Origin of the sequence: Roseibium aggregatum IAM 12614 (assembly GCF_000168975.1) — a bacterium.
GTDB lineage: Bacteria > Pseudomonadota > Alphaproteobacteria > Rhizobiales > Stappiaceae > Roseibium > Roseibium aggregatum.
Genome location: NZ_AAUW01000011.1, coordinates 168,791 through 225,668, shown reverse-complemented (window position 1 = coordinate 225,668; position 56,878 = coordinate 168,791). Strand labels below are relative to the sequence as shown.

At 60.1% G+C, this 56,878-nt stretch carries 50 protein-coding genes and 3 tRNA genes (1 of these 53 only partly in view); 27 read left to right on the top strand and 26 right to left on the bottom strand.

The window, feature by feature from the left end; all coding sequences use genetic code 11:
- The first annotated feature begins 816 nt into the window (after nt 1-816).
- Nucleotides 817-1,254 (top strand): MerR family transcriptional regulator, encoded by a 438-nt coding sequence (locus SIAM614_RS16535; protein ID WP_006936195.1) that lies wholly within the window; start codon nt 817-819, stop codon nt 1,252-1,254.
- A gap of 161 nt (nt 1,255-1,415) precedes the next feature.
- On the opposite strand, the gene carA is transcribed toward SIAM614_RS16535, so the two are convergent.
- Nucleotides 1,416-2,600: a glutamine-hydrolyzing carbamoyl-phosphate synthase small subunit gene (carA, locus tag SIAM614_RS16530; protein ID WP_040440477.1), complete on the bottom strand. Its 1,185-nt coding sequence runs from the start codon at nt 2,598-2,600 to the stop codon at nt 1,416-1,418.
- Between the two features lie 245 nt (nt 2,601-2,845).
- On the opposite strand from carA, the gene SIAM614_RS16525 reads away from it, so the two are divergent.
- The 4 genes from SIAM614_RS16525 (at nt 2,846) to SIAM614_RS16510 (ending at nt 9,389) form a co-directional block, all read left to right on the top strand.
- Entirely contained in the window at nt 2,846-3,340 is a 495-nt protein-coding gene (locus SIAM614_RS16525) for a GatB/YqeY domain-containing protein (protein WP_050789415.1), read from the top strand.
- Between the two features lie 174 nt (nt 3,341-3,514).
- Nucleotides 3,515-5,461: a DNA primase gene (gene dnaG / locus SIAM614_RS16520; RefSeq protein ID WP_006936192.1), complete on the top strand. Its 1,947-nt coding sequence runs from the start codon at nt 3,515-3,517 to the stop codon at nt 5,459-5,461.
- Between the two features lie 534 nt (nt 5,462-5,995).
- Nucleotides 5,996-7,984, top strand: coding sequence for an RNA polymerase sigma factor RpoD (rpoD, locus tag SIAM614_RS16515; RefSeq protein WP_006936191.1), 1,989 nt, complete (start codon nt 5,996-5,998; stop codon nt 7,982-7,984).
- Nucleotides 7,985-8,090: 106 nt separating this feature from the next.
- Complete coding sequence (locus SIAM614_RS16510; RefSeq protein ID WP_006936190.1) at nt 8,091-9,389, top strand: DUF930 domain-containing protein; 1,299 nt, start codon at nt 8,091-8,093, stop codon at nt 9,387-9,389.
- Nucleotides 9,390-9,409: 20 nt separating this feature from the next.
- Here SIAM614_RS16510 and SIAM614_RS16505 read toward each other — a convergent pair whose 3' ends face one another.
- On the bottom strand, nt 9,410-10,393 hold the full coding sequence (locus SIAM614_RS16505) for a hypothetical protein (RefSeq protein ID WP_157139909.1): 984 nt from the start codon (nt 10,391-10,393) through the stop codon (nt 9,410-9,412).
- Between the two features lie 56 nt (nt 10,394-10,449).
- On the bottom strand, nt 10,450-11,562 hold the full coding sequence (locus tag SIAM614_RS31230; RefSeq protein WP_407636309.1) for a PAAR domain-containing protein: 1,113 nt from the start codon (nt 11,560-11,562) through the stop codon (nt 10,450-10,452).
- A gap of 231 nt (nt 11,563-11,793) precedes the next feature.
- On the opposite strand from SIAM614_RS31230, the gene SIAM614_RS16495 reads away from it, so the two are divergent.
- A complete protein-coding gene (locus SIAM614_RS16495) occupies nt 11,794-13,269 on the top strand; it encodes an MFS transporter (RefSeq protein ID WP_006936187.1) in 1,476 nt (491 codons plus the stop codon).
- Between the two features lie 14 nt (nt 13,270-13,283).
- Here the strand turns inward: SIAM614_RS16495 and SIAM614_RS16490 are convergent, their stop codons facing one another.
- The 5 genes from SIAM614_RS16490 to SIAM614_RS16470 all read right to left on the bottom strand — a co-directional run bounded on the left by SIAM614_RS16490 (nt 13,284) and on the right by SIAM614_RS16470 (nt 17,403).
- Nucleotides 13,284-14,753 carry an MFS transporter gene (locus SIAM614_RS16490; protein ID WP_006936186.1) on the bottom strand — a complete coding sequence of 490 codons (1,470 nt, stop codon included), beginning with the start codon at nt 14,751-14,753 and terminating at the stop codon, nt 13,284-13,286.
- Nucleotides 14,754-14,925: 172 nt separating this feature from the next.
- Nucleotides 14,926-15,477, bottom strand: a complete 552-nt coding sequence (locus tag SIAM614_RS16485) for an RNA 2'-phosphotransferase (protein WP_006936185.1) — start codon at nt 15,475-15,477, stop codon at nt 14,926-14,928.
- A gap of 236 nt (nt 15,478-15,713) precedes the next feature.
- Nucleotides 15,714-16,868 (bottom strand): slipin family protein, encoded by a 1,155-nt coding sequence (locus SIAM614_RS16480; RefSeq protein ID WP_006936184.1) that lies wholly within the window; start codon nt 16,866-16,868, stop codon nt 15,714-15,716.
- Between the two features lie 390 nt (nt 16,869-17,258).
- Nucleotides 17,259-17,330, bottom strand: a tRNA-Leu gene (locus SIAM614_RS16475).
- Nucleotides 17,331-17,403, bottom strand: a tRNA-Thr gene (locus SIAM614_RS16470).
- 368 nt (nt 17,404-17,771) lie between these two features.
- Between SIAM614_RS16470 and SIAM614_RS16465 the strand changes: the two genes are divergently transcribed.
- The 4 genes from SIAM614_RS16465 (at nt 17,772) to SIAM614_RS16450 (ending at nt 20,649) form a co-directional block, all read left to right on the top strand.
- Nucleotides 17,772-18,212 (top strand): ketosteroid isomerase-related protein, encoded by a 441-nt coding sequence (locus tag SIAM614_RS16465; protein WP_006936180.1) that lies wholly within the window; start codon nt 17,772-17,774, stop codon nt 18,210-18,212.
- A 264-nt stretch (nt 18,213-18,476) separates the two neighbouring features.
- Nucleotides 18,477-19,079 carry a TetR/AcrR family transcriptional regulator gene (locus tag SIAM614_RS16460; protein ID WP_006936179.1) on the top strand — a complete coding sequence of 201 codons (603 nt, stop codon included), beginning with the start codon at nt 18,477-18,479 and terminating at the stop codon, nt 19,077-19,079.
- A gap of 2 nt (nt 19,080-19,081) precedes the next feature.
- Entirely contained in the window at nt 19,082-19,963 is an 882-nt protein-coding gene (locus SIAM614_RS16455; protein WP_050789414.1) for an SDR family oxidoreductase, read from the top strand.
- Entirely contained in the window at nt 19,960-20,649 is a 690-nt protein-coding gene (locus SIAM614_RS16450) for an SDR family NAD(P)-dependent oxidoreductase (protein ID WP_006936175.1), read from the top strand. Before SIAM614_RS16455 ends, SIAM614_RS16450 begins: the two co-directional genes overlap by 4 nt.
- A gap of 70 nt (nt 20,650-20,719) precedes the next feature.
- Here SIAM614_RS16450 and metK read toward each other — a convergent pair whose 3' ends face one another.
- The 3 genes from metK to SIAM614_RS16435 form a co-directional block, all read right to left on the bottom strand.
- On the bottom strand, nt 20,720-21,907 hold the full coding sequence (gene metK, locus SIAM614_RS16445; protein WP_006936173.1) for a methionine adenosyltransferase: 1,188 nt from the start codon (nt 21,905-21,907) through the stop codon (nt 20,720-20,722).
- Nucleotides 21,908-21,993: 86 nt separating this feature from the next.
- On the bottom strand, nt 21,994-23,685 hold the full coding sequence (locus SIAM614_RS16440; RefSeq protein ID WP_006936170.1) for a glycine/sarcosine N-methyltransferase: 1,692 nt from the start codon (nt 23,683-23,685) through the stop codon (nt 21,994-21,996).
- Nucleotides 23,686-24,162: 477 nt separating this feature from the next.
- Entirely contained in the window at nt 24,163-24,954 is a 792-nt protein-coding gene (locus tag SIAM614_RS16435; RefSeq protein ID WP_006936168.1) for a crotonase/enoyl-CoA hydratase family protein, read from the bottom strand.
- Nucleotides 24,955-25,040: 86 nt separating this feature from the next.
- On the opposite strand from SIAM614_RS16435, the gene SIAM614_RS16430 reads away from it, so the two are divergent.
- A complete protein-coding gene (locus SIAM614_RS16430; protein WP_006936167.1) occupies nt 25,041-25,628 on the top strand; it encodes a TetR/AcrR family transcriptional regulator in 588 nt (195 codons plus the stop codon).
- Between the two features lie 61 nt (nt 25,629-25,689).
- On the opposite strand, the gene SIAM614_RS16425 is transcribed toward SIAM614_RS16430, so the two are convergent.
- On the bottom strand, nt 25,690-26,415 hold the full coding sequence (locus tag SIAM614_RS16425; protein WP_006936166.1) for a GntR family transcriptional regulator: 726 nt from the start codon (nt 26,413-26,415) through the stop codon (nt 25,690-25,692).
- A gap of 132 nt (nt 26,416-26,547) precedes the next feature.
- On the opposite strand from SIAM614_RS16425, the gene dctP (SIAM614_RS16420) reads away from it, so the two are divergent.
- The 6 genes from dctP (SIAM614_RS16420) (at nt 26,548) to SIAM614_RS16400 (ending at nt 32,199) form a co-directional block, all read left to right on the top strand.
- Nucleotides 26,548-27,570 carry a TRAP transporter substrate-binding protein DctP gene (gene dctP, locus SIAM614_RS16420; RefSeq protein ID WP_040440436.1) on the top strand — a complete coding sequence of 341 codons (1,023 nt, stop codon included), beginning with the start codon at nt 26,548-26,550 and terminating at the stop codon, nt 27,568-27,570.
- Between the two features lie 155 nt (nt 27,571-27,725).
- Nucleotides 27,726-28,247 carry a TRAP transporter small permease subunit gene (locus SIAM614_RS16415; RefSeq protein WP_040440435.1) on the top strand — a complete coding sequence of 174 codons (522 nt, stop codon included), beginning with the start codon at nt 27,726-27,728 and terminating at the stop codon, nt 28,245-28,247.
- Entirely contained in the window at nt 28,237-29,553 is a 1,317-nt protein-coding gene (locus tag SIAM614_RS16410; RefSeq protein WP_006936159.1) for a TRAP transporter large permease, read from the top strand. Before SIAM614_RS16415 ends, SIAM614_RS16410 begins: the two co-directional genes overlap by 11 nt.
- Before the next feature lie 10 nt (nt 29,554-29,563).
- On the top strand, nt 29,564-29,728 hold the full coding sequence (locus tag SIAM614_RS32040) for a hypothetical protein (protein WP_006936157.1): 165 nt from the start codon (nt 29,564-29,566) through the stop codon (nt 29,726-29,728).
- Between the two features lie 4 nt (nt 29,729-29,732).
- On the top strand, nt 29,733-31,466 hold the full coding sequence (gene araD, locus SIAM614_RS16405) for an L-arabinonate dehydratase (protein ID WP_006936155.1): 1,734 nt from the start codon (nt 29,733-29,735) through the stop codon (nt 31,464-31,466).
- A 7-nt stretch (nt 31,467-31,473) separates the two neighbouring features.
- Nucleotides 31,474-32,199: a ribonuclease activity regulator RraA gene (locus SIAM614_RS16400; RefSeq protein WP_006936153.1), complete on the top strand. Its 726-nt coding sequence runs from the start codon at nt 31,474-31,476 to the stop codon at nt 32,197-32,199.
- 208 nt (nt 32,200-32,407) lie between these two features.
- On the opposite strand, the gene SIAM614_RS16395 is transcribed toward SIAM614_RS16400, so the two are convergent.
- The 5 genes from SIAM614_RS16395 to SIAM614_RS16375 all read right to left on the bottom strand — a co-directional run bounded on the left by SIAM614_RS16395 (nt 32,408) and on the right by SIAM614_RS16375 (nt 38,209).
- A complete protein-coding gene (locus SIAM614_RS16395; RefSeq protein ID WP_006936151.1) occupies nt 32,408-34,300 on the bottom strand; it encodes a bifunctional sugar phosphate isomerase/epimerase/4-hydroxyphenylpyruvate dioxygenase family protein in 1,893 nt (630 codons plus the stop codon).
- A 17-nt stretch (nt 34,301-34,317) separates the two neighbouring features.
- The gene (locus SIAM614_RS16390) at nt 34,318-35,592 is read right to left on the bottom strand and encodes a TRAP transporter large permease (protein WP_006936150.1); all 1,275 of its coding nucleotides are present in this window, start codon (nt 35,590-35,592) and stop codon (nt 34,318-34,320) included.
- Nucleotides 35,589-36,122, bottom strand: a complete 534-nt coding sequence (locus SIAM614_RS16385; protein WP_006936148.1) for a TRAP transporter small permease — start codon at nt 36,120-36,122, stop codon at nt 35,589-35,591. Before SIAM614_RS16385 ends, SIAM614_RS16390 begins: the two co-directional genes overlap by 4 nt.
- Nucleotides 36,123-36,243: 121 nt before the next feature.
- On the bottom strand, nt 36,244-37,251 hold the full coding sequence (gene dctP / locus SIAM614_RS16380; RefSeq protein WP_040440434.1) for a TRAP transporter substrate-binding protein DctP: 1,008 nt from the start codon (nt 37,249-37,251) through the stop codon (nt 36,244-36,246).
- A gap of 73 nt (nt 37,252-37,324) precedes the next feature.
- Entirely contained in the window at nt 37,325-38,209 is an 885-nt protein-coding gene (locus SIAM614_RS16375) for a shikimate dehydrogenase (protein ID WP_006936146.1), read from the bottom strand.
- Between the two features lie 170 nt (nt 38,210-38,379).
- Between SIAM614_RS16375 and SIAM614_RS16370 the strand changes: the two genes are divergently transcribed.
- The 4 genes from SIAM614_RS16370 to SIAM614_RS16355 all read left to right on the top strand — a co-directional run bounded on the left by SIAM614_RS16370 (nt 38,380) and on the right by SIAM614_RS16355 (nt 41,454).
- Complete coding sequence (locus tag SIAM614_RS16370) at nt 38,380-39,045, top strand: TetR/AcrR family transcriptional regulator (RefSeq protein WP_006936144.1); 666 nt, start codon at nt 38,380-38,382, stop codon at nt 39,043-39,045.
- A gap of 139 nt (nt 39,046-39,184) precedes the next feature.
- A complete protein-coding gene (locus tag SIAM614_RS16365; RefSeq protein WP_006936142.1) occupies nt 39,185-39,517 on the top strand; it encodes an ArsR/SmtB family transcription factor in 333 nt (110 codons plus the stop codon).
- The gene (locus tag SIAM614_RS16360; protein WP_006936140.1) at nt 39,510-40,619 is read left to right on the top strand and encodes a permease; all 1,110 of its coding nucleotides are present in this window, start codon (nt 39,510-39,512) and stop codon (nt 40,617-40,619) included. Before SIAM614_RS16365 ends, SIAM614_RS16360 begins: the two co-directional genes overlap by 8 nt.
- Nucleotides 40,620-40,629: 10 nt before the next feature.
- Nucleotides 40,630-41,454, top strand: a complete 825-nt coding sequence (locus SIAM614_RS16355) for a transglutaminase-like domain-containing protein (protein ID WP_006936139.1) — start codon at nt 40,630-40,632, stop codon at nt 41,452-41,454.
- Between the two features lie 28 nt (nt 41,455-41,482).
- Here the strand turns inward: SIAM614_RS16355 and SIAM614_RS16350 are convergent, their stop codons facing one another.
- Nucleotides 41,483-42,181 carry a dimethylsulfonioproprionate lyase family protein gene (locus SIAM614_RS16350; protein WP_229597979.1) on the bottom strand — a complete coding sequence of 233 codons (699 nt, stop codon included), beginning with the start codon at nt 42,179-42,181 and terminating at the stop codon, nt 41,483-41,485.
- Nucleotides 42,182-42,351: 170 nt separating this feature from the next.
- On the opposite strand from SIAM614_RS16350, the gene SIAM614_RS16345 reads away from it, so the two are divergent.
- Nucleotides 42,352-43,449, top strand: a complete 1,098-nt coding sequence (locus SIAM614_RS16345) for an NAD(P)/FAD-dependent oxidoreductase (protein WP_040440469.1) — start codon at nt 42,352-42,354, stop codon at nt 43,447-43,449.
- A 63-nt stretch (nt 43,450-43,512) separates the two neighbouring features.
- Here the strand turns inward: SIAM614_RS16345 and SIAM614_RS16340 are convergent, their stop codons facing one another.
- Nucleotides 43,513-44,013, bottom strand: coding sequence for a cytochrome b (locus SIAM614_RS16340; protein WP_006936136.1), 501 nt, complete (start codon nt 44,011-44,013; stop codon nt 43,513-43,515).
- Nucleotides 44,014-44,192: 179 nt separating this feature from the next.
- Between SIAM614_RS16340 and SIAM614_RS16335 the strand changes: the two genes are divergently transcribed.
- Entirely contained in the window at nt 44,193-44,780 is a 588-nt protein-coding gene (locus SIAM614_RS16335) for a GNAT family N-acetyltransferase (protein ID WP_040440433.1), read from the top strand.
- Between the two features lie 102 nt (nt 44,781-44,882).
- Here SIAM614_RS16335 and SIAM614_RS16330 read toward each other — a convergent pair whose 3' ends face one another.
- Nucleotides 44,883-45,629, bottom strand: coding sequence for an SIMPL domain-containing protein (locus SIAM614_RS16330; protein ID WP_006936133.1), 747 nt, complete (start codon nt 45,627-45,629; stop codon nt 44,883-44,885).
- A 160-nt stretch (nt 45,630-45,789) separates the two neighbouring features.
- Nucleotides 45,790-46,857, bottom strand: coding sequence for an AI-2E family transporter (locus SIAM614_RS16325; protein ID WP_040440431.1), 1,068 nt, complete (start codon nt 46,855-46,857; stop codon nt 45,790-45,792).
- A gap of 257 nt (nt 46,858-47,114) precedes the next feature.
- Here SIAM614_RS16325 and SIAM614_RS16320 point away from each other — a divergent pair.
- From SIAM614_RS16320 to SIAM614_RS16305, 4 genes are all read left to right on the top strand, one after another.
- A tRNA-Ile gene (locus tag SIAM614_RS16320) sits at nt 47,115-47,191 on the top strand.
- Nucleotides 47,192-47,519: 328 nt separating this feature from the next.
- A complete protein-coding gene (locus tag SIAM614_RS16315; protein WP_157139907.1) occupies nt 47,520-48,389 on the top strand; it encodes a glycosyltransferase family 2 protein in 870 nt (289 codons plus the stop codon).
- A 62-nt stretch (nt 48,390-48,451) separates the two neighbouring features.
- Entirely contained in the window at nt 48,452-49,573 is a 1,122-nt protein-coding gene (locus SIAM614_RS16310; protein WP_006936125.1) for a hypothetical protein, read from the top strand.
- A 5-nt stretch (nt 49,574-49,578) separates the two neighbouring features.
- Nucleotides 49,579-50,400: a hypothetical protein gene (locus SIAM614_RS16305; protein WP_040440429.1), complete on the top strand. Its 822-nt coding sequence runs from the start codon at nt 49,579-49,581 to the stop codon at nt 50,398-50,400.
- Nucleotides 50,401-50,402: 2 nt separating this feature from the next.
- Here SIAM614_RS16305 and SIAM614_RS16300 read toward each other — a convergent pair whose 3' ends face one another.
- The 5 genes from SIAM614_RS16300 to SIAM614_RS16280 all read right to left on the bottom strand — a co-directional run.
- Entirely contained in the window at nt 50,403-50,840 is a 438-nt protein-coding gene (locus SIAM614_RS16300; RefSeq protein ID WP_006936123.1) for a hypothetical protein, read from the bottom strand.
- 3 nt (nt 50,841-50,843) lie between these two features.
- Nucleotides 50,844-53,027, bottom strand: coding sequence for a glycosyltransferase family protein (locus SIAM614_RS16295; RefSeq protein WP_006936120.1), 2,184 nt, complete (start codon nt 53,025-53,027; stop codon nt 50,844-50,846).
- 46 nt (nt 53,028-53,073) lie between these two features.
- Complete coding sequence (locus tag SIAM614_RS16290; protein ID WP_198137335.1) at nt 53,074-55,008, bottom strand: caspase family protein; 1,935 nt, start codon at nt 55,006-55,008, stop codon at nt 53,074-53,076.
- Nucleotides 55,009-55,070: 62 nt separating this feature from the next.
- The gene (locus tag SIAM614_RS16285) at nt 55,071-55,661 is read right to left on the bottom strand and encodes a hypothetical protein (protein ID WP_157139905.1); all 591 of its coding nucleotides are present in this window, start codon (nt 55,659-55,661) and stop codon (nt 55,071-55,073) included.
- Nucleotides 55,662-56,248: 587 nt separating this feature from the next.
- Nucleotides 56,249-56,878, bottom strand: partial view of a M20 aminoacylase family protein gene (locus SIAM614_RS16280; RefSeq protein WP_006936114.1) — the 3' portion only. The gene runs 543 nt beyond the window's last position; only the last 630 of its 1,173 coding nucleotides appear in the window; its start codon lies off the right edge, out of view; its stop codon occupies nt 56,249-56,251.

Sequence of the window (56,878 nt, the reverse complement as noted above, 5' to 3'; positions counted from 1 at the left end):
GTCCGGTAGTTCTGACAGAAATAACCTTGCTCATCGCTTGTCAATCAGGAAGTGCACAATGTGCTCTTTTGCATCGCTCTGAACGGTTGAATGTTCTCGCATAATTGACCGTGTGGACAAAAAATTGATACACTTATCTACTGGTGCAATGGCCAGCTTTTTTATCGTAAACTCAATGAAAACTCTTGTTTTTCTGCCGGGCGTGATCATGAATTGATATTCGCGCATTGCGGGTATTGTTCTGCAAACCCTGCCGATTTTCGTCTGGAAAAGGACGATTCCAGAACTTTTTTGTCTACATAGTATCTAGGTTATTTTCACCAATCGTAATAAACAGCAGGGTTAAGATTAAGGTAGGTAAGTATTTTTTCCTTGGTCGCTGCCGTCAGGTAAAGAAAATTTATAGTGGATTCCTATATTCAAGAAAAGCTGTGTTGTTATAGTCAGATTATCGATAATTAATATTTGTACGTGTTTTGACTAATTCTCCATGAATAAACATTCATAGATGTGTGTCCTTCCTGGTTATTTTTTAGTTTTGGTTTTCGCACAACTGAAACTTTCATAAAAACAGGTCAATATTCCTAATTTTGGCGTAGATTTTAACTGTCGATCCGGTGTATTAAACTATTGCTTAGTCTCCTATGAGTTTGGCGTTGGGAGCCTCTGAAGCGGCGAGCATCGCGCTCAAGGCTGAAGGGGCTGTAATTGCGGTGCTAGTGGGACCTGATGAGTTGGTGGTGGGACCAGCGAGTCGGGAGTGCGGCAAGACCCGGCCAGACTTGGAACAAGAAAGACAAGATCGGGCTTAAAAGAATGAACAATGTAGCTACCAAAATGGTCGTGGTGCCGGATATCGCCGGGCCTGGAGAAGAAGTGATGCTGGACGATCGCAATCTTGCGATCTCGGAAATGTCCGAACGGTTCGACGTCACTCTCCGCACTCTTCGTTTTTACGAAGAAAAGGGCCTCCTGAATCCGGTTCGCAAGGGTGCGCGCCGTTTCTACGGTCCGCGTGATGTGTCGCGGATGCGGGTAATCCTTCAGGCCAAGAAGATCGGCCTGACGCTTGCTGAGATCCGCCGCGTGATCAAGCTGGTGGAAGGCAACGACAAACGCGAAGACCAGTTCAAGGAACTTCAGGAAATCTGCCTGGCGCAGCAAGACATTCTTGCCGAACAGAAGCAGATGCTCGACGAGCAGATTGCGGAAGTCGGCGAGATCCTTTCGGCGTTTGACGAATTGGTCAAATAAAGACCACCGGCATTGAGCCATCAAAAAACCCCGGCGCGCTCTGCACGCCGGGGTTTTTGTTTGAGAGAGCCATCGTTTGCGGAGCACATTGACCGCCGGCGGGTTCAGCCTGAGGGACGGGAAGCGGGGCCGTGGCCGCCGGTTCCCGGAACCAGCTAAACTCAGGCTGCCGACTTCGCGCTTTCCATCAGATCGGTGAACCGTTTGAACAGGTAATGACTGTCGCGCGGGCCGGGCGATGCTTCCGGGTGGTACTGGACGGAAAAGACCGGCTTGTCCTTCATGGCCAGGCCGCAGTTGGAACCGTCGAACAGGGAAACGTGTGTCTGCTGAACGTTGTCCGGCAGACTGTCCGCATCGACCGCAAAACCGTGGTTCATCGAGGTGATCTCGACTTTGCCGGTGGTGTGGTCGAACACCGGATGATTGGCGCCGTGGTGTCCCTGATGCATCTTGAGGGTCTTGCCGCCAAGCGCCAGCGCAAGCATCTGGTGACCGAGGCAGATCCCGAACGTGGGGACGCCCGCATCAACGATCTTCCGGATCATCGGGACGGCATAGTCACCCGTTGCGGCAGGATCTCCCGGGCCGTTGGACAGGAACACGCCGTCCGGGGCATGCGCCAGAACGTCTTCAGCCGTTGCGGTCGCCGGAAGCACGGTCACGTCACAGCCGGCATCGGTCAGGAGACGCAGGATGTTGCGCTTGATGCCGTAATCGATGGCAACGACCTTGAACTTGCCGCCCTGTGCCTCGCCGAAACCTTCGTCCCATTTCCAGGTTGTCTGGTGCCACTGGTGCGACTGGGAGGTGGAGGCGTCCTTGGCAAGGTCCATGCCGACGAGGCCGGGCCAGTTTTTGGCAGCTGTCTTCAGCGCGTCTATATCGAAATTTCCGTCCGGCGAATGCGCGATCACGCCGTTGGGCACGCCGTTTTCGCGGATCAGCGCAGTCAGGGCGCGGGTGTCGATGCCGCTGATGCCGATCAGGTTACGGCTCTTCAGCCAGGCGTCGAGGTGTTTTGCGGCCCGGTAGTTGGCCGGATCGGTGATGGCGGCTGCCAGCACGACACCACGGATGCCGCTGTCCGCGGCCATGTTGACGGTCTCGATGTCTTCATCGTTGGTGCCGACATTGCCGATATGCGGAAATGTGAAGGTGATGATCTGACCGGAGTAGGACGGGTCGGTCAGGATCTCCTGATACCCCGTCATTGCCGTATTAAAGCAAATCTCACCAACGGCTTGGCCAGTTGCACCGAGGCCCTGACCTTCGATTACACTGCCGTCGGAGAGCACAAGCAGGGCGGTCGCCGGGGTCTCAGACCATGCGTCTGCAGTCGTCATGTCTTGTTTCCAGATCTTGTTGGTGACATCATGCGCTGCAGGAAGGGCGTCTGCGGCGGGCCGAAAAGCCCGCAAAAGGCCGCCTGCATTAAGCGCGGGACTCTATGGGAAGCGGCTTGGATCGTCAATATTGATCCTCTGAAAAAAGATCTTTAAAATTCAATGGCTTGGCTGAGAAAATGGAATGGCGCCCCTGAGCGCCGGGCCTCAGCGCGGCAGGGGTAGGGTGAACCATGCGCGACATCATGCGCGAAAGAATCAATGCTGCCCTGAAAGCGGCGCAGGACGAAGGTGACAAGCGCCGGTGCGCCACTTTGCGTCTGGTGCAGACCGCCGTGAAGGACCGTGAGGCCGCTGCTCGTGAAAACGGCAAGGACGGCGTCAACGAAACTGAAGTGATTGAGATCCTTCAAAAAATGATCCGTCAGCGGGAAACCTCCGCGGAAGAGTTCGAAAGCAGCGGGCAGCTCGATCTGGCCGAGCAGGAGCGGGAAGAGCAGGAAATCATCCGTGAATTCCTGCCGGTGCAGCTCAGCGACGAGGAAATGCAGAAGATCTGCGAGGAGACGGTCAAGGAGATCGACGCGCATGGTCTGCGTGACATCGGCCGCTGCATGAACGAACTGAAGAGCCGTTATCCGGGGAAAATGGACTTCGTGCAGGCGTCCTGCCTGGTGAAGGACATGCTGCGGGCCGATGGCGGCGAGCAGGCCAGCAGCAGCACCGGAAAACAGGACTGAGCCGCCACCCCAGCCGGTGAGGCTTATGCACAAGGTTTCCAGAAGCCGGGCAGGTGGTCCGGCACCACTGGAAACAACCTCGAAGACATTCTATTTTGGCTGACCGACCGTCGGTGCCTGAGTGTGCCAGCGGCAGGAAGCCGTTCTCTGTGATCCGGACCCGAACACTGTTCCATGCGTTTCGAACCGCGCCTTCTCGATGAAATTCGTGCCCGTCTGACCTTGTCGGATGTCGTCGGGCGGCGTGTGACCTGGGACAGGCGCAAGACGCAGCCGGGCAAGGGCGATTATTGGGCCTGCTGCCCGTTCCATCAGGAAAAAAGCCCCAGCTTTCACGTCGACGACCGGCGCAACCGCTACAAGTGTTTCGGCTGCGGAGCGTCCGGAGACCATTTCACCTTCCTGTGCGAAACCGAGGGACTGAGTTTTCCCGAGGCTGTCGAGCGCCTTGCCGAGCAGGCCGGTGTCGGGCTGCCTGCGCCTGATCCTCAGGCGGCGCGGCGTGAGAAGAAGCGGGCAGGGCTTGCCGACATCTGCGAAATGGCGGCGCAGTTTTTCCAGGCCGAATTCGCCGGCCCGCGCGGTGATGCCGCCCGCGCCTACACTCAGAAACGAGGCCTGGCACAGGAAACCCTGCGCGAGTTCCGGTTCGGGTTCGCGCCCGACAGCCGGGACGCGCTGAAGGGATATCTTGCTGCACGCGAGATCCCCGAGGCTGCCATGATCGAGGCTGGGCTGATCATCAAGCCGGAGGATGGACGCCCGTCCTACGACCGGTTCCGCGGGCGGTTGATGATCCCGATTCACGACGACCGCGGCCGTGTGGTCGCCTTTGGAGGCCGGACGCTCTCCCCCGACGGGCAACCGAAATATCTGAACTCGCCGGAAACGCCGCTGTTTCACAAGGGCGTCATGCTCTTCAATGCGCACCGCGCTCGTGAACCTGCCTTCAAGAGCGGCGAGGCGGTGGTGGTGGAAGGCTATCTCGATGCGATTGCCCTCTGGCAGGCGGGTATCCACCACGTGGTCGCCTCTCTGGGAACGGCCTTTACCGAAGACCAGGTGGTGCGGCTCTGGAAATTCGCTCCCGAACCGGTGATCTGCTTCGACGGCGATGCGGCCGGGGTTTCAGCGGCGCACCGCGCCATCGACCGGATCTTTCCGGTGCTCAAGAGCGGCTATTCCTTCCAGTTCTGCTTCCTGCCCGACGGCATGGACCCCGATGACCTGATCAAGCAGCGCGGGGTCACCGGCTTTCATGACGAGGTGGAGCGTGCGCAGTCCCTGTTTGAAGTGGTCTGGGACCGGGAGATCTCCGTTTCCCGGCTGGACACGCCCGAGCGCAAGGCGGCGCTGGAAAAGCGGTTCGACGATCTGATCGGCACCATTCGCGACGAGCGGGTGCGCAGGCGGTATCAGCTCGATTTGAAGTTCAAGCTGTCCAACCTGTTCTTCGAGCAGGCACGCCAGTCCCGGCAGGGGGGCAAGGGCGGCCGATCCGGCGGGGCAGCCGAAGCGGGTGTGCCGCTTGGCATGGCGCGTGAGCGGGTTTCGGCCACCCATGATTTTGGAACGGAGCGTCTGGTGCTTGGTTTGAGCATGCGCTTTCCGTATTTGCTTGACCGGAATTTCGAACGGTTTTCCCGGTTGCCTTTCGCCAATGACCTGCACAGAGAGCTGCGCGATATTCTGTGCCGGATCGTCGACGATCTGGAAGCGACGCCCATTGCCGAGCTGACCAGCGCCTTCGAGGAACCGCTTCGGGACATCATGGGTGAAATGATGCTGGAAACCATCGGTATGCAGCAGCAACGCGGGGCAGAGTTTTCCGCGCTGACTCATCGCTTCCCGCTTCTGAAATCCAATCCGCCGGAAGATTTCATCGAAGCGGCCTATCTGCATTTTCTCGACGTTCTGGAACTCAATGCACTGGAAGACGAATTGTCGTCGGAACTGGCGACGGCGGACGAGCAACTCGATGAACATTCCTGGATGCGCATTCAGGCGCTGACACAGGACCTCAGCCGGCGGCGGGAGGAATGCGCGCGGGACGAAGCCGATCTTGCCGAACGCGCCAAAAAGATCCGCACGGCGCCCCCGGTTGCAGTGGCAGCGCATTGAGGTGCAGCGGTTGACAGGTGCTTGATGCGGTGGCAACACCGCACCAGCTTGACGGGAAGGGAACTTTCGGAGCGGCAGTCCGTTTCTATGGGGCTGGCCGGCGTTGAGGCTGAAATCGCTCACTTTCGTGTCCGCAACGGCACAAAAATGGCATTTTCCAATTGACCGGTGACGAATCACACTTGCGAATCGCGTGAGCCGAGCTAAATAGAACGTTTGCAGCCCTCAAGCGCCGGAGCTTCCAAGCCCGCTCGCGGCAAAAGTCTTAAATATCGCTGCAACCCGAATGAACACCTTTTACGCATTCGTTTCCGGATGCCGACAGAAAAGGCCGTGTGCTGCGTCGATGCTGAAATATGCCAATGTCGAAAAGTGTACGGTTAATTGGGACTTAAGGGACACGGCTTACAACCTTATCAACAGTGATTCTTTCAGACGCCGCCGCAACAATTGCTGGCGCGCTGAGGCTGAATTGGGTTGAAGCCAAACATAAGGGCGCGGCGTAGCCGGACCGGCCGCGAACTGGAGCACAATATGGTAGCCAAAGCGACACAAGCAGACGACACACAGGAGCAGAGCACAGACGGCCCTGACGGCCCTCTGCTGGACCTGTCGGATGCCGCTGTCAAAAAGATGATCAAAGCCGCCAAGAAGCGCGGCTATGTGACCTATGACGAACTGAACGAGGTTCTGCCCTCGGAGCAGGTTTCATCGGAAAAGATCGAGGACACCATGTCCATGCTGTCCGACATGGGCATCAATGTGATCGATTCCGACGAAGCCGAAGAAGGCCCGGAAGAAGTCGATGGCGGCGATCTGGTGGCCGCCAGCACGACGGCACTTGCCAAGAGCACCACGAAAGAGCCGGCCGACCGCACCGACGATCCCGTGCGCATGTACCTGCGCGAGATGGGCTCTGTCGAACTGCTGTCGCGCGAAGGCGAAATCGCGATTGCAAAGCGCATCGAGGCCGGCCGTGAGGCAATGATCGCGGGTCTTTGCGAAAGCCCGCTGACCTTCCAGGCCATCATCATCTGGCGCGACGAATTGAACGAAGCCCAGGTTCTGCTGCGCGACATCATCGATCTGGAAGCAACCTATGCCGGACCTGATGCCAAGGCCGGTCCGGCCGTTGCCAACGACGACGTGGCACCGGGCGAAGGCAATTCGGAAAATTCCGGCGGTGCGTCGGAAGACACCGAGAGCGAAGACGGTGAAGGGGACGGCGATGACGACGACGACGAGTTCGAGTCCAACGTTTCCCTGTCCGCCATGGAAGCCGAGCTGAAGCCGGGCGTTCTGGAAACCTTCGACAACATCGCCGACAACTACAAGAAGCTTCGCCGCCTGCAGGATCAGCTGGTGGAAAACAAGCTGGCCAACAAGACCCTGTCGCCGAGCCAGGAGCGCCGCTACAAGAAGCTGAAAGAAGACATTATCGTCGATGTGAAGAGCCTTTCGCTCAACCAGAACCGTATCGACGCCCTGGTTGCTCAGCTCTACGACATCAACAAGCGTCTGATGGGTTATGAAGGCCGCCTGCTGCGTCTGGCCGACAGCTACAACGTCGACCGCACCGACTTCCTGAAGCAGTATCAGGGCGCCGAGCTTGACCCGAACTGGCTGCGCAAGGTGGCCAACCTTTCCACGCGCGGCTGGAAGAACTTCATCGCCAAGGAAAAGGAAACGGTTCGCGAGCTGCGTCAGGACATCCAGACGCTGGCCACCGAAACCGGCCTGGAAATCACCGAGTTCCGCCGCATCGTTGCGATGGTGCAGAAGGGCGAGCGTGAAGCTCGCATCGCGAAGAAGGAAATGGTCGAGGCGAACCTGCGTCTCGTGATTTCCATTGCGAAGAAATACACCAACCGCGGCCTGCAGTTCCTGGATCTGATCCAGGAAGGCAACATCGGCCTGATGAAGGCGGTGGATAAGTTCGAATACCGGCGCGGCTACAAGTTCTCCACCTATGCGACCTGGTGGATCCGGCAGGCGATCACCCGTTCGATCGCCGACCAGGCCCGCACCATCCGTATTCCCGTGCACATGATCGAGACGATCAACAAGATCGTCCGGACATCGCGTCAGATGCTGCATGAAATCGGACGCGAGCCGACCCCGGAAGAGCTGGCTGAAAAGCTGCAGATGCCGCTGGAGAAGGTCCGCAAGGTTCTGAAGATCGCCAAGGAACCGATCTCTCTCGAAACGCCGATCGGCGACGAGGAAGATTCTCACCTGGGCGATTTCATCGAGGACAAGAACGCGGTTCTGCCCATCGATGCGGCCATCCAGTCGAACCTGCGCGAAACGACCACCCGCGTGCTTGCCTCGCTCACCCCGCGTGAGGAACGCGTGCTGCGCATGCGCTTCGGCATCGGCATGAACACCGACCACACGCTGGAAGAAGTCGGTCAGCAGTTCTCGGTCACCCGCGAACGTATCCGCCAGATCGAAGCAAAGGCGCTGCGCAAGCTGAAGCACCCGAGCCGGTCTCGCAAGCTGCGTTCGTTCCTGGACAGCTAAGCTGCCGGGAAGAGCCAGAAACATCGAAGAACCCGGCGGAAACGCCGGGTTTTTTTGAAACTTCCAACCCGAAACCAACCGGCAACTCTGCTTTAAGGGCGCTCTATTGGCCATCACCGCCGACATGGACCGGAACGTGGTCGGGATCGAACCTGCCGACCGGCGGCTGTTCCTGTGGGGCCTTGGTGTCTCGGCGGTGCTGCATGCGCTGGTGGCCCTGATGCTGCTCGAAGGGGTGTCGGGTTATACGACCCAGCCCCTACAGGATGTGGTTGAAGTCGAATTGCTGCCTCCGCCGCCGCAGGAGGAACAGACTCCACCTGTGGAACTGCCGCAGCCCGAACCGGAGCAGCCTGAGCAGGAAGAGGTGGAGACCCCGGAACAGCCCGAGCAGCCGCAACAGGAACAGGCGGAGGAAGCCCCGCCGCCTCCACCGCCCCCGCCGCCAGCTGATAGCGAGGATCTTGCCGAGACGCCCGAAGCACCGCCGGAGCCTTCCGTCTTGCAGGAAGTGACTGAATTCGGCGAAGAAGACACCGGCCTGCAAGGGGAAGAGGAAACGCCGCCAGCGTCTGCAGAGAGCACGGCCACCGAGGGTGAGGAGCAGGCGGCAGCTGACGCGCAGACGGAGGACGCCCAGGCGGGCGAAACGGACGCCGGCGAAGGGGACGGCGAGGGCGAAGGCCAGCAGGCTGACGCCGCTGAAACCGACGCGCCGCAGGAGGAGGCTCCTGAGGACGCGCAGGATACGGCCGCCGAAGACACTGCCGATGACACCGATGATGACGGCGACGCTGCCGACGAGACGTCGGATGTTGCCGAAACACCCGAACAGCCGGATGCCGTGCCCGCGGAGACCGCCGGAACAGGCGCGGAAACGGACACGAGTGAGACCGGAGAGAAGCCCGCTGAAGACTTCGGCATTGTCGGGCCGATCGCAACCAACAAGACGCCGGCTCCCAAGCCGCCGAAACCGGTAGCCTCTCCGGAGCGCAACCAGGGCGGTGGAGGCCAGGCTTCAGGTGGCTCGGAAGGGCCCCCGGCCGGAATGCTTGCGGCGCGCGAACTCTATTCCCGCGATATCCTGGACGATCCGCAGGCGCGCACAGCCATGCGCGGCATGTCGGAGGGCCAGCGGCTGAACCTGTTGTGCATGACCGAGCTGAGAGAGCAGATTGCCTCCGTCAGTGCCTTGCCGCCTGAGCTGTTGCCGTCTTTCCGGCCGCGCGGTGGTAACGTGCTGCAGCCGCGTATCGCCGCGTTCCGCAGTCTCGGACGCTGGTTCGACGTTGCCTTCCGCTGCGAAACGGACGAAGGGGTGACGCGTGTGGAACGGTTCTCGTTCAAGATCGGCAAGGAGATCCCGCAAAGCCAGTGGCTGGAACGGGGCCTGACGGGGTTTTGAAACCCGTCTGCCGGATAACCCTAAGACTGATGCTTGAATTGCAGCGACGCGTTGGCGATTTCATGCGCCCGCATGTTGACCGCCCAATTGTAGAACGACGTCTTGCGATCCGGTCCCAGGATAGAGCTGATGATCACGTGAGACGGGGTTTTCATCGCAAGGGCGGTGAATTCCAGCGGATCGGTGCTTTCGCTCGTGTGGGCCCCGACGGTCACTTCGGTGGCTTCGATAAAGGGCGGGTCGAGCGTCACGGCTTTTGAGGTCGCGCCGGTATCGAACACGATGTTGGAGCCTTCGAATTCCCGTCTGGTCTTGCCCAGCTCCTGAACCAGGTCCACCGGCTGCTGTGCGTTGATGGCCTTCAGTCTGGCAAACCCGAGTATCTCTCCGTTGGAACCGGTGCGGGCAAAGTCAATGGCCATGCGGTCTGCCTGGCCGGATTGCGGCTGGTTGACATGCCAGGACGCGGGGAAAAAGAAGCCGATGTCCTGGAACAGGGAAAAGTTGCTCCAGTCCTCGATCACATTCGGCCGCTTCACCTGTTCGGTGCGGAACGACCTGACGGCCGTGTTGACGACGTCGGAAAGGGCAGGGAACTCGCTGGAGGGGACAAAGGCCTGGATCAGGATCAGCGTGTCGCCGTTCACCGTGACGGTGACAAGGCCGCGCAGCTCATGTCCTTCGGCCCGGACGAAGCAGCTCGCGCGTGCGCGCCGGGGATCGATCGGCTGCAGCGTGTCGACGTGCCAGGACGACAGGGAACAGTAGTATTCGAGCCAATGCGCGGCGGAGATCTCGTTGTTGAGGAGAATGCCGATCACCTGGACGGAGATATTCGTCGCCATGGGGGGCTCGAAGACCGCGATGATGGTGGGCTTGTCCGCCGTCAGGGGCTGCTCGTTGACCTGCTTCACCTCCCAGCTTCCCGGAAGCAGAAGCTGGAATGCAAACGGGGCCGGGCTGATTGCAGTCAGTTCGGCGGCGACATAGTCCTCAGTGGTCATTCCGATCATCACCCTTGGGTGTTGTTGCCGGCGGTCTCGAGTGCAAAACCGCCTGTCTAATAAACTCCGACAAAGACCTTGAAGCCCGCCATCGGACCGGCCCCTGCCTTGGCTTCCGCAGTCACGCCATAGGCGCCATCGATCTTTCCGGCCTGCGCGCTGGCTCCGGCTGCAGCCCCGACGCCCGCTTCCCCTCGGCCTCCGATTCGAAGGCCGTGATCATAGGCACTGTCGAGCGTTCGTTTTGCCGGATCTCCGCTCACCCAGCTCAAAAACGGGCCAAGGGTGTTGTCGTACAGGGTTTTGGGACTGATGTTAATGGTGCCTTCGGCGCTGGCCTGTACCAGAACGAGTTCACCCCCGATTTTGCCTTCCACTCCCGCAAAATCTTCAGATTTTCGGAAGCCGACACCGCCTTCGGCTGAAGCGGACAAGGCTTCGCCTTCCACCTTGCCACCAACAAGCCCGTTGAGCGTCTTGCCTTCGGCCTTCCCGGTGATGGCGGCAACCTTCGCGTTTGCATAAGCTCCGGCGGCAAAGTCCCCGTTGATATCGCCGGAGATGCCGAGCTTTGCCTCCGCGCTCGCCTCGGTCTTGAAATGACCGCCTCCCGATTCCCAGAAGGTCTTTTCCTTGCTGATCAGCTCATACTCGTATTCGGCGCTGACCTCGGCGTTCTCCTTCAGCTGGTCCTTGAGCGACCGCTTCTCGGTTTCCGGCTTCTTGATACCTTTCGAGTTGTATCGTTCCTTGTAGGGCTTCTCGATACCCGTCTCCGCGCCGGCAGAGAACTTGTGCGGACTTTTCGCTGGAGGCGCCGTGCCGCCCGCGCCTCCGCCCCCGCCGCCGCCACCTTGCGTTCCGATCAGCACTGTTGGAAGACCCGTGACGATCGTGCCCGCCTTTGCTGTCAGATCGGTCATCCGCGCCGCAGGGCTGCCTTCGACCAGAACGTTCCAGGCGCCCGTGATGATGGGATCGCCACCGGCCGGAGGCGGCGGGCCGACGCAAACGCACATGTCGCCTACGCGTGCCTGCGGCAGCTTGCCGGTAAGCACGGTATAAGCGCCTTTCCAGACGATTGGTGCAGGAACGCCCATGCACATGGGGCAGGTGTGCAGGTCGGTGAGACGAGCGGCAGGAAAACCCATAAATGAACCGGTCTTAATAAAACTACCAGATCATCGGCAAGTTGTTTCACACTGTCAATACTGCTTATCGCGACCAGGAGACGGATCGTGCATTAAGAAGACCTTCGTTGCTGCAGAACAGACAAAGGTCACCCGAGTTGAGGCGGTAGTTTTCTTCGAGTGAAAGTTTACGTAACGACAATCACCAGAATTTCATAACCGTCAGTCTATTCTTCTCCTGCTTTCCTGATTGGCAAACGGAGGGATTTCATGAGCGACGTCCGGCAGACCTTCTCCACCGCATCAGTTGCAGGTCCTGACAGCCCGCAGGCCTATATCGAAGAAACACCGGTGTGGCGGGATGGTACGGATCTCGATAGCCCCGTCCTGACAGACATGCAGTGGCGCATCTGGTGGCTGGCCTGCGCCGGCAAGTTCTTCGAAGGCATGGTGGTCTTCATGACAGGCATCGCCCTGCCGCTGATCGGACGGGAGTTCAGCCTGACCGCGCTGGAACATGGCCTTGTCAGCTCGGCCATCCTCTTCGGCATCCTGATCGGGGCGACGGCGCTTGGCGGGCTGGCGGACCGCTTCGGCCGCAAGGCGATGTTCATCGTCGAGCTGGCGCTTTTCATCGCCTTTCTGCTGGTGCTTTCGGTTGCGCCGAACCTGTCGATTACCCTGTTTGCCCTGTTCGGTATCGGCCTGGCGCTCGGCTGCGACTATCCGACGGCACATATGGTGATTTCGGAGAATATTCCGGCGCGCGCCCGCGGGCGAATGGTTCTCGGAGCCTTCAGTTTCCAGGCCGTCGGCGCCTTGTCGGGCACAGGACTGGCTTTTCTGACCCTGACCTGGTTCCCGGACCCTGAAGCCTGGCGCTGGATGTATCTGACCGCCGTTCCGCCTGCTGTTCTTATCCTGGCCGGCCGTTTCTTCGTTCCGGAAAGTTCCAACTGGTTGATTGTTCGAGGGCGTGTGGCAGAGGCGGAGAACGCTCTGTTGCGACTGCTCAACCGGCATCCCAGATACCCGAGCGAGATTTCGCTGAAGACCGGAACCAGAAGCACGCCGGATGCGCACAAGATCAAATGGACGCGGTTTCTCACCGACAGGAAATTGCGCAAGGCGACGCTCTTTGCCTCCGTGCCATGGTTCCTTCAGGACCTCGGGACATACGGCATCGGCATTTTCACGCCGGTCATTCTGGCCAGTTCGATCGGCAGCAAGCGCGAGCACGCGCAGTCGCTGTCCGATCTGGTCTACAACGATCTGCTGGCGGCGAAGGGAGCGGCTCTCATCGACGTGCTGCTGATTGTCGGCATCGTCTTTGCGGTGCTGTTTACCGATCGGATAGGCCGTGTCCGTCTTCAGGTGATCGGGTTTATCGGCTGTGCCGCCGGACTGGCGATTGCCGCTTCGGGAAATCATGCCGGTCCCGGTTGGGATGTCCCGCTGATCTTTGCCGGGTTCATGCTGTTCAATTTCATGACCAACATGGGACCGAACGCGCAGACCTATCTGATTGCCGGCGAGGTGTTCCCCACCGCCTATCGCGGCACCGGCGCGGGCCTTGCGGCCTCCATTGCCAAGATCGGTGCGGTTCTGACCGCGTTCCTGTTTCCGGTGCTGCTGAAGGACCTGGGTACGGATGTTCTGCTTGCGGGCCTCGTGGTCACCTCGCTGCTGGGAGCGGCGGTGACCTGGGTCTACCGGATCGAAACGCGAGGGACTGATCTCGGATAACCAGCCGAGGCGGGTTATTCCTCCGGACTGACGCTTTCGCGGGCGATCAGCCGCTGGCGAAGCACCAGCATCGCTAGCGCCGGAAGCAGTGTCAGACCCGCATTGATGTAGAAGATGGAAGCCCCTGACCGGGCAACCGCTTCCCGGGTCAACAGGTCTTCCGATCCAGGTGCGACGAGACCGGTGACTATGGCGATCAGCCCGGTAAGACCTCCACCGATCGCGATGCCGGCCGAGGATATCGTCGGCAGGATGCTGGAGACGAGGTTCTGGTCTTCGCCTTCCGCCGTATACATCAGCGAACGCATGAGGATCTGGTTGCACAGCCCGTGACCAGCGCCGGCCACAACGGCGGCAAGCGCAAAGAGGGGTAGCGAGCCGGTGGTTATGGCAAGAGCGGTCAGGGTCAAACCGCCGGCGATCAGAAAAGGCCCTGTCGTCAGGTAGGTCAGCTCACGCTGGCGGGACGGTGCGCGGGAGGAAATATAGGCGAAGGTCGACCAGGAGAAGGCGAGACCGGCGGCCACATAACTTGCCTGCGTCACGCTGAGACCCCAATAGACCTGACCGACCGTCGTCACGAAGACTGCGCGCACCGCAGCGGCTGCCGAGATCAGGAACACGATCCAGGTGCCGAGGCCGATGAGGGTCTGTGCCCGGAAGGCATCGCGCGGGAACAGGCGGCGCGGGCTGGCGGCATCGTAGGTCAGAAGGATCGCTGCGGTTGTGAGGCCTGCCAGGATCGTCAGGGCAAGCGGCAGGGGAGCGTGCAGTTCGCCGATAACGGTGAGGAGAAAGATGCTGGCAGCCAGGAGGGCAAGGCGAACCAGCAGACGGACCGGGACCCTTCTGGCCGTGGGGTCGCTTGGCGGCGCCGGGCGAGCAGCGCTTGCGGGCAGGGCACTGTTCATCAGAACGAACAGCAGCAGCACGAGCGGGATGTTGATCAGGAAGGCGGCGCGCCATGACCAGAGTTCGGACAGGATGCCGGCCGAGACGGGGCCGATGCCCGCCGCAACGGCCCAGACGGCTGCCAGCATGGCAAAGACACGCGGGGCAATGTTGCTGGGAAAGAGATCCGGGATCAGCGAGTAGCAGAGCGCGATGATCATGCCTTCGCCGAACCCTTGCAGGGCGCGCCCGGCAATCAGCCCCTCCAGCGATGTCGACAGCCCGGCCAGAACCGAGCCGCTTGCAAGCAGAAAGGAGGCCAGCAGGAAAGGATGCCGGGCCCCAAACCTAACTTTCGCTGCACCGGTGAGACAGCCGGCCAGGATCGCCATCATCTCGAAGGAGGAAAACACCCAGAAAGCGCGATCCTGCCCGCCGAGATCGCGGATGATGTCCGGCAGGACAGCGGTTGTGACAAACCCGTTGATGGCGTGTGACCCGACCCCCAGCACAAGCGCAAGAGTGCCGGTGAGACGCTCCGGTGCAAAGAGTGAATTGCTTGCGGGCAGATGCGCTGGCGAACTGACGGACATGGGAGCCTCGATAAAGAAAGGATGTTCTTTTTATATTCGAGGCAAAGGGATAAAGAAAGTTTTTTATTTTTTTATTTTGATGCCGGCTGGGTGTAGCGATGAACCCTTTAAAACCCTAGGGCAAACCAGCCGGATGGTGTGCCCTGGAGCTTTGTATTTGATGCGCGGTCTGTCATGAGACGGTTTCGGTCTGGGTCAGAAAGGTGGCGGGAACGCTATCCGTCAGCCAGACGCCGTTCTCCGTTCTGTAGAACGTGTGCCCGTCAGCCTGCATGGCGCTGGCTGCGACCTGAAGAACGGCAGGTTTGCCGTGACGGCTGCCGACCTTTAGGGCTGTGCTTCGATCCGGTGACAGGTGCACATGGTGTCGCGCCATCGGCTTCAGGCCTTCGGTGAGAATAAGCGGCAGAAAGCGGGTTGCTGTTCCGTGGAACAGGATCTCCGGAGGCGTCAAGGCGGTCAGGCCCAGGTCAATGTCAACCGAATGCCCCTGCCGCGCACGAATGCGTTTGCCGTCGTCAGAGAACTCGAAGCGTTTCTTGTCGTTCGTCTCGACCACTCTTTCAAGTTGATCCCTGTTGCAATCGAGCTTGAGGGTGCTGAAGGCTTTGAGGACTGCCGAAACGTCTGCCCAGCCGTCGTGCGACAGCGTCAAACCAGCATCTTCCGGTTTGTGTCGCAGCCAGAAAGATAGGCGTTTTGAGATTTTCGTGTCTGTTTTCATTGTCTTTTTCTCTAAATGGATGTTTGGGATTATTCAATTTTCGCTGTCGTTCTAAGCAAGCAGGTTGCTGAACGTTTCAGCGTTCTGCCTTGCCGGGCAACGGGGCCTGGACGTCTTTGGTCACAGGTCTCCGTTTCGCTTCCCCCAAAGGGACGATCGGGAATGGGGCGGCAGGGTTTGGCGTGGGCTGAAGTCCTGAAACAGAAGCGGCGCGGGGTGTCCCGCGCCGTTCCGGTTTATGCCGCGTCTTCGTCCCGAAGCCGGACGAGATCGTTCATGAGGCCCACGGTTCCGTTGTGGATCGTGAGCCGGTCGACCTTGCCGGCGATGGCTTCGAGCGCTTCGAGCTCCTTGAGCCGAAGCATGACCGGGTTTTCGGCCATGACCTTGGCCGTGTTCAGAAGCGAACGGGTTGCGTTCGTTTCTTCCCGGCGCCGGATCACGTTGGCTTCGGCTTCCTTTTCAGCCGTCACCACCTTGTTGAGGATCTCGCGCATTTCGCCCGGAAGGATCACATCCTTGAGGACGATGTCGGAGACCTCGACACCGATCTCGGCCATGTCGGCCTTGATCTTGGCGGCCGCTTCCGCGTTGACCTCGCCCTTCTTTTCAAGGATCTGGTCGAGCTTGAGCGCGCCAAGCTGCTTGCGGAACACAAGCTGCAAGGCCCGATAGAGCGTGTCGGTGAAGTCCTTCACCTCGGTTGCGGCCTTCACCGGGTCAACCACGCGGTAGTCCGCGGAGAGGTTGATCCGGATGGTGACGCGGTCGAGGGTCAGCACTTCCTGACCGGTGACATCGAGGGCCTGACGCTTGAGGTCGATGACCTTCTGCGTCACGGTCCGGCCTGCCTTCCAGAAGGCATGGACACCGGCTTCAAGCACCTTGGTGAGCACGCCATCCATGAACAGAAGGGCAACGCTACCGTCGGTCACCGGCACGATCACGAACTGCTGCGTCTGCCGGGCATCCCCGAGCCGGCGCATGAGCTTCGGCGTCAGGGCCGGGTCGGCGGCCGTGTCGATGACCTCGAAGGTCCACGGGCCAGCATCCGTCCACAGGACAAGCCGTTCGTCCGGGCCAAGCACGGTGTGAATACGGTTGTCCCGTTCCACAATGGCCACTTCACCCGGTCCGGTTCGGATAACGGTCAGGTGCTCTTCGGCAACGTGCGGAAGCTTATCGAAGAGCGCCTTCTCGTAGGCAGACCGGAACTGGGGCATCGCCATCGACTGGCGCTCGACCACCAGAGTGCCACGGCCATTCTTGAGGCTGTGTTCACCCGGTCCGAGAATACCCTGGAGCTCTCCCTTGCAGATGTGGAGAGCCCGTTCCGTTTCAGAAATCACTACGCGGGTTCGCCCGCGGATCTTGTCGAGAAAAGTCGTCATTTCGATAATCCTTCCAATGCACTAAGGCACGTGGTTGTCCTTTCCGGTGTTGAAGATGGTTGGAGGTTGAGGAATCCGGCCGCTCGTCATGAGGCGTCCGGGGTGAAACGATGAGACCCGAAGAGAGCACGAGGTCTCCCGACGGGCCCTTGGCCAGAGGGCGTAGCAGCGGCAACGCGGGTTCCGCCCGTTCGAAAACGGACGGTTCCGGCAAAGCGGCGGCAGAGCCTTTGCCAAAGGCCGGGCGAAGCGACCTGGCGTCGGCGGTCAGGCTCTTTCACCCGAAGGCAGAAGATGCGCAGTCCGCGTTCGCAAGACCTCTTCAGGCCCCTCATGGAACAGCTTGCAGAGCTGCTGGCGTGGAAGGCCAGTTCGGCGTTTGAGGCCGTGGTTTTGGAGAGGGATTCGAACCCCCGTTAGCGGAAACTAAATCCGGTGCCTTTACCAGTTGGCTATCCAAAATTCACAAGACAGGAATCGATCCTGTGTCTTTCAGGCAACGCGCCTGACGCTCCAACCACTGAGCTACATGTGATGGTATCCGATCCACCAGAACAGCATCCGTACATGAGTGGGCAGAGCCTGATCATGCGGGTGGCGAAAAATGGCCGAACCGTTGATGTCTGTGCCGGATAGTGACCGGTGGCGAGTTGATACCGCGAGATCGGGTCCCGATGCAACCGGCATTTTCAAGCTCAAAGATAATTGTTGCCCATAAGGTACACTATGTTGCATTTAGGCAACTTTGCGTTTGTGGTGCGCGGCGAGCCAGAGAAAGGACTTTGATTGGTTTGAAGCGGTTTCGGTGAAGAACCGTAAACCGCAATCCGCTCTGCCTCTTGCGCCGGTAAGGCGGCAGGGGCAAACTTCCAGCCAGATTGTGTTTCCGCCCTGCGAGGACCTATGGCCAACAAACAGTCCCGGTTTCTGATCGACACTTATTTTGCCGCTTTCAATGCCGGCGATACCAAGAAAATGGAGAGCCTGGTTACCGACGATCTGATCCATGACGTCAACCAGGGCGAACGCCGTGTCGGCAAGGATAAATTCTGGTCCTTCAACGTTCACATGACGCGCTGCTACAAGGAGCGCCTCAGCGATATCGTGTTGTTCGTCAACGACGACGGCACACGGGCTGCTGCCGAGTTCATCGTTCACGGCAGCTATATCGGCTCCGACAACGGCCTGCCGCCAGCGAACGGCCAGACCTACAAGCTGCCTGCGGGCAGCTTCTTCGAGATCCGCGGCGGCCAGATCGCCCGTATCACCACCTATTACAACCTTCAGGACTGGATCGACCAGGTGTCGGAAGGGGCGGAAGAGACGGTGGCTGAAGAGGCTTGAGTCTTCGCTCCGGGCCGCGTTAACGGCCCCGGACAAACAAAATCACAGGTGACCCGTCAGCTCTCCGCGGTGTTCCGCGGAGAGCTTTTTTGTGTCCGGAACGAGCCGGCGCCTCGTTGATTGCGGCGCACACGCAACCGTGAAGCACAGTTCACTGGTGAAAATTATTAGACCAGTCTATTTTTAATTTCGCCAGGCACCAAACGTGACCACCCACGCCAACCTGAGGGTTGGTCCGCGACACGACGAACGAAAGGAAATCCCTTGGCCAGGACGCGCAATGAAGCTGCCTATGAGACAGCAAAAACCCGTCTTCTGGATGTCGGCATGACGCTCATTCGGGAGAACAGTTTCGACGGCATCGGGATCAATGACGTGTTGCGTGAAAGCGGCGTGCCCAAGGGGTCCTTCTACCATTACTTCGAGACCAAGGAGGACTTCGGGCTCGAAGTGGCGCGTCACTACCACCGGGAACAGCTCGCCTTTGCAAAGGCCTGCCTTTCGGACCGAAAACGCTCGCCGGTGGAACGTCTGGAAGCATTTTTCTCCGGTGCCCGGGAAGGGATGAAAGACCGCGGCTACGCCCAGGGGTGCCTCATGTGCAACCTGTCGACGGAGCTCGCCGACCAGAAACCGGTCTTTCAGGCAGAGCTCGACAGCCATTGGAAGGCGCTGACGGGCGAACTGGAGACCTGCCTGCGGGAGACGGACCTGTCGCGGATCGGACTGTCTCATCTCTCCCCGACACAGGCTGCCGACTGGCTCATGAATTCGTGGAGCGGCGCGCTGACAAGAATGAAGGCAAGCCGCAGCGACGAACCTCTGGCGCTGTTCATGCGCACTATCTTCAAGAAAGAAGGGAAATGACGATGACTACCCAAAAGACAATCCTGATTACCGGCGCCAGCCGGGGCATCGGCTTTCTGACTGCTCAGAAACTCGTGCAGGAAGGCCATATCGTTTATGCCGGCATGCGGGACTTGGATGGCAGGAACGCGGAAGCCGCCAAGGCGCTCAGCCTGTTTGCCGAAGGGCTTGCGGGCAAGCTTGTTCCGGTCAACCTGGATGTGGCTGACGAGAAAGGTGTCGAGCAGGCTGTCGCGGCGATCGAGGCGGAGCGGCCGATAGATGTTCTGGTCAACAACGCAGGCGTCATGCCGGTCGGGCTGACCGAAGGCTTTACCATGGAGCAGGCAAAGGATCTGTTCGACGTCAATGTCTATGGTGTGATGCATCTGACGCGGGCGGTGCTGCCGGCAATGCGGGCACGCAAGTCCGGCCTCGTGATCAGTCTCAGTTCCGTCGCTGGCCGGTTCGGCATGCCCTTCTTCGGCCTTTACTGTGCCAGCAAATGGGCGATGGAAGCTTACTGCGAGTCGCTACATTACGAACTGGAACCGTTCGGCGTGGAGTCCGTGCTGGTTGAGCCGAGTGGCCACGGCACCGATCTCGTGAGCTCAGCTCCCGCTCCGGGCGATGCCGTGCGGGTCGGGCAATATGGCGACTATTCGAAAGGACGCGACCGCTTGCTGGGCATGTTCCAGGGCATGTTCGATCAGGGCGACGCCATCACCGATGCGGGCAATGTGGCGACCAAGATCCTTGAGTTGATCACGATGGACGCACCGCGGCCGATCCGCACGCAAGTCGGGCAGGACATGGGTGTCACCGCCCTGAACGATGCGACCGCACCGATCCAGGCGCAACTCGTGACCGGCTTGAAACCTGTCTATCTGGGAGCTGCTTCGTGAGCGGCAACGCCCTGATCGTCGGCGCCGGAGCGGGCCTCAGCGCCTCTCTGGCGCGGGTCTTTGCGAAAGAAGGCTACGCGGTGTCGCTGGCCGCAAGAAACCCCGCGAAACTGGACGGGCTATGTTCCGAAACCGGGGCAACAGCTCATGCGTGCGATGCGGCCGATGCAGCCAGCGTGGCACGACTGTTTCGGGACCTCGATAAAGCGGGAGAAACGCCGGACCTTGTCGTCTACAACGCCAGTGGCCGTGTGCGCGGGCCGGTTGCCGAACTCAATCTTGAGGACGTGCATGCCGCCCTGGATGTGACTGCTTTCGGCGCTCTGGCCGTCGCGCATGAGGCGGCAAAGCGGATGGTGCCGAAGGGGGAGGGCGTGATGCTGTTCACCGGGGCTTCCGCCGGCATCAAGGGCTTTCCGCAATCGGCGCCCTTCGCCATGGGCAAGTTCGCCTTGCGCGGCCTGTGCCAGTCGCTTGCCCGGGAGTTGTCGCCGCAGAACATCCACGTGGTTCATTTCGTCATCGACGGGGTGATCTACAATCCGGACCGTGGCGCGCCTTATGATGACCCGGACAAGACGCTTCATCCGGATGCAATCGCGCGGACCTATCTGGAGATCTCGCGTCAGGACAAGAGCGCGTGGACATCCGAACTTGAGCTGCGGCCGAGCGTGGAAAGGTTCTGAGGTAAAGGCTCAACCAGGAACGGAAAAATACCCGGCGCGACAATTGCCGCGCCGGTATTGTATTGATCGCTTATTCTGCGGCGTCCGCGCGGGCGCCGAAGTGCCGGGCGAGTTCGTTGGCGAGATCTGTTTTTTCCCAGCCGAAACCGCCGTCTTTCTCCGGTGCGCGGCCGAAATGGCCGTAAGCGGCCGTGCGGGCGTAGATCGGCTTCGACAGGCCAAGGCGCTCGCGAATGCCGCGCGGCGTCAGGCGCACCATCTCGCGCAGGGTCTTGCCGAGAGCGACTTCATCGACCTTGCCGGTTCCCTGCGTGTCGACATAGACAGCGACCGGCTCCGGCATGCCGATGGCATAGGCGAGCTGGATCAGGCATTTGTCGGCAAGCCCGGCGGCTACCACGTTCTTGGCGAGATAGCGCGAGGCATAGGCGGCCGACCGGTCAACCTTGGTCGGATCCTTGCCGGAAAAGGCACCGCCACCATGCGGAGCCGCACCGCCATAAGTGTCGACGATGATCTTGCGGCCGGTGAGGCCGGCATCGCCATCCGGTCCGCCGATCACGAAGCGGCCTGTCGGGTTGATGTAGATCCGGTTGTCCGGAACGGACCAGCCGACGGGCAGAGCGTGCAGGATGAACGGCAGAACCGCTTCGCGCACTTCTTCCTGGCTGACGTTCTTGCCGTGCTGGGTGGAAACGACCACGGCATCGATGCCGGTCGGACGACCGTTTTCATAGCGAAGTGTCACCTGGCTCTTGGAATCCGGGCCAAGGCGCGGCTCGCGGCCCGATTTGCGGGCTTCGGCCATGGTGCGCAGGATCTTGTGCGACAAAAGGATCGGCGCGGGCATCAGTTCTTCGGTCTCGTTGCAGGCGTAACCGAACATGATGCCCTGGTCGCCGGCACCTTCCTCGCCCTTGTCGCCTTCGTCGACGCCCATGGCGATGTCCGCCGACTGGCGGTGCAGGCGGTTGATCACCTCCAGCGTCTGCCAGTGGAAGCCTTCCTGCTCGTAGCCAATGTCGCGGACGGCTTCGCGCACCAGGCTTTCCACATTGTCCATGACCTGATCGGGGCCGCGAACTTCGCCCGCGATGGTGACATGATTGGTGGTGGTCAGCGTTTCGCAGGCAACGCGTGCGTCAGGGTCCTGTTCCAGGAAAGCGTCCAGAATGGTGTCGGATATCCGGTCACAGACCTTGTCCGGGTGTCCCTCGGAAACGGATTCACTGGTGAATAGCCAGGATCTTTTCGTCATTGCGCGCTCCTTGTCGTTTTTGGAAAGGAATGTCCTGCCCCGTGCGGCTTGAATGCGCCGGGGCAGGAGATCGGGAAGGAAGGGGATCAGGCAGGCTTGCGGAAAAGCTGGATGCCCCAGGCGAGTTGCCCGGCGTCCGCAGCATTGACCCAGTTCATGAGTCCGATGGACATCTTGTCGAGGTATTCCGCAGAAGCACCTTCGTTGCGCAGCTTGTCGTAGTTGGCGAGCAGTTCCTCACGCACCCGGAAATAGTGATTGCGCAGTTGCTGCGTCATGTCCCGTTGTTCGACGGTTTCAAAACCAAGGGATTCGGCCGTCTCACGATAGAACCGCATCGAGCCCAGGCTGTTGAGCTGCAGGCGGTCATAAACCGGCTGAAGGGCTTTCGGATCGGCATCGTCTGCCTGCATCGGGTCGGTGAAGATGAAATAGCCGCCCGGCTTCAGCACCCGGTAGACTTCCTGAAGCACCTTGTGACGCTGGTCGGAGTGCAGGATTGCATCCTGGCTCCAGACGATTTCGAAGCTTTCCGGCTGCTCCGGGATATCCTCGAAGACGCCGTGCTGGACGCGGATCCTGTCCTTGAAGCCCTGCTGAATGTTGCGGTGCCGGTTGGTGTCGTTCTGGACATCGGAGATGTTCAGGCAAACCGCGCTGCAGCCACTGGCCTTGACCAGCTTGCGCATTGCGCCGCCGTACCCGGAGCCAATGTCTAGAACCTTCGCATCCGCGCCGAGATTGGGCAGCATGCCGGCCATCTCGTCGATGGTCAGATCCGAGGCTTCGCGAATGTTGCTGGTCTCGTCATAAAGGCCGATGTGCAGGTCCTGACCACCCCAGACAAGGCTGTAGAAGGTGTCGGCGTCGTCACTGTCGTAGTAACTTTCGGCGACCTCACGGATGTCTTTGGAGCCGTCTTCGGGGCGCGCGCCACCCCAGCGAACCAGTTGCAGGCTGGACTTTTCGGCGATGTGGATGAAGAAGTCCGGATCGTTTTCCGCAAAGGTTTCCTGGAAGTCGCCATAGGTGCGGACCCGCTCGAAGCCTGCTTCCGACAGGAGGCGGCGCATGTAGTTCTTGCGGATGGGGCACATGTTGAGCGTGTACTCGGCACCATCGGGGAAGCTGTATTTGAAACGGGCGAGGCCTTCGTCCATATGCACCGGCTCAGCCTTCACCTTCTTGCCAGCGTAATAATATTTGTGCTTGTTCGAATAGCCCTGGTCGAGCATCGCATCGTAGTTGCGCTGATCGATGATCAGGATGCCGTCGTGTTTGAGCGCGGCGTAGAATTCGGCAAGCGCCCGGCGGCGGTCCAGTTCGTCATGCAGGTGCGTAAAGGAGTTGCCGAGGCAGATGATGGCGTCGTATTTGCCCTGGATGTCCCGGTTGAGCCAACGCCAGTCGGCCTGAACGGTCTTCAGGATCATGCCGCGTTTCTGGCCGTTCTGGAAGGCTTTGGCCAGCATCGCGGCGGAGCCGTCTGCAGAAGTGACGTTGAACCCGGAGCGGGTCAGCCGCACCGAGTGAAAGCCCGTCCCGGTGGCGACATCAAGAACGGTTTCCTTGCCGCGTGCACGCAGCACGTCCATGAAGAACTGTCCCTCGCTGTCTGCCCGTGCGTCCCAGTCGATCAACTCGTCCCACTTTTCCACGAACGACATGATGTATTCGCCGCGATAGAGATCCGTCTCACGGTCTGCAATCGGATCCTGGCCATAAGCCTGCTCATCCAGTTGCAACTCGGCATTGGTCGCCAGCTGTTCAGCCTGCATGGATAACGTCTCCTTTTTGAGGTCGAGCGATGCCGCACGGAACGGGCCGCAGCGTGCACGCGCTCATGCACCGCCCGGAGGTCGGGCGGCGAGCGTCGGAAATGGTCTGTTTCAAGTCCGGCAGGTGGTGCGAGGATGCACTGGACGGATTCTAGCCGACCCCTTGCGCGAAGGGTCGAATGCCGGACTTTTCTGGAAGGCGCACAAGGCAGCAAAGGGTGCTGCAGATGCGGAAGCTGGGCTGTCTGGTGCCCGTTTCATCCGCTGTTGGAGCGGCGCGCGCCTTTCAGTCATTTGGTGGCGAGACCTTACCAAACACCGGATTCATTACAACAGCCGGTGCGGGAAAAATCGGGTTTGAGTTGGAGGTGCGCCTGTAACACCTTGTCATATAACACGTATTTTTTTGTAAAACTTTTCTGACATACGCGTGGACAGCACACCTCAGGCGTGCTGTCCGGTTTTGTCCGGCTGACTTCAAGCGCCTTGGTAGTCCGGCATGCGCCGCTCGATCCAGGCGGCGAGGCCCTCGTGAACGTCCCGCGTGGCTGCCATGCGTGCAAACTGTTCCTGTTCGATCCGCAGGCCTTCTGTGATGGTCGTATTCAACCCGCGTGTGACAGCGGTCAGGATCCTGGAAGCAGCGAGGGGAGAGTGGCGCAGGATGCGCTCTGCCAGGGCGAAGGCTGCGTCCAGTTCCCTGCCGTCAGCGACAACCTGATTGACCAGGCCAAGGTCAAAAGCTCTTGCCGCGGAAAAGCTGTCACCGGTCAGCAGCAATTCCAGGGCCCGTTTGCGGCCTGCAAGACGCGGCAGGCGCTGAGTGCCGCCGAATGTCGGCGGGATGCCGATATTGATTTCCGGTTTGGCAAAGAGCGCGCTTTCGCAGGCAACGGCAAGATGGACCGCCTCGGTGATCTCGCAGCCACCGCCGTAAGCCAGGCCGTTGACGGCTGCGATAACTGGTTTGGGATAGTCTTCCAGACGGGCGGTCATGCGCTGCCCCCGCTGGCAGAAGTCACGTACCGCGTCCTCTATGCCGTCTGCAATGCTGCGTGAAAACTCGTGAATGTCTCCGCCGGCCGAAAAGGCGCGCCTGCCCGCGCCGGTTATGACAACAGCACCGATGCCGTCGTCCGGTTCCAGTTCGTCCAGATGAGCCAGGAGGAGGTCGTTCGTCGTGTAGTCGAGTGCATTCAGCTTTTCCGGCCGGTTGATCGTCAGAAGCGCGATCGGGCCGTGGCGGTCCAGAAGAACGGGAGCGGTCATGGGCTGTGTCCTTGGTCTGATGTCGATGGGGGAACGCTACCGGTGAAGCGCATTGAAGTATATTCACTGGTGAGTATACTTCTAGGATGATCAAGTCAGCCGAGACAGCCAGAGAGCGGATCCTCACCGCTGCCAACAAGCTCTTCTATGCAGAGGGAATTCGCGCCGTCAGTCTGGATACGATCGCGGAGAAGGCGGGCATCACCAAGAAGACGGTCTACTATCATTTCAAGAGCAAGGACGACCTGATCGAAGCCTATCTGGCGTCTCGCGATCAACCGAACCTCAATCAGTTCCGCAAATGGTTTGGTGAGGCCGAAGGTGAGCTTCCGGACAAGGTGCAGGCGATCTTCCGCCAGATAGCAGTCTCTGCAAGACATCCGAAGTGGAAGGGGTGCGGTTTTCTGCGCACGGCGGCGGAACTTGCCAATATGCCCGGGCATCCGGCGATGAAGGTCGGAGCCGGGCACAAGAAGAAATTCGAGGCCTGGATGGCGGAAGAATTCGAGGTCGCGGGTATTGACTGCGCACCGGACCTCGCCAGGCATATCGTGCTGCTGCTGGATGGTGCGTTTTCAACGATCCTGGTTCACCGCGATGCTTCATATGCGGAAGCTGCGGGAGAGGCGGCGCGGGCTCTGGTTTCTTCAGCGGTGATCAATCAGGCTGCCTGACGGGCGGTGCCGTTTTTCTGCGCTACTTGGCGTTACCATTCTGGTGGTTAAGCAATCGGGTCTAGAAGAACGCAGGATTTCGGGCGACGATCTGGTCGACCTGTTTCAAGGTGCCCGACAGATGTTCGCGCACGGCAGCTTCTGTTGCCGTTTCGTCGCTTGCCTCTATGCCGTCGAGGATCAATGCGTGGTATCGCAGGATGCTGGCCGGTTTGCCGGGATCCGGCAGGTTGAGATTGCGCAACCGGTCGATATGGCCCGAGCGCGACGCAACGAGCTGATACAGACTGGAAAGCCCGACTGCCTTGAACAGCGACAGGTGAAACCGTTTGTCGAAGGTGGCAAATAGGCCGAGATCGTCTTCGGCAAGAGCTGTTTCCTGAAGCCGGAGGAGCTGCCGCGCCGGTGCGATGGATGATTTGTCTTCCTGTCCGGCCAGGGTGCGGGTCACCTCCAGCTCCAGTGACAGGCGCAGGAACTGTGTTTCGCGGGCGTGGGCGACATCGATCTTCGACACTTCGGTCTTGGATTGCGGATAGATGGTCAGCAATCCTTCTTCTTCCAGCTTCATCATCGCATCGCGCACGGGCGTCTGGCTGACGCCATAGTGCGTGGCGAGATCTGTCCGCGACAGGCTGAGCCCGGGCTTGAGTTCCAGCGAGATGATCCGTGCCCGCAGCGATTCCTGGATTTGCTGACTGACAGAGATGCGCCGGATCCGTTCGCCAGTGCCGGTGTCCGCCACCTTGCTCGGGTCATTCAGCATCTGATCCAGTTCAACCGTCATCGCCGCTCCTTTTCTTCGAATGCACGATTCCTCTCGGCGAAAGATAGAACACACTTGCAAGAAATGCACTAATATATTAATGCATCAGATAGCGGGAGGAGGAGCTCCCCGCGCAATCGAGTGGAGGACACCATGAAATTCACCGCCGCTGCCCTGGCAGCTTCGGTCTCCGTCATCGCAACAATGGCGCAGGCCGAGACCTTCAGCATTCAGACCTCATTCAATGCAGGGGACTTTTCCACCCAGTACCTAACGGAAAACTGGCTGCCCAAGATCACGGAAATGACTGACGGCCGTGTCGAGATCCTGTTGACGCCGAACGGGTCCGTTGTTCCGGCAAGGGAAACGCCGGATGCTGTCGCGGCTGGCGTTCTGGACGGCGACTTCACGTCAGTGAACTACTTCGCGGGCCGCGAGCCGGCTTATGCCATCATGGGCGATCTCATTTCCGGCTATGACACGCCGCAGCAGATGCTGGGTTTCTGCAAGGATGGCGGCGGCGAAGCCGTGATGCAGAAGGCTGCCGATGCGGTCACCGGTGGTGAAGTGCAGGTCGTGGCTTGCGGCCCCTATTCCCGCGAAGCGCTGCCGGCCCGCGTGCCGATCCGCACGTTCGAAGATCTGGCCGGCAAGAAGATCCGCTCTCCCGAAGGCCTGGCCGCGGCGGTTTTCCAGGCTGCCGGTGCGTCGCCGGTCTCCATTCCCTTCTCTGAAGTTTATGGCGCTCTGGAAAAAGGCATCGTCGATGCCGCGGATGCCTCGGCCTATGTCAACAACGACGCGACCGGTCTGCATGACGTCGCGCCGTATCCGCTTTATCCCGGTATTCACTCCATGCCGTCGATGCAGTTCACCATCAACAAGGCAAAGTGGGATGCGCTGAGCGCGGAAGACCAGAAAGCCCTGCGCGACTGGTGGTACGATGCCATGTTTGCAATGGCGGCTGAGGTCGACAAGAAGGACAAGGAACTGGCCGCCAGAGACGGTGATGGCGAGAAGATCGAAGTGATCAACTGGGCGCAGGAAGATCGCGACCAACTGCGCGAGATCGCCCGTAAGGAGTGGGAGGCCTACGCTCAGAAGTCGGACCTCGCCAAGGAAGCTCTGGACGCAAACATTTCCTACATGACCGAGATCGGTCTCTTCAAAAACTAGGACTGATCGCAACACCGCGTGCCCTTGCCCTCCTCACGGTGAGGTGGGGGGCACCCGGTCTTGTTGCCGAGGTGTTGGGCCGGACAAAGCCCCGATGCCCGGCGCCGGGGGGGCGTCTAACGTGCCCCCGCAAGGTCTGCATTCAGGGAGAAATGATGAGACGCCTATTCGCGCGCTATGCCGATATCATGGACAGTGTCAGCGTGTTCATCGGTCATGGCTGCTCCGTGCTGTTTTTTGCGTGTATCGCAGTCTCGGCACTCGAAGTGGTCATGCGCTACGGATTCGACCGGCCGACGGTCTGGTCGACGGAACTCGCCATGACGCTCTGTGCCTCGGCCTGGGTGCTGGCGGTTGGATATGTCACCCAGCGACAGCGGCACATTTCCATCACCATGATCGAAACGCTGGTCAGCCCGAGGGCCTGGCACATCATGCGGCTGTTGCAGATGCTGATCGCAGCGGGTGCGGTGATTGTCCTGACCATGGCTCTGTGGGACCCGATGCTGAAGGTGCTGAAGCGCACCGAGCATTCCGGTACTGCGCTCAATTCGATCCAGCCGACCTATCTCAAGATCCTGCTTGTGGTGGGCTGTGTTCTCTACATCCTCCAGCTTGTTGCCAACATCATTCGCTGGTTCCAGCGCACCGAAGGGGAGATCGCCGGTGGGCATTGAAATCATCACCCTTCTGATCGTCGTTGCGCTGCTGGCCCTGATGGCGCTGGGCGTGCCGCTCGGCATCACCACGCTGACGGTGTCGCTGGCAACCGCGATCCTCTATTTCGGCGAACGTGCCGGCTTCTTCATCGTTGCCGCCAACGTCGGCGAGGTTCTGCACAAATACGAGCTGATTGCCGTTCCCTTCTTCGTCTTCATGGCCAATGTTCTCGAACGATCGGGGATAGCGCAATCGCTGTTCGACAGTATGGCGATCCTCGGCGGACGCTTCCGTGGCTCGGTTGCGGTGCAGACCTGCGTCGTCGCGGTGGTGCTGGCGGCAATGTCCGGGATCATGGGCGGCGAGATCGTCATGCTTGGCCTGATCGCTTTGCCGCAGATGTTGCGCCTCGGGTATGACCGCAAGCTCTCCATCGGTATCATCTGCGCGGCCGGTGCTCTGGCAACGCTGATCCCGCCCTCGGTCGTACTGATCGTCTACGGTCTTGCCGCCCAGGTGTCGATCACCAAGCTGTTCGCCGCTTCCGCAGTGCCGGGGCTGATCCTCGCCGGGCTGTTCATCACCTATATTCTGATCCGGGTACGCCTCAATCCGGCGCTGGCGCCGATCTACGATATTCCCGAAACCGGACTGCCGCTGTTCCAGCGCGTCAAGTTTCTGAAAGGCGTCGTCCTGCCGGGGCTTCTGATAGGTGCCGTGCTCGGGGTGATCTATTCCGGTGTTGCCACCGTCACGGAAGCGGCGGCGGTCGGTGCAGTCGGTGCGCTTGTGGTTGCCGCCATCCGCAATGAGCTGACCTGGAAGATGGCCCGCGATGCCATGCGCCAGACAGTGCTGACGGTCGGTTCCATCATCTGGCTGGTGCTGGGGGCTGTCTCGCTGATCGGTATCTACAACCGGATTGGCGGCGGCGAATTCCTGCGCGGCCTGCTGACCTCCCTCGATATCGCGCCGATCATGGTCATCGTCGTCATGATGCTGATCGTCATGGTGCTTGGCACGTTCCTGGAATGGATCGCAATCATCTTCATCACCGTGCCGATCTTCGCACCGGTGGTGGTGGATCTCGGGTTCGATCCGGTGTGGTTCGGGGTACTCTTTGCGATGAACATCCAGATCTATTACCTGTCGCCGCCCTTTGGGCCTGCCTGCTTCTTCCTGAAGTCGGTGGCGCCGAAAGACATCCAGCTTCAGGAAATCTTCGCCGCCGTGCTGCCGTTCATCGCGCTGCAGGCCGTTGGCCTGTTCCTGGTGCTGTTCTTCCCCGATCTGGCGCTCTGGCTGCCGAACCTGCTGGATTGAGGAGGTTGAGATGAAAATAACCGACAAGGATCTCACCCGACAGGATGAGGACATCGCACCGGGAGACTTCGCGGACGAAGAACGCCGCGACGACCGGTTCGGCAACTGGCCGGAAGTTGCCGGCCTTGTCTTCACCCTCATCGTCATCTGGCTGACCTTCGCCTTCACCGGATAAAATCATGACGCACAAAGCCCCAAAAGACTTACGTTCCGCGCGCTGGTTCTCCCCCGATGACCTGCGCAGCTTCGGCCATCGCTCGCGGATGATGCAACTCGGCTATTCGGAAGAAGACTTCCGGGACAAGCCGGTGATCGGTGTGCTCAACACCTGGTCGGAGCTGAACACCTGCCATGCCCACTTCAAGGAGCGGGTGCAGGACGTGAAGCGCGGCGTCTTTCAGGCGGGCGGTTTCCCCGTCGAGATGCCGTCGCTCTCGGTTGACGAAAGCTTCACCAAACCGACCTCGATGCTCTACCGCAACATGCTGGCCATGGAGACGGAGGAGATGATCCGCTCGCACCCACTGGACGGTGTGGTGCTGATGGGGGGCTGCGACAAGACCACGCCCGGTCTTGTCATGGGGGCAATCTCGGCTGGCGTGCCAATGATCTATCTGCCGGCAGGCCCGATGCTGCGTGGCAATTATGCAGGCAAGATCCTGGGGTCGGGATCGGATGCCTGGAAATACTGGGACGAACGCCGGGCAGGCAATATTTCCGACGAGGAATGGCTGGGAATCCAGGGTGGCATCGCCCGTTCCGCCGGTACCTGCATGACCATGGGGACTGCCTCGACCATGACGGCCATTGCCGATGCGATGGGCCTGACCTTGCCTGGGGCGTCTTCCATTCCGGCCGTGGACAGCGGTCACCAGCGCATGGGGGCCGATTGCGGCAGGCGCATCGTCGAGATGGTCTGGGAAGACCTGACGCCAGACCGGATCGTCACGGAGGCCGCGTGCAGGAACGCCGCTGTCGTTGCCATGGCCACCGGCTGTTCCACCAACGCTGTCGTGCATCTTATCGCCATGGCGCGTCGGGCAGGCGTGGATCTCTCCCTCGACGATCTGGACGCCCTCGGCCGGGTGACGCCGCTGATCGCCAATGTGCGGCCCTCCGGCAAGGACTACCTGATGGAGGATTTCTTCTATGCGGGCGGGCTGCGGGCGCTGATGAAGCAGATCGAGGATCGGCTGGAACTTTCCGCCTTGACCATCACGGGCAAGACGCTGGGAGAGAACCTGGAAGGGGCGGTTGTCTATAACGACGATGTCATTCGTCCGCTGTCCAATCCGGTCTACCGGGAAGGCTCGCTTGCCGTTCTGCGGGGAAACCTATGTCCGGATGGGGCGGTCATAAAACCGGCGGCCTGCGATCCGAAGTTCCATTATCACGAAGGACCGGCGCTGGTCTTCGACAGCTATCCGGAAATGAAGGCGGCCATCGATGACGAGACTCTGGAGGTCACCCCGGACCACGTTCTTGTGCTCCGCAATGCCGGGCCTCAGGGCGGGCCGGGTTTTCCCGAATGGGGCATGCTGCCGATCCCCAAGGCGCTGATCAAGCAGGGGCACCGCGACATGCTGCGGATCTCCGATGCGCGCATGTCCGGCACCTCCTATGGTGCCTGCGTGCTTCATGTGGCGCCGGAAAGCTATGTCGGCGGACCTCTGGCGCTGCTGAAGACCGGCGACACCGTCCGGCTGGATCTTGCCAACCGCCGCCTCGACATGGTGGTGGACGAGGCGGAACTGGATGCTCGCAAGGCCGCCTGGAAAGCGCCTGTGCCGCGATACGAGCGCGGTTACGGCTATCTCTTCCAGCGGCATGTCACCCAGGCCGACAAGGGCTGTGACTTCGATTTCCTGCAATCCGATTTCGGCCGGACCGCCGGCGAACCCGATATCTTCTGAGGACACCATGAGCGACTACACTCTTTCCGACGACACCCGTGCGAAGCTGAAGAACGTTTCGACCGCCTCAATCGCGACGGCGCTCTACAAGCGCGGCCTGCGCAACCAGTTCATCCAGGGCGTGGTGCCAGTCGCCCCGAAAGACGAAAACATGGTCGGCCAGGCCTTCACGCTGCGCTATATCCCCGCGCGGGAAGACCGCAATCCGATCACGGTCTTCCGCAATCCGGATCATCCGCAGCGGGTTGCCATGGAAACCTGCCCGCCGGGTCATGTGCTGGTGATGGATGCCCGCAAGGATGCACGCGCGGCAACGGCAGGCTCCATCCTGATTACGCGGCTGGCCCTGCGCGGTGCCGCCGGTGTTGTCTCCGACGGTGGGTTCCGGGATGCAGAAGGCATCGGCGCGCTCGACATGCCCGCCTATTACGCCAAGCCGTCAGCGCCCACAAACCTGACCCTGCATGAAGCGCTGGACATCAACGTGCCGATCTCTTGCGGCGACGCCCCGGTCTTCCCGGGTGACGTGCTGGTCGGCGACAAGGACGGCGTCATGGTGATCCCGGCGCATCTGGCCGAAGAGCTGGCGGACGAATGCACCGGGATGGAGAGTTTTGAGGATTTCGTGCTGGAAGAAGTGAAAGCCGGTACGCCGATCATCGGCCTCTATCCGCCGACCAAGGAAGAGAACGTCCAGAAATACGAAGCCTGGCGGCAGAAGACCGGGCGGTAGGGGGCGTATGCTCTAACGAACCCAAAACCTCATCCTGAGGAGCAGCAACGCGGCGTCTCGAAGGATGTGCGGCACATTCCGAGCGAGCAGCCCATCCTTCGAGACAGCGCTTCGCGCTTCCTCAGGATGAGGTCGTGTGTGTGGGGCCGCGGGGGCGTGACTGACTGGCGCTCGTGTCGCTGCATCAGCCCCGCGCTCGTTCCGTAACCTACCTTGCCGGCATGCCCTTCGCGCGGAAGTGGCGTTTCTGGGCAGCGATGCGGAACTGGGCGTTGGCGGCGCCGTAGCCCTTGTAGCCGCCACGGCGCTCGACGATCTCGAAGAAGAAGCCTTCGCCGTAGGTGGGGCTGTAGAGCTGGAAGTACTCGCGGGTCCCGTCCCGGTCATAGAGAATGCCCGAGCTTTTCAGGTCGTTGAGGAAGTCTTCCTCGAGCCCGAACCGGGCGTCCAGATCGTCATAGTAGTTCGGCGATATCACCAGCGGTGTAAAGCCTTTGGCTTTCAGGGCTTTCACCGTCTTGAAGATGTCGGCGGTTACGAAGGCAATGTGCTGGACACCTGAGCCGAAACCCTCCGAGATGAAGTGCCCGGCGAGAGTCTTGCGGTTTTCCGCCCCGTTGAGCGTGATCCGCAGGCTGCCGTCGTCGTTCTCGATGGCCTGGCTGCGGACGAGACCAGCCGGGTCGATGACATCCACCATGGCGGTCTTTTCGGTGTCGAAGATCGACCGGTAGAACAGAAGCCAGGTGAGCATCTCGTCGTAGTTCATGGTCTCGGCGAGGTGGTCGATGCGGATCAGACCGGCGTCGCCTGCCGCACCGCCCTGACCAATCGGCTCGAAGTCAATTTCCCAGACCCGTGACAGATCCTTGCTGTCGTCAACGAAGTGGATGACGCTGCCGCCAAGCGCGCGGATCGCCGGAATTTTGAGTTCGCCCGGACCGACCGGCTGTTCGAAGGTTTTGGCCCCAAGCGTCTCGGCGCGGTCTACGGTTGCGGAAGCATCGGCAACCTTCAGGCCGATGTCGCAGACATTGGTGCCATGGGAGATGTAGGACGCATGGGCGAAGCCGTGCGGGTCGGTGTTGATGAGGATGTTGATGCTGCCCTGCCGCCAGAGTTCGACGTCCTTGGAGACATGCTTGCCGGCCTTGTGGAAGCCGAGCGTCGTCAGCATGGATGACAGGTCGTTTGCTTCCTTGCGGTCGGCGGCAAATTCAATGAATTCGATACCGGCAACCGGTATCCTGTCGGGCATATCGGGGACGGGGATCCGGATGCCGGGCTCGGTACGCCGGACCTGGTCCATCAGGTAAAGCAGCGAGCGGTAGCCGTCGACAGCGATCGACTTCGGCGAGCCGCCGCGGAACTGGTCGTTGAAGATCTCCAGCGATAGCACACCGTCATAGCCGGTTGCCGCCACGGCCCGCATGAAGCCGGTTACGTCCAGATCGCCTTCGCCGGGCATGTTGCGGAAATGGCGGCTCCAGTAGAGCAGGTCCATGTTGAAGTTCGGCGCGTCGGCAAGCTGGACGAAGAAGATCTTGTCGCCCGGAATGGCCCGGATCGTATCCGGGTCGGTCTTGCGGGCGAGGGTGTGGAAGGAATCCAGGATCAGGCCCACGTTGGGGTGGTCGGCCCTTCTGACGATTTCCCAGGCATCACGGTGGTCGTTGACGAAACGTCCCCAGGCGAGGGCCTCGTAGCCGATGCGGATACCGCTTTTGGCGGCAAGGTCGCCGAGTTCTGCAAGATCGTCCGCGGCGCGATCGATACCGCCAAGCGCGATGGGAGAGACGTTGGAGCAGATCAGCACAAGATCCGCACCCATTTCCTGCATCAGGTCGAACTTGCGTTCTGCGCGGGCGAAGGTCCGGCTGCGCTGCGGCTCGGGCATGCCCTCAAAGTCGCGGAAGGGCTGAAAAAGCGAGATCTCCAGACCGTGGTCACGGACCATCTGGCCAACATCCTTCGGATTGCGGTCGAAGGCGAGGAAGTCGTTTTCGAAGATCTCGACACCATCGAAGCCGGCAGCCGCGATTGCGCTGAGCTTTTCGGCAAGGTCACCTGCGATGGAGACGGTGGCGATGGCGGTTTTCATGGGGACCTTCCGTGGGTTCAGTAGCCCATAACGCGGGGCAGCCAGATGACCGTTTCCGGCACAAAGGTGAGGAGGAGCAGTACCAGTACCTCAACGAAGAAGAACGGCAGGATGGCCATGGTCAGCCGGGCCATTCCCACCTGGGCAATGCCTTCGGCAACGAACAGACAGAGGCCGAGCGGCGGGGTGATCAGGCCGATCATCAGGTTGAAGATGACAAGGATGCCGAAGTGGACCGGGTCGACGCCCATGCCGACGGCAATCGGGTGCAGGATGGGCACGAGCACCAGCATGGCGGCGATGCCTTCCAGAAACAGGCCGACAAACAGGAACAGGAGAATGGTAGCTATCAGGAACGTGGTCTTGCTGTCCACGTTCAGCAGCACCCAGTCGGTCAGCATGTTGGGCACGCGGTTGTAGGTCAGCAGCCAGTTCGCGGCGGAAACCGCGGCGATGATGATCAGGATGACAGCACTGTCGCGCATGGCTTCGGAGAAAAGGCGCGGCAGGGCAGACAGCTTGATGTTGCGGTAGACGAAGATGCCGAGGAAAAGCGCATAAGCGACGGCGAAACTTGCCGCCTCCGTCGGCGTCACGATGCCGAGCAGGATGGAGCCGACGACAAATACCGGCATCAGCAGTGGCAGGATGCCGCCCAGGATGGCCTTGCTGGCCGGTTCCGCTGTCAGTCCTACTGCCTGGTCGCCGTGATCGACCTTCACGGTCAGCATCACGAAGACGGAGAGGAATATTGCCAGCAGAATGCCCGGGATGATGCCGGCAAGAAACAGGGCCGGTACGGAGACACCAGAGACGATCAGCGCGTAGATGATCACCGGAATGGACGGCGGAATGATCGGCCCGATGACGGAGGAGGCCGCCGTCAAGGCTGCCGCGAAGGGACGGGAATAGCCGTGTTTTTCCATCTCGGGAATGAAGACCCGGCCGATGGCGGATGTGTCGGCAACGGCGGAGCCGGAAAGACCTGCGAAGATCACCGAGGCCCAGATGTTGACGAGCGCCAGACCGGCGCGCAACCGGCCGACCAGCACATTGGCGAAGGCGATGATGCGGCTGGTGATGCCGCTTTCGTTCATGACCTCGCCTGCCAGCACGAAGAGCGGAATGGCAAGTAGGGGAAAGGAGTTCATTCCCTTGAACATTTCCGTTGCGACCACGCGCAGGGAATAGGGCGCTTCGCCGTAGCCCATGAACACCAGCAGGGCCGCAATGATCGCAAGAGCGATTGGAACGCCGGTGGCGAGCCCGATGAGGAGGATTGCGTAGATCATGCCTGCACCGCCTTGATCGCCGAGATACGTTCGAAGAACTTGAGAGCGGCTGCCACGGCCAGCAGTGCTCCGCCGATAGCGATGGCATATTGCCAGGTGCCGACCTTGGCGACCCAGACCAGCGCGTCGATGCCGGTGGTTTCCGCAAGCCAGTTGCCTGCCGATTTCAGGCCCGAAGCATCGAGATTGCCCCGGCGAACCGCAAAGGCGTGCCCGGAAAAGGCGAGGGCGACACCGGTCGCAAAGCTGATCAGGTCGACGGCTGCGAAAAGCTTTTCACGAACGGACACGGAGAGAAAATCTGTCAGCACCGTGAAGCGGATGTGCCTGTCCTGCAGATAGGCAAGTGCAAGGCCGAACATGACACCGTAGATGGTCAGATAGATCGGCAGTTCCTCGCCCCAGGAAACCGATTGGCCGACCGTGTAGCGGCGCAGAGAATTGACGAAGATGATGGCGAAGACGAGGGCCATCGACAGGCCGGCTCCGAGCGCAAACAGGCGCCGGGCAAATTCGTTGACCGTTTTCATGTTCCAGGTCCTGCTCGTTCAGCTTTTGGCTATTCAACTGACTTTGATTGAACAGCCAAAAGCTGATCCTTACCAACAGTCCAGAACCCCGGGCGGCAAACCGCCCGAGGTCTTGAGCGGTTTACTGGCTTGCAGCAGCAACGGATTCCTGCAGGCGGTCGATCCAGACAGCGTCTTCACCCAGTTCGCCGCGCAGATATTCAACAACCGCCGGCTGGGCCTTTTCAGCGAAGGCTGCGATTTCGTCAGCCGTCGGAGAGTAGACCTGCATGCCTTCAGCCTGAACCTTGTTCACGCCTTCAGCCGTGCTCCACTGCTGGATGGAACGGCCCATGTTGCCGGCAATGCGCGCCGCACGGGCGACCACGGCCTGCTGAGCCGGGGTGAGCGACTGGTAGAACTCGTCGGAGATCAGGATGAAGTCGGCGGCATAGACGTGGCCGTCGAGCGTCATGTATTTCTGCAGTTTGTGCAGGCCGTTGTTGTAGATCACGCCGACCGGGTTTTCCTGGCCGTCAACGACGCCGGTGGACAGTGCGTTAGGCAGTTCGGTCCAGGCGATCGGGGTCGGCTCGCCGCCGAGGCCTTTCACCATTTCCACGTAGAGCGGGATCGGCTGCACGCGGAATTTCAGGCCTTCCATGTCCGCAGGTGTCCGGATTTCGCGGGTGCCGTTGGTAAAGTTCCGGAAGCCGGTTTCTCCGTAGGCGAGCGTGCGCAGGCCGGTCTGTGCAAGGCAGTGTTCGGCAAGGGCATCGCCGAAGTCACCATCCAGCACGTCCCAGGCAATGGTTGCCGAAGAGAAGGTGTAGGGAATGTCCAGAACGGACGCCGCGGGGCAGGCCTTGGACATGGCACCGGACACCAGAACCACCTGGGTCAGGTTGTCCTGAGCCTGAGCGACCAGCTCGTCTTCGTTGCCCAGCGCACCGGCCGGAAACAGCTCCACCGTCAGATCGGTTTCGCCTTCGACGATGTTCTTGAAGATATGAGCGGCTGCACCTTTCTTGGAGGCGGTCCATTCGTCCGGATCGACGTGGGCCAGACGGATTGTCTGTGCCTGGGCCGCAGCCGCAAGGCCAAGTGTGAGAAGGGCAGTGGCTGCCAGGGATGTGAATTTGAAACGCATGACTTCCTCCCGTTTGCGTAACATTTTCAAAAAGACCATTTCCGCTTCCCTGATGATGTGAAAGCGGCAGGGGCTAAGCTTCCGCGGTTTCCCGCGGCATTTCATCGAAGGCGTCGAATGCCGCCTTCATCCGGACCGGATCGGCCCGGTGGCCGGTAAAGAGTTCAAAGGCCCGTACGGCCTGGAACACCGCCATGCCGGAGCCGGGCAGCACCCGGCAGCCGAGCTTTCTTGCTCCTGCCAGAAGTTCTGTTTCCAGCGGGAAATAGACAATGTCGGCAACCCACATGTCGGGCTTGAGCAGTGCAAGCGGGAACGGCGTTCCAGGTGTCTTGGCCATGCCGACCGGGCTTGCATTGACGACCCCGGACAGGCCGGTGCAGGTTGCCGCATCAAGTTCGGCAACCGGTTCGACGGTCAGTCCCTGACGGTTTGAGAGAACCAGCCGGGCAAGCTGCTCCACGCGCGCAGTGTCGACGTCGAAGATCTTCAGGTGCTGGACACCGCAGTCCGCCAGCGCGTGGGCAACCGCAACACCGGCCCCACCGGCGCCGATGAGAAGAACCGTCTCCAAGGAGGAGCCGATCATGTTCTGGCGAAAACTCTCGGCAAATCCCCAAAGGTCGGTGTTGTGGCCAATGCGCTTTCCATCCCGGAACACGATGGTGTTGACCGAGCCGACAGCGGCCGCATTGGGCGACAACTGGTCCAGCAGCGGGATCACTTCCATCTTGAACGGGTAGGTGACGTTGAGACCGTTGAAACCGGTCACTTCGGCCGCGTGCACAATAGCTTTCAGGTTCTGTTCTCCCTCGGGAAGCGTATCGACATCGATAATGCGATAGACGCCGCGCAGGCTTTGAGCTGCCGCTTCGGCCATATGCATTTCCGGCGTTCTCGAGCGGGCAATGCCCCGTCCGATCAGACCGGCCAGTACGATGTTACTTGCAGCTTCCACTCAGGTTCCTCCCAGAAACCTCATTTGGCGCCCCGTTTTCGGGGTCTGTCTGGCAGGAGATATCGTCTCCTGACAATCAAATTGTACTAACCAGTTAATTCAGTCAAGAGAAATGTACTGCCTGGTTAATTTAGGCTGGCGCCCAGCGCCGGGCTGGTTTAGAAAAAGGCATGTCGATCAATGAGTCAGAGCTTCCGGAAAAAAATTCTTCACGGGGTCGCTGGAAACAGGATCCGGAAGGGGTGCGTGCCAATATTCTCGCCGTTGCTCTGGAGGAGTTCTCCGCGAACGGTCTTTCCGGTGCGCGCATGGATGAGATCGCGGCCAAGACGCGCTCGTCCAAGCGGATGATCTATTACTATTTCGGCGACAAGGAGAGCCTGTACCTCAAGGCTCTGGAAGCGGCCTACAAGAAGGTGCGCAAGGGCGAAGAGCAACTGGAGCTGAAGCATCTGCCGCCCAGGGATGCGCTGGCGAAGCTTGTGGCCTTCACCTTCGATCACCACCGGGAAAGCCCTGCGTTCATCCGTCTGGTGATGATCGAAAACATTCACCACGGCCGCTACCTGGAACAGTCGGAAGAAATCAAAAGCCTGAACGAGGCGGCGATTTCCCAGATCGCCGGCATCTATGCAAAAGGGGTTGCTGAAGGTGTCTTTCGGGGTGGCCTGACGCCCTTGCGGATCCACTGGCTGATTTCGGCCATGAGCTTTTTCAACGTCTCCAATGCCACGACCTTTTCCATGCTATTTGGCCAGGAGTTGCAGTCGGCATCCGGTCAGGTCGCGCTCAAGGGCGATGTCTGCGAAACAGTGATGCGTTTCGTCGCCGCCTGACGTTCCGGGGCTCGCAAAACCTTTCTGTAACCACTGAAGTTTCATGCGCCAATCCCGCGGCTCGTCAGCCTGTGAGGGCAATTGACAATGCTAAAGAAACTATATAACTAGAAATATAGTTATATTGAGTGAGGCGCGAATGGATCTCGAAATTGCAGCGCAAGGTTTTGCGGCTCTGGGCTCGGAAGCCCGGTTACAGGTGGTGTTGACCCTGGTGAAGGCCGGGCAGGGCGGGTTGACAGTGGGGGATATCCAATCCCGCACCGGCATGGCCGCATCGACGCTCGCGCATCATCTGAAATTTCTCGCCTCGGCTGGTCTGGTATCTCAGGAAAAGGACGGCCGTTCGGTGATCAACCGGGCGGCCTACGGCCATCTGGAGAACCTTGCCGGTTACATCCTGAAAGAGTGCTGCGTGGACGAAAAGGGCTGCGATTGCCCTACCACGGAAAAGGAACCTGCCGATGTCTGATGCCCTGAACAATCTTCAGCCCAGTGGCGGCGGTGCAAGCTGTTGCGCGCCCAAGACCGCCTGCTGCAGCACACCGGTGTCGAAATGGTCGCTGAAATCTGTCGTCCTTTCGAAATACCTCCTGTCGCCGTGGGCCATCGTCATCGGCGGCCCCTTGCTGGTGCTGCTGCTGGATCAGCCGCACTTCGTCGCCTTCGTAACCTTCGCGCTCTCCGCCTTTGGCGGGACGTTGCCGTATATTGCGTTTGCCGTGGCGCTGATTGCCTGGCTGAAGGCAGCCGGGGCAGAGGCTTTCGTCGGACGGGCGTTTGAGGGGCGTGAGAGACAGGCGATCGTGCTGGCGGCTCTCTTCGGTGGGCTCGCCCCTTTCTGTTCCTGCGAGGTGATCCCGTTTATTGCCGGTCTTCTGGCGGTCGGCGCGCCGCTGTCGGCTATCATGGCCTTCTGGCTATCGTCCCCTTTGATCGATCCGCCCACCCTGCTGATCACGGCCGGCGCATTGGGATGGCCGTTTGCCATCGGCAAGGCGGTCTTTGCCGTGGCTTTGGGTCTCTTTGGCGGGGTGTCGGTCTCTCTGGCGATGCGCAGCGGCTTTCTTGTCAATCCGGCGAAGATCGGCGCGGCGACCGGAGGTTGCGGCTGCGGGGCGTCCCCCAAGACAGGGCGGCCGGTCTGGCGGATCTGGCAGGAACGTGAGCGCACCGACACGTTCCGGAGTGAGCTGAAAGCCAATGCGCTGTTTCTGGTCAAGTGGCTGGCGCTGGCCTATGTGCTGGAGGCCGCGCTCGTCACCTATGTCCCGGCGGACATGATCGCGCGGGCGGTCGGCGGGGACGGGCTGGGCGCAATCCTTCTGTCGGCGCTGATCGGGATGCCGGCCTATCTCAACAGCTATGTGGCACCGCCGCTTCTTTCCGGGCTGATGGAGCAGGGCATGAGCTCCGGGGCGGCGATGGCGTTCATGATCGCAGGTGCGGTCAGTTCGATCCCGGCAATGGCCGCCGTCTGGTCGCTGGTCCGCCCGCAAGTCTTTGCCGCCTATATCGGCCTTGGTTTCGCCGGGGCAGTGCTGTCCGGCGTGATCTTCCAGCTTCTTGTCTGAAGGAACGGTGATGCACACCAACGTTACAGTCACGGTCAAGCCGAAGGAGACCGGCCACAAGCTGCTGGTGCCCGTCGGTCTGCCGACGCCGCACCAGATGCCGGTCCGTTTCGAGGTCGAGGGTGGCAGGGTTACCCTGGCCGGGGAAATCACCACCGGCCAGAGGGTGGCCGTGGTGTCGGTTGACCCGGAGGCTAACCCTCTCATCAAATACGCATACCGGGATGAGGGACCGGGTTATCCGGATGCGGTGTTCGCGCCGCTGCGCAACCGTTTTACCCGCGCGGCCCAGGATCTCGTCTTCGATGCGATCAACATTGCCGACAGCCAGCCGGACGGACATGCCGCCATTCAGGCGCTCGTCAATGCAGCGGCGGAAAAGTTCCGCTACGCCCACCCGGACGTGCGGTTCAATGAAGGCTGCGATGAGGTGCCCTATCTCTCCTGCGGGCTGACCGAAGGCTCCTGCGTCGACATCAACACCTACCTGATCGCCAGCCTGCGCGCGGCCGGTTTCGAGGCCGGTTACGTGACCGGGTATTTTTTCCCGGAAGAAAAGGCCGGCTGCTGTGACGACATGCACTGCTGGGTGGTGACACGGCATCAGGGGGTGGTGCTGGAGTGGGACATCGCCCATCACCTGAAGATGGGGACACGGGAGATCTGCTGCGGTCTCAACCCCAAGCCGGGTGACCGGGTGGCACTGGCCCATTCCATGGGGCTCACCTTTCCCGAACTCGGCATCTTCTGCGAAAAACTGATCGCAGAACCCGTCTGGCTTTCACCGGACGGGCTGGGAAAGGCGGAGATCACGATCCGCCGGGAGATCGTGTGACGTCGTAGGGAGAGACGGAGTTTTCCGCTCATCCCTTCTTGCGGCTGAACACCATCTTCTGGTTGGCAAGGCGCTCGGGCGGGCCGATCCAGGCCCAGGCCAGAAGTGCCGGTTCCAGCTTGGAAACGGTGATCCGGTGCATGTGCTCCGGCGGGTTGAAGATCATCGATCCAGGCGCGTAAACACCCTGGTGATTTTCCGAGACGGCCCCTGAAACGCAGATATAGCTCTCCGATATGCCGCTATGGGCGTGGGCCGGATAGGTGCAGCCGGGGGCAAACAGCACAAGACCCAGAATGACATCCGTCGTCAGCACAGGGCCGTTCGGTCCACAGATCTCTGCATAGGCATAGGTCTTGTCGAGGCCGCGCGGCACCTTCTCGTAGCCGTACTGCCAGATCAGATGGTCCTTGATGCTTTCGATGGCGCGCACGAGCGGTGCTGTCCGCTCCTGTTTGCCTTCATCCAGGGCACGCCTCAAATGCGCCGTCACCGGTTTGTGGGCAGGGGCATCGAACCGCATTTCCGGATCGGCTTTCAGAACCCGGCTTATCGCCTCGCGCACGGCGCGCTGGTGCGCCCGGATTCTGTCGCTGCCGCCGGACGAAAGGAACCGGTATGCCTCGTAGAATTCCCGCAGCAGATAGCCCCAGTCAGGGAAATCGGCGAGACGGCGGCTTGCCAGAGGCTGTTCTTCCGAAGTGTCTTTTTCCAGCAAGGCTTGCACTCCCCGCACCACGATGACGATGGCCAGAGCCTATCAGGTCGGAGGGTAGCGGCTTCTCTCTTTACGGCAACCGAAAATACATAACCGGCATGCGCGGTTTGCGTCAGAACGTCTCTTGCGCTCGCCGGAGAGGCGGATAATCTGACCGCCCATTCCGCAGGATGAAATTCATGACAGTTGTGATCGTTGGAGCTGGCGTTTCCGGCTTTTCCACCGCCTGGGCCCTGACAAAACGAGGCGTTCCGGTAACGCTTCTGGAGCAGGGGCCGATCCCCAACCCGCTTTCGGCGTCCGGTGACCAGCACCGCATCATCCGGCGCGCCTATGGTGGCCAGGGCGGCTATCAGCGCCGCATCGGCGATGCCTATGCGGCGTGGGACGAAATGTGGGACGATCTGGGCGAGAAGCACCTTGTCGAAACAGGCTTTCTGCTGATGTCCCAAGAGCCGGGTGATGGCGGCGAGGTCTATCGGGATGGCCTGATTGAGGGCGGCTATCCGTTCGAGACACTGACGCCGGAAGAGGCCGCAAGCCGGTTTCCCTACGTCGATCCGGCGACCATCCGCTACGGTGCCGTCAGCGACGAAGGCGGTGTGCTGCTGTGCCAGAAGATCGCTGCCGGCGTGCGCGACTGGCTGATCGCCAATGGCGCAGATGTGCGCGAAAATGCGCAAGTCACTGCCGTTGATACCTCCGCCGGCACGGTGACCCTAGCCGATGGCAGCACGGTTTCCGGCGATCATGTGATCGTTACGGCCGGTGCCTGGACCCTGGGGCTTTTCCCCAAGCTGGACGTCAGCTTGACGACCTACCGGACCGCCGTTGTCTATCTGACGCCGCCTGAAGATCTGCGCGAGGCCTGGGAACGCTCGCCCGTGATTCTCGATCCGGGCGGGCCCGTCGATGGCTATATCCTTCCGCCGGTGGCTGGAACCGGGCTGAAGTTCGGTGCCGGCATTCACAAGTACAAGGCGCCGCCGAACCAGGACCGGACACCTGTTGCCGGCGAGGGCGAGGCCCTGCGCGATTATTTCTCGCCGCCCTTCTGCCGGATCAAGGAATACCGCGTGGATGACGTCGTCACCTGCGCTTACACATTCACCTCCGACGAACACTTCTTCGCCATGAGCGAAGGCAAGGCTACCGTCGTATCGGCCTGTTCCGGACATGGCTACAAGTTTGGTGCCGTCGTGGGTCAGAAGCTTGCCGAAGGCTTTACCGGCAAGGACATGGATACCGCGCGGGTGTGGCTGGAAGCACGCGACTAGGGCAATAGACACCAAAAAGAAGGCTCCGGCGACCGAGATCGCCGGAGCTTTTCGCTTTTCCGGCTAGTTGCGGGAGGAAATCATCCGCATCATGGTACCGTCTTTCAGCGCAACATGATGGTAGAGCGCACCGAGCACATGGAGCGCGGTCAGCACGATAAAGAACGGCTTGAAGACTTCGTGGATTTCTTCTGCCGTGTGGATGCCGCCGTACCAGGCCAGCAGCCCGGTGATAGGTGCCAGCAACAAACCCAGATAGAGCAGGCCATGGACGGCCTTGGCCGCCAGCTCCTGTATCCGGGAGGTGGGCAGCGGGGATGGGACGCCGAACGCAAGCCTCACCAGGAGACGGACGACCGTCAATGCCAGAACGGCAATGCCGACCCAGATATGGGCATTGCCCAGAAAGGCGGTAGAAGCGTCCGGCACACCGCCGTCGCGCAGGGCGTGTTCGAGATCCCCCATGCTTTCGCCGAAGATGAGCTGAAACAGGATCAGGGCGGCAATCACCCAGTGCAACAGGATGTGGATCGGGCTGTAGAAAGCTGGCTGTGTCCTGGACATGGCGCGCTTTGGCTCCTCGCAAAGAATAGAAATGCCAACTATTAATGCCACGGCCGGGCAGGCAGAGGTATCGGGGATTTGTACTATTTGGTAACCGGTCCAGCCGGTTTTGCGACAATTGGAACAAGACGTTGCTTTGCCAGGCAGGGGAGCGGTTTTTTGGAGAACGGGAGGCCATCATGCCTACTGACATCAGAGCGCTGACGGGTGAGGAACTGACGGCGGCGCTGAACGACCTTGCGCGTCTGAGGATATCCGTTTTCCGGAGCTGGCCTTATCTCTACGAAGGCTCTCTCGACTACGAAGCCGCCTACTTGCAGCGCTACGCGCAGACCGATGGGGCCGTGATCGTCGGGGCCTATGATGGGAACCGGCTGATCGGAGCTGCGACGGGCGAACCGCTCGGTGCCGAGCTGGAAGCCTTCAAGGCGCCTTTCGTCGAACAGGGCCTAGATCCGGAAAAGATCTTCTATTTGGCTGAATCCGTTCTGGACCCGGCCTATCGCGGCCAGGGGATCGGCCACCGCTTCTTTGACGAGCGCGAAGCGCACGCCAGGCGCCTTGGCTTCAGCGAAGCGGCCTTCTGTGCGGTGATCCGCCCGCAAACGCACCCCTTGAGGCCCGCGGATTATGCACCGCTCGATCCATTCTGGCGCAAACGCGGTTTTGAAAAGCTGGACGGTGTCATCGTGACGTTTCCCTGGCGCGATGTCGGGGAAAGCGCTGAGACCGACAAACCGATGCAGGTGTGGCACCGGACGTTGTGAGCACTCTGCAGGGCTGGGCAAACCGCACGGATGATTGCCAGATCAGGACAAAGGAAAACCGGGGCCTGGAACCCAGACCCCGGTTTCTGCTTGTCCGAAGGGTTACTTCAGCGTCCAGCGGATCGTGACGGACGCGCTGATGGTTTCTTCACCTGCCTCGATCGGCACATCGGCGGATTTGGACAATATCATGCCCTCGGCGCGCATCATGTAGGGGCGCGGCATTTCGATGCCGTCTTCGGTGATGTCGGCAATCGCGCCGAGTTCGACGCCGGCAGCCGCCGCGAAGATCTCTGCCTTGTGCAGGGCGGCCTCGACGGCCTTTTTGCGGGCTTCGTCGAGGACCTCGTCTGCATTGCTGACTTCGAAGCGGGTCGAATCAACCGAATTCGCACCGCTTTCGACGACAAGCGTCAGCACACTGCCGAGCTTGGCCAGATCGCGGATCTTGACCTCAACGCCGTTGCGCACTTCGTAGCCGGCAATATCCGGCTGGCTGCTGCTGTCCTTGGAATGGTCGTAGCGCGGAAAGATGCCGAAGCCCTGGGTCTGGATGTCCTTGGCTTCAATACCGTTTGCCTTCAACGCTTCGATGACCTTGGCAATGGCGGCGCTGTTTTCAGCCAGCACGTCGGGGGTGGATTTGCCCGTGGTGAGGACGCTGGCGGTAATGACGGCCATGTCGGGCGCAACGGAAACCTCGCCGCGGCCCTGCATCGTAATGGTGCCGGTCGGTGCCGGCGTATCTTCAGCGAATGCCGGTGCGGCGCTCACGAGCGCGGCACTGAGACCGGCGGCCAGAACGGCCTTGCGCAGCAGGGAGACAGGGGCAAAAAGGGGTGCAGTCATATGAACTTATCCTTGATGGAAACAGTTTGTTCGATGGCCGGACACTCGCTTGTGATTGCGGCGGCGTGATGACGGTTGTGTTCATCTGCCGTTCATCGAAAAAATCGTCCGAGGCCTGGAAACCAGCCCAAAAATCGTCCCTGAGGTATAAGGCTGCCGCCTAACCATTAAGTCTGCTCTTGCCCGACAGGCCGCCGACTTCGCCGGTCTGCGACAACAGAATCGCAATCGGCCTGGAGCCTTCGAATCGGGCGCAGACGATCACGATCATCACCGTCAGCGGGACACACAGGACCATGCCGACAACCCCCCAGATAGCCCCCCAGAACGCCAGCGACAGCATGATGACGAGGCCGGACAGGTTGAGGTTGGAGCCCATCAACCGCGGTTCTACCAGATTGCCGATGGTGAACTGGATGAGACCAAGACCGGTCGCAATTGCGATGAAGGGACCCAGCGTGTCGTAATAGACGATGGCCAGGAGGCTGGGAAAGATAACGCCGATCAGCGAGCCGATGGTGGGAATGTAGTTGAGCAGGAAAGCGATGAAGCCGAACAGCGCGGCATAGGGCAGGCCGATGGCGATCAGCACAAGGCTGGTCAACACACCGGTGGCGACGGACACGGCGGTCTTGATCGTGAAATAATGCATGATCGAGCGGTTGATTTCGGCCCGCATGGCAAAGGCCGCTTCCGCCCGCTCGGGCGAAGGGAACAGCCGTTCGAACTTGCGGTCGAAGGTCGACTGTTCGAGCACCAGAAACAGCACATAGATGAACACCAGGCTGGCGGAGCCGGCGAGGGTCGTCACCAGGCTTGCGCCGGCTGTCACCATGCGCGGCACGATGGAATCGGGCAGAAGGTCCTTCAGTTCGATCGGATCGTTCAGGTGCAGGTGGTTCGATGTCTGCGCAAAGAGTTCCTCCAGCCGCCGCTGATAGGTCGGGGCGTCCTGGGCAAGCTGGGTCAGATTGACCGTCACGATGTCGAGCACCAGGGTGCCGGCAAAGAAGATAGTCAACAGCGCCAGAGAAAACGACACCAGACGCGGCAGGCGCCATCGGCCAAGTGGAATATGGGCAAAGACATGGGCCAGCGCGTTGATCATGTACCAGACGATGAGCGCGATCACGAACGGCAGGATCAGCGAACGCCCGACCACCAGCAACCAGCCGATCATGCAGACAAGCAGGACACTCAGCGTGGCGGTGAAAAGCGGTGATCGCATAGTGGCTCCGGCTGGCGAGAATGGCAGGTCTTTTCACCGGGTGACTCGTCAAAGACCCGGCTGCTTCATTTAGACCCGATGGCGCTGGCGAACGGAACCGCTTTTTCCACCAACGCCATCCCAGCCGTTTTTAAAAACACCTCCACCGCACCACTTTCCCAACCTTTTTCAGCCTGCCGTTGCAAAGCACTTGCCCCGGAGATTGGCCATGGTATAGGGAACCAGACGCAGGACCTTGCAAGGCTTGGCCCTGCCGTGGGCCTGTAGCTCAATTGGTTAGAGCCGTCCGCTCATAACGGATTGGTTGGGGGTTCGAGTCCCTCCGGGCCCACCACTTTTCTTTTCTTCCATTGATGTTTGCGAGACGAACAGTGCCAGCTTTTCGTGCAGGTTTGCTGTTTCGGCTTTTTCTTTAAGGGGCTGACAGAGCTGGAGAGGCAGGTGTCCTGTATCCCGAGGGCTGGTTGGAGCCATCTGGTAGGTGATGAAGCGGAAAAATGATGGGTGTGCTGGACGAGGCCTTGTTAGCCGCTTAGCTTTAATCGGACGGCCTGAGGGAGCCCCATGTGGGCCACATCGTCGATCACGTCAGCCACGTGCTGCAACGATGAACGGATGTGCACACACCTCAACGGTCTTCATGATTGGACATGAGCGGGAACGTGCGTTTGGCTTCCTATGCGCAGGCAGCAGGTCATTTCGAGAGCGGCGATTTCGCTGATGCTCAGCATGCCGTTTCCGCCTGCCTGCAGGAGGTCTACGCGAAAATTCATCGCTTCGCCCAGACGGAAAATCTTCAAAACATATATGGCACCAAGGTTTCGGTGATTGTCGTTTCGCATCGGAGCGGTTTGGAAGCTTGCGAGGTTGGGCGGGGGATTGAGGATTTCATCCGTCGCCCGGACGTTGAATTGATTTTTGTCGGCAACGGGCTCGAAGTTGCGGAGGGGGCGTCCGGCCCGTATGCGGACAAGGCGCGGATGTTCAGATTGCCGGAGAATATCGGTTGCTCGGCGGCGCGAAATGTGGGGGCCTATGTCGCCCGTGGGGAGTGCCTTCTGTTTCTGGACGACGACGCATCGACGGGCGCGGCAGATCTCGAGCTGCTTGCCGGCACCTTGATCGAACGCGGGGCAGTGGCTGTGCGCGGGCGCATTGCGCCGAAGTCCGGTGCCGGACTGACAGGCAACCACTACGATCTCGGTGACAGTCTGAAACCGGCGCCTCCGACGACGGAGGGGTTTTCCGCCTGGCGGGCGGCAGCCTTCGAAAAATACGGCGGATTTGATCCGCTTCTGGCGGGCCACGAAGGCATGGATCTTTGTTGCCGGATGCTGGGCGATATGGATGCGAAGCAATTCCTGTATCAACCGGGGGCGGTGATGCATCACGACTATGCAGGAGACGACCGGCAGCGATTAGAGAAAGTGGAGAAGCTTCAGCTTTCCGACAGGTATCTTGCGTTCAAGGGGATCGACAAGGATCTGGTTGCGGCCGCCTTCAGGGAGGTTGAGAAGGCGCATGGTGTCTGACTTTTCAAAGAGGGCACCTTGCGAGTTTGGGAACCCTGCGATGATTTTTCCGGGCAAACTGCATGGATAGGCCTGACGACACCTGGCTGCGCCAGCGCTTTTGTTCCAATCCGTTCGACCGGATCGAGACCCAGCCGAACCAGGATATTCACTTCTGTCCGGCCGCGTGGCAACCGGCTGCGATCGGCAGTCTTTCTGACGATCCTGAAAGCGCCTGGAACTCGCCCAAGGCCCGGGAAATACGGCGGTCGATCCTTGAGGGCGACTTTTCCCATTGCAGCCGTCTGGAATGCCCACGTATCGCGGGGCGTGATCTTCCGAAGCGTGAGGCGATCCTGTCGTCAAAGGAAATGTCTGCTGCGGTCGCCTGGTATGGAGAGATCATCAACAGTGGCAGGACCCGACTGGAGAAGCCTCCAACACGCGCCAGCCTCGGTCACGACCTGAGCAGCAACACGGCCTGTCCTTCCCGAGGGACAAAGCCGGTTCAACTGAAAAAATACGATGCCGACCGGCTCGACTGGATTTTCAATGAACCGTATGCGCGCTTTCTGGCGAAAGCTGACCGGATAACCATCGGCGGCAACGGCGAACCATTTGCCAGCCGGCACTTTCTGAACTTCCTGAAGACCTATTGCGCGGAGGCAGAACCGCGAAAGGCACTCGACCTTCACACCAATGACCTGCTGCTGACGGAAGCCGTCTGGAACCGGCTGGATCTTTGGGGGCATGTCGGCAGCGTTCATGTGTCCGTCGATGCCGCGACCCCGGAAACCTATGCCGAGCTGCGGCCAGGCAGGCATTTGGGGCAGCTCATGCCCAATCTGTATTTCCTTGGCCATTTGCGCAGGTTGAAGGCCGTAGACACCTTCCAGGTGTTGTTTGTCATCCGGCAGGAGAACTTCACAGAGATGCCGGACTTTGTTCGTCTGGCACGTCAGGTTGGGGCAACAGGCGTTCTCTTCCAACGGTTTCGCGGTCAGCGAGAGGCAGACGCCTGCCACTCGGTGGATGTCGCAGACCCTCGCCATGCCGATTATGAGGCGTTGCAGTTGATCCTCGAAGACCCTGTTCTGGAAGCGCCGGACGTCATCATCGATGATCTGGGACCTACGCCCCAGCGCAGGGACGTTTCAGGGGCGCGGTGTTCAGGCGGAATGCCTGATCAGGGTGTGCAAGGGTGAAAGCCATGGTGCATCATCTCATCCTGCTCTCATCGGGACGAAGCGGCACGCATCTGCACCAGATCATGATGCAGCACGGGCTTGAAAAGGCCGTCGTGCTTGGAGAGCTGTTCAATCCGTCGTCCCCCTTCGGTCTTGAAGCGCAGACGCCGGAGTTTATCGGCATGCTGGAAGAGGAATGCGGCATTGAGGTCGACCTGGGGAAGGCGAGAGCGCTCGCCAACTATGTCAGGGAAGATCCGGTTGTCTTTCTCAACGCGCTCTCCGCAGTCTGCGACCGCCTTGGATACGACTATCTGTGTTACTCGATCCTGCCGAAGCAACTGGCCGGCAGATCGATCGAAGACATTCTGTTCAAGTTTGACTGTTCCTGCAGCTTTCTCACACGGGAAAGGCTTGCGAGATATATCTCTCTCGTCAAAGCCCGGCAGCTCGGAGCCTGGAAGCGGGTCGACACGACATCGCTGAAACCGGAGATCACGATGGAAGGGTTTCTGGAAGACGCCAGAGCCACTGACGACTGGTTTCAGTTTCTATCGGAAAGGGTGCTGACTGCGGGGCTCAACGTTCGGCATCTTTCCTATGGCGCGGATCTCAATCAACCGGCTCAGATCGCCTTTTACAGCTTGCAGCGGACGTATCAGGGCGTCTGTGCGCTCACCGCCTTCGACTTCAGCCTGATCCCGGATTTCAAGCAGGAGCGGGAAGCCGATCCGTTCCGGTCGATCGCGAAAGGAGACCTCATTCGGGATGTGCTGCAGCAGGCTTGCTTGCTGGACTATGCCTTTGCCGAGCCAGAGGTGTTTTCAGCGGATGGTTATGTCTGATCTCATGTCAGGAGCGACAGGAGATAGGTTTCCGGGGCAGGGCCGACGGTGAATTCGAAGTCCGGTGCCCAGCTTTCCCGAATGCGGGCTATCCGGCGTTTGAGATAGAGATCCCAATTGGCGGAGACACCGCTGCGGGAAAGGTCCGACGGCGGTGGCAGGGTTTCGAAAAAGAGGCCTCTGCTTCGGAGCGCCGAAAAGAACCTGGGCGGGCAGACGACGACCACCGTTTCGAATTCGGCAAGCTTCTCCAGCTGGTCCTTCAAGGCGCTGGAAAGGTGGTCCCCCGCCTCATCAAGCGCCCAGACCAGTGCGACGGTCCCCTGCCTGCGGTGGTCCGACAGGAGGGCTGCATTTTGCTTTGTGTTGGCCTCGAGCTTGCGAATGCTGCCAAGGGCAACCCGCAGTCCGATTTTGCGAAGGCTTTGTTTGAAAGACACGGTTCAACGGTCCTCCAGGGGATTTGCGGGAAGCTGGGCGATCGCCTGCAAAAGCTCCGCGATCTGCGAAGCGCCGTTCCACCAGCCGGCCTTTCTGAGGCACGACCGGGTCAAGGACTGGCGGAAGTCGGGGTCGAACATCTGCACAAGCTGTTCTCCGATTGCATAAGGATCCTCGGCAGATGCGGTGAGGTTCCATCCTGCCCGGGCGCCATATTCCGCGCGTGCCTCCTGCACATCCATGATCGGGTTGCTGTTCGGAATGAAGATCGACGGCAGCGCGGCGGCGATGTTTTCATGAAAGGTGTTGTATCCGGCGGCACAGACCGCGAAGTCGAAGGCCCTCAGGTACTGCCCGAGCGGATACACCTTCCGCATCACCAGACGCTCATGGAAATCCGCCTGTTCCTCGAAATGGAGCGGGGATCTGACATCGACCGCGATCACGTCCGGGTGCCTGTCCAGAAACTCCAGCAGTCGGGCGCGGGGAAGGGACATGTCGAAATTGGCTTCCGAACCGAGTTGCACCAGACAAAGGATCGCGTCCTCCGGCAGCTTCAGCACCCGCCTTGCGGTGGTTCTGTCAAACAGCTGATCTCTCGGCGTCATCAACACCGGGTCGACCCGGGCGACGCTGTTGGGGTTGGGGCGTGAATGGCCTTCGTCCAGGGGCGCGCACAATTCTCCAGGTTCGATGATCGCATCGAAAAAGCCTTCACGGGAGATGCTGTTGGGCTGGGGCGTGCGCCAGAGGCCGCGCCGGATCCAGACGCTGGTGGCCTGGCCGTAGCTTTCAACCGCGTCGACGAAACCCGCGTAAGGCAAGTTGCCGTCAAACAGGGTGAGGCAAGGCTTGTAGTGGCTGAGCGCCTCTCGCATTTCCTGGAAGAAATAGCTGTTCCAGGCTTCGAAATCCAATTCCAGTCTCTGCCGGAAGGGCCTGAATTCGGCGAGATACCCCATGGATCTGGCGATTTCGATCGCCTCGGAAAGGGAGAAGAAAACGACATTCGCGCGTGGGCCGATGGCCCTGGCGATGGCAAGCTGCCGGGAGAGATGCCCGAGGCCGACGCCGTTCGAGGTGACGGTCATGATGACCGGTGCAGGTGCGGCTCTGCGCTTTTTAGGGGCGGGTAGGGCGGTGAAGGATGGGTCGGCGACCTTGTCGAATTTCGCCCGGAACTGGTCGAGGCCGAACCGCTCTTCCACAAATCCGCGTGCCTTGCGGGAGGTCGTTTCAAAGAGGCAAGGATCAGAACGAAGCCGCTCATAGACCCGCGGAGCCTCGTCCGGCTCCGCATAAAGGCAGGCGTCGGAAAAACTGGTTTCCATATAGGGTGGAAGGACGCACGGAAGGCCGGTCGCAAGGGCTTCGAGAACGCCATATCCGAAAGCTTCGACAAGCGCACGGGAATGGAAATAGCTGTAGATGTCGAGCCCTTGAAGAAAGCCTGAAACCGGTTCCTTCGAGAACGGCAAGACCTGCCAGTTTGACGGCAGATCTTCGAACTGGTCCAGAAATGCCTGCGGCACGCCCATCATGCGGAAGGCAAAGTCCGGTGATTGCGGATAGCAGGTCGTGGCAACCGGCAGGGAAGGCCATTTGTCGGTGCTCGGGCGGCTGTGACGGCCGATGATCAGGGGGGACTTCGGGTTTCGGAATTGTTTCTGCGGATAATCGGCCAGATCGATCAGGTTTTCCCAGTTGCCGGCATGCAGGGCATGCGAGAGGCCGTTTCTGGCGAGATCTTCGCGCACGATCCCGCTCACCGGAAGGAGTTTCAGCGCGTGGCCATACCAGTCGGTGAGGAGCGTTGACCAGTGATCTGACGGGAAGGCACGTTGCCCGTCCCGGTTCCGGATCGTCTGATGCACGACAAGGTAACAGGCCTGCGCATCGAAACGCGTCCGGCAGTGCACCCGTTTGTCCAGCAAGGACGGGTGATAGAGCAGTGCGACCCTGGCCCGTGGCCGTTCGTTTTGCGGAACGATGATGGTGCCGGTGGACCTGATCTCGGCCAGCACGGAGGCGTTCAAGATCCGGTTTCTGGAAAACAGCGGGGAACGGAGCGGAAGGATACCGGCTCTCAGCCCGGCCTGCTTGCAGGCGCGCAGATCGTATTTGAGCGACGTGGACGTTCCGCCGGGAAAGCGCAGGTCGGCCAGGTAAAGGACATCAAACTCCATATGCCGGTCTGCCCCCACGAAATCTCTCAATCGATCTTGCCGGACGTCACGATGGGGAGCCACCATAGAGCCGCCACGACTCCAGTCCGCGGTTGAAGAGTGGGCCCGGGACGCCGTCCAGCGTGCCCTCGTAATAGCCGGCAGACTGCAATCGGGTCTGGATTTCAAGGATGGTATCGCGCGACCAGCTCCGGGCTTCGGCGGATATTTTTGCGAGCGTCTCACCGCTGTCTGCCGTCAGGGCAGACAGCAGCAGCTCGGAGGCTTTTTGCGGGGATTTGTCGGTGTGGAACCCTTCGTCGTAGATGGCCGCGGCGGCAAGGGCGCCTTCCGCATATCCCTGCTGCGCGGCAAGCTCGAAGTAGGCGGCGGCGTCTTCCTGGGTCTTGTAGATGCCTTCCTTGGCAAAGACGCCGAGATTGTAGGTCGCTCTGGCGGCACCTTCCGAGGAAGCATATTCCAGAAGGGTGATCGCGCGTGGAACATCCCTTGACCCTCCCGTGCCGTTATAGAGGGAAACGGCGAGGTTGATGGCACCATCCGCACTGCCGTTGGCATAGGCCTGTTCGAACAACTCGCGGGCTTTCAGAAGGTCCTTCGGCAGGCCCTGGCCGAGTTCATGGAGAAGGCCAAGGCTGACCAGCGCCCGCGTATCGCCTGCCGCCGCTGCCTGCTGGTAGAGGTCGACGGCGATCTTCGTATCGCCGGCGGCTGCGCGTGCTCTTGCAAGCAGGGCCTTGTAGTGCGGTACGTCCGGGTAGTCCTTGACGGCCTGCTCGCAGGAGTGAATGGCAGCTCCGGAATTCTTGGCCAGGAGGTTCAGCGATACACCGCGATAGATGACGGTGGAATCGTTCGGATGGGTGGCAAATCGTCTGCAGAGTTCCGATGGCGTCAGATTGTTCGGGTTGTCTGGCACCATCTGGGTGACAAGCGTTTTTGCCTGTTCCAGATATTGCCCGTCCGGAAAGCGCTCGATGTAATATTGCAGCAAGGCCTGGTTCCGGGAGGCCAGCGCATTCGACCAGATGTCGTCTTCCAGACTTGCGAGACTGACCGAAGGGGCCGGCAGCGTGCCATTTGTATCCTTCAGGGTCCGCTCGAGTATCTTTTGTGCCTCGTCGACGAACCTTCCTTCCGGATAGCGCTGCAAATACAGCTGGATCAGCTTCGGATCTTCCTGCTGCGCCGACAGCTTCCAGAGCCCGACTTCCAGGTCTCCGTCCGTTTCCGGACCGGGCTTGAAGTAGAAATCCGGTTTGACGGAAAACTGAACATAGGGAACCTGGGCACCGCCCGTGACCTTGCGCACGTTCTGGTTCACATCCGACAGTACGGACAGCACCTCGCGGCCGGATGCATGCATGTAGGACAGGAGCGCCGAGGCGTAGGGGCTGTTGTCTCCCGCACCGTCATAGGCAACCTTGCCCGGCTGAGTGGCGTAACCGATCAGGAACCCGCTGACATCCGGCGGAGGTGCCAGGCCAACTTCCAGGCTCTTGATGCGATCCTGAAACGGATTGTTCTGGCAGGCGTCGAGGAAGACCATCTTGAAGGCGCTGCTTTGCCCGACAAGCTTGAGCAACTCATCGAAATGGATGCTGTCGCTGACCAGTGTGTCGATGTCGCTGATGCGTGAATCGACCGGGATAAGATAGTTCTTGCCCGCCAGCTGAACACCATGGCCGGCATAATAGACCAGAACCACGCTGGCGTTACGCTGGACAACGGCCTGCGAGAATTCTTCCGTTTTCTTCAGGAAGTCTTCTTGCGTTGCATCCAGAAGGAGCGTGACGTCGAACCGGAGGGTTTGCAGCGTTGCAGCGATGCTTTCTGCATCGTTGCGCGCATTGGGGAGCCTCTCGCCCTTGTAGTTGGAATTGCCGATGATGAGTGCCATGCGCGTGTCAGGCACGAGTTGCTGGGCTCGCGATGGCGGCAGCCAGGCAACCGTGACGGCGAGCAGTATGACCGCCAGCACGAAACCTCTCTCTAGACGTCGCCGGGCCGGAAACACGTACATGGTCAGGAACCGCATTTCACTCAAATTGAAATCATCGAAGCCAGATTGATTTCGACCGCCTCAATCGTCTCTGTCAGGACGGCGCGCTGTTGCTGTTGCAGGTTCGCGATCACCGTGTCCTGCGAGCGGACGATCTGAATGCGCTGAACCTTGCTGATGCCTTCGCGCACGGCTTCAAGGGCCGCTTCGCCGCTCTCTGCCTGCTCCACTTTTACCACCATTTCGCGCACAATGGGCAGGGCGGATTGCGCGACCGCGCTACCATTCTGCGCCTCGCGTGCAAGCCGGTTCTCCAGGTCCTTCAGCACTTCGGTGATGCACCTGACCGGTTCAAGCCCGGTCTTTACCCTCTGCTTGCACCGTTCGCAGGCATTTTTCACGCGAACGCGCGTGTTCAGGAAGCGCTCAAGTGTGGCCCTTTCCCGGGCGATGGTGGTCGGTTCGTTGTCGCCTTTCGGAATGAGGAAAAACGGCCGGACAGGTTCCTTTCCGGAACCGGCCTTGACGCTTGGGGATTCGCTCTCATACGCGGCGATAGTGATCGGTTTTCCGCCAGGACTTTCCAGCATGCTGCCGGTCGCCGCCGGGTCGAATGACTCGTCGAACGGCAACAGGGTGCTTCTGGAAAAAATCTGCCGTGCGCTGGAAAGCTGCCAGGAAGTATTTTTGACGGAATCTGTCAGCGCCTGATTGCTGGCCTTTGCGGAACTTGTGGCGCCTGTAAGCCAGGCAACCAAAATAGATGCAATAAATGAAAGGAAACCGAGCATCTTGCGCTTGGTAATCTCTGCCATAATTCACCGAATTTTTAAATCTGACTTAGCGTTCTGGGACGCTTTCATCATGTTTTTGATAAATTTTGCATTGTCGGCGGCATATAACATCCTACCAAGTGTCTGCGTTTAGTGAAGCGAAAATTCGCGCCACAGGTTGCCTCGCGAGCGGGCGGGTCTCGTTTCGCTGAGCGATGAGCGATCGGTGGTCTTCAGGGAAGCCTGTGGTCCGTTTCAGACTGAAGGGCGTCCGGACAAGCTTCCGCTGGCCGGGAAAGGCGTTCCTGCTCAAGGGAAAATGGCATGGTGGAAGCAGGGCCGACCTGGTGTCGGTCGTCCGAATATCGCGCAGGCGTGGCGCGGGGCGCTTGTTTGCTGGAGTTGCAACAGGCGCCCCGTTCACAGACAGGCTGGGTTCGCGTTGATTATCCGCGTGCTTTTCCGGACAGGAAATCTTCCGCCAGTGCGACCCAGAAGTTCGTGCCGATGGGCAGAATGTCGTCGTTGAAGTCGTACTTCGGGTGGTGCAGGGGTGGGTCGCGATCGGTTCTGGCGGTGCCGAGCATGAAGTAGCACCCCGGCCGTTCCTCCAGGAAATAGCCAAAGTCCTCACCGCCCATGGAGGGGCGGGCAAGATCCGCGACATTTTCCTCGCCTGCAAAACGCTTGGCCAGATCACGCAGGTAGTCGTTTTCCGCCGCATGGTTGATCATGGGCGGATAACCACGCTGGTAATCGACTTCGGCCCGCATGCCGTAGCTGGCGGCCTGGCCTTCGGCGATCAAGCGAATCCGACGTTCCAGTTCGTCGCGCACCTCCGGTTCCAGAGACCGGATCGTCAGGATCATTTCGGCGCGCTCGGGAATCACGTTGCTGGCAATGCCGCTGTTGAACGCGCCGACTGTGATCACGGCAGACTGCAGCGGGTGGATGTTGCGCGAGGCGATGGTCTGCAACGCCATGATAATGCTGGCGCCGCAAACGATCGGGTCGGATGCTGCCTGCGGTTCGGCGCCATGGCCGCCGTAGCCGATGACCGTGATCTTGCATTCGTC

Excerpts from the sequence above, each read along its gene's own strand:
- SIAM614_RS16535 (WP_006936195.1), top strand. The coding sequence starts at position 817 with ATGAACAATGTAGCTACCAAAATGGTCGTGGTGCCGGATATCGCCGGG.
- carA (WP_040440477.1), bottom strand. The coding sequence starts at position 2,600 with ATGACGACTGCAGACGCATGGTCTGAGACCCCGGCGACCGCCCTGCTT.
- SIAM614_RS16525 (WP_050789415.1), top strand. The coding sequence starts at position 2,846 with ATGCGCGAAAGAATCAATGCTGCCCTGAAAGCGGCGCAGGACGAAGGT.
- dnaG (WP_006936192.1), top strand. The coding sequence starts at position 3,515 with ATGCGTTTCGAACCGCGCCTTCTCGATGAAATTCGTGCCCGTCTGACC.
- rpoD (WP_006936191.1), top strand. The coding sequence starts at position 5,996 with ATGGTAGCCAAAGCGACACAAGCAGACGACACACAGGAGCAGAGCACA.
- SIAM614_RS16505 (WP_157139909.1), bottom strand. The coding sequence starts at position 10,393 with ATGACCACTGAGGACTATGTCGCCGCCGAACTGACTGCAATCAGCCCG.
- SIAM614_RS16495 (WP_006936187.1), top strand. The coding sequence starts at position 11,794 with ATGAGCGACGTCCGGCAGACCTTCTCCACCGCATCAGTTGCAGGTCCT.
- SIAM614_RS16490 (WP_006936186.1), bottom strand. The coding sequence starts at position 14,753 with ATGTCCGTCAGTTCGCCAGCGCATCTGCCCGCAAGCAATTCACTCTTT.
- SIAM614_RS16485 (WP_006936185.1), bottom strand. The coding sequence starts at position 15,477 with ATGAAAACAGACACGAAAATCTCAAAACGCCTATCTTTCTGGCTGCGA.
- SIAM614_RS16480 (WP_006936184.1), bottom strand. The coding sequence starts at position 16,868 with ATGACGACTTTTCTCGACAAGATCCGCGGGCGAACCCGCGTAGTGATT.
- SIAM614_RS16465 (WP_006936180.1), top strand. The coding sequence starts at position 17,772 with ATGGCCAACAAACAGTCCCGGTTTCTGATCGACACTTATTTTGCCGCT.
- SIAM614_RS16455 (WP_050789414.1), top strand. The coding sequence starts at position 19,082 with ATGACTACCCAAAAGACAATCCTGATTACCGGCGCCAGCCGGGGCATC.
- metK (WP_006936173.1), bottom strand. The coding sequence starts at position 21,907 with ATGACGAAAAGATCCTGGCTATTCACCAGTGAATCCGTTTCCGAGGGA.
- SIAM614_RS16440 (WP_006936170.1), bottom strand. The coding sequence starts at position 23,685 with ATGCAGGCTGAACAGCTGGCGACCAATGCCGAGTTGCAACTGGATGAG.
- SIAM614_RS16435 (WP_006936168.1), bottom strand. The coding sequence starts at position 24,954 with ATGACCGCTCCCGTTCTTCTGGACCGCCACGGCCCGATCGCGCTTCTG.
- SIAM614_RS16430 (WP_006936167.1), top strand. The coding sequence starts at position 25,041 with ATGATCAAGTCAGCCGAGACAGCCAGAGAGCGGATCCTCACCGCTGCC.
- SIAM614_RS16425 (WP_006936166.1), bottom strand. The coding sequence starts at position 26,415 with ATGACGGTTGAACTGGATCAGATGCTGAATGACCCGAGCAAGGTGGCG.
- dctP (WP_040440436.1), top strand. The coding sequence starts at position 26,548 with ATGAAATTCACCGCCGCTGCCCTGGCAGCTTCGGTCTCCGTCATCGCA.
- SIAM614_RS16415 (WP_040440435.1), top strand. The coding sequence starts at position 27,726 with ATGAGACGCCTATTCGCGCGCTATGCCGATATCATGGACAGTGTCAGC.
- SIAM614_RS32040 (WP_006936157.1), top strand. The coding sequence starts at position 29,564 with ATGAAAATAACCGACAAGGATCTCACCCGACAGGATGAGGACATCGCA.
- araD (WP_006936155.1), top strand. The coding sequence starts at position 29,733 with ATGACGCACAAAGCCCCAAAAGACTTACGTTCCGCGCGCTGGTTCTCC.
- SIAM614_RS16400 (WP_006936153.1), top strand. The coding sequence starts at position 31,474 with ATGAGCGACTACACTCTTTCCGACGACACCCGTGCGAAGCTGAAGAAC.
- SIAM614_RS16395 (WP_006936151.1), bottom strand. The coding sequence starts at position 34,300 with ATGAAAACCGCCATCGCCACCGTCTCCATCGCAGGTGACCTTGCCGAA.
- SIAM614_RS16390 (WP_006936150.1), bottom strand. The coding sequence starts at position 35,592 with ATGATCTACGCAATCCTCCTCATCGGGCTCGCCACCGGCGTTCCAATC.
- SIAM614_RS16385 (WP_006936148.1), bottom strand. The coding sequence starts at position 36,122 with ATGAAAACGGTCAACGAATTTGCCCGGCGCCTGTTTGCGCTCGGAGCC.
- dctP (WP_040440434.1), bottom strand. The coding sequence starts at position 37,251 with ATGCGTTTCAAATTCACATCCCTGGCAGCCACTGCCCTTCTCACACTT.
- SIAM614_RS16370 (WP_006936144.1), top strand. The coding sequence starts at position 38,380 with ATGTCGATCAATGAGTCAGAGCTTCCGGAAAAAAATTCTTCACGGGGT.
- SIAM614_RS16365 (WP_006936142.1), top strand. The coding sequence starts at position 39,185 with ATGGATCTCGAAATTGCAGCGCAAGGTTTTGCGGCTCTGGGCTCGGAA.
- SIAM614_RS16360 (WP_006936140.1), top strand. The coding sequence starts at position 39,510 with ATGTCTGATGCCCTGAACAATCTTCAGCCCAGTGGCGGCGGTGCAAGC.
- SIAM614_RS16355 (WP_006936139.1), top strand. The coding sequence starts at position 40,630 with ATGCACACCAACGTTACAGTCACGGTCAAGCCGAAGGAGACCGGCCAC.
- SIAM614_RS16345 (WP_040440469.1), top strand. The coding sequence starts at position 42,352 with ATGACAGTTGTGATCGTTGGAGCTGGCGTTTCCGGCTTTTCCACCGCC.
- SIAM614_RS16340 (WP_006936136.1), bottom strand. The coding sequence starts at position 44,013 with ATGTCCAGGACACAGCCAGCTTTCTACAGCCCGATCCACATCCTGTTG.
- SIAM614_RS16335 (WP_040440433.1), top strand. The coding sequence starts at position 44,193 with ATGCCTACTGACATCAGAGCGCTGACGGGTGAGGAACTGACGGCGGCG.
- SIAM614_RS16330 (WP_006936133.1), bottom strand. The coding sequence starts at position 45,629 with ATGACTGCACCCCTTTTTGCCCCTGTCTCCCTGCTGCGCAAGGCCGTT.
- SIAM614_RS16325 (WP_040440431.1), bottom strand. The coding sequence starts at position 46,857 with ATGCGATCACCGCTTTTCACCGCCACGCTGAGTGTCCTGCTTGTCTGC.
- SIAM614_RS16310 (WP_006936125.1), top strand. The coding sequence starts at position 48,452 with ATGGATAGGCCTGACGACACCTGGCTGCGCCAGCGCTTTTGTTCCAAT.
- SIAM614_RS16305 (WP_040440429.1), top strand. The coding sequence starts at position 49,579 with ATGGTGCATCATCTCATCCTGCTCTCATCGGGACGAAGCGGCACGCAT.
- SIAM614_RS16295 (WP_006936120.1), bottom strand. The coding sequence starts at position 53,027 with ATGGAGTTTGATGTCCTTTACCTGGCCGACCTGCGCTTTCCCGGCGGA.